Source organism: Delftia sp. (assembly GCF_059499305.1).
This window is the reverse complement of the sequence record NZ_JCABYI010000017.1, coordinates 1-54,752: the sequence shown is the minus strand read 5'-3', so window position 1 is coordinate 54,752 and position 54,752 is coordinate 1. Positions and strand designations below refer to the sequence as shown.

Genomic DNA, 54,752 nt, shown 5'->3' with positions numbered 1-54,752 from the left:
TGGCCGGATGCCGGATATGCGTGGTATCCGTATCCGCCAGCCTGCACCGGCCATCCCATAATCACCTTTTCCCCAAGCAGTGACCGCCATGTCGAAACTCCATGTTGTGCAGCAGGGCCAAGGCCCGGCCCTCGTTCTGAGCCACGCGCTCGGTTGTGACCTCCAGATGTGGGACGGCGTGGCCCAGGCCCTGCAAGACCGCTTCACCGTGGTGCGCTACGACCACCGGGGCCATGGCCGCTCGCCCGCCATCGGCGAGGCCTTCGACATGAACGATCTGGCCGACGACGCCGCTGGCGTGATCGAGGCGCTGGACCAGGGGCCGGTGCACTTCGTGGGCCTGTCCATGGGCGGCATGACGGCCCAGGCCCTGGCCGCGCGCCATCCGGCGCTGGTGCGCAGCATCACCATCGCCAATTCGGCCAGCTACTACGACGAGGCCGCGCGCGCAGGCTGGCAGGCGCGCATTGCCACGGTGCGCGCCCAGGGCGTGGCCGCGATTGCCGATGGCGCCATGCAGCGCTGGTTCACGCCCGAATTCCGCGCCGGGCAGGCCGCCCGAGTGGCAGCCTTGCGCGCCGGGCTGGAGGCCACGGCGGCCGCGCCCTATGCGGCGGCCTGTGCGGCCGTGGGCGGCATCGATCTGCGCGAGAGCAACCGGCGCATCGCCTGCCCCACGCTGGTCATTGCAGGCAGCCGCGACGAGGCCACGCCCCCTTCCCTGTCCGAAGACATGCAGGCGCAGATTCCGGGCGCGCAGCTGGTGTCGCTGCCCGCCGCGCATTTGAGTGCCGTGGAAATGCCGGTGGAATTTGCGCAGTTGGTGAGCGACTTTGTCGCGCAGATCCGCTAGATCTGCCGCCCTGCCCGGACGAAATGGTCGCTGAGCGACGCCGCTAGCAGGCCGGCATCACGGCCGGCAGATCAACTCCGCCACGTCCATCAGCAAGGCCTCATCGATCTGCTCGCGCAGGTCCACGGCCAGCCTGCGCCGGTAGAACACGCCCAGGTCCAGGCCCACGCCCAGCGCGCGGATCTGCACATCGCCCGCGCGCTCGTGCCGGGCGATGACCTGGCGCAGGTGCTGGTCCAGGTAGTGCTCGTCGTTGGCCTGGTGCGTGGCCGTGTCCATGGGGCAGCCGTCCGAGATGACGAGCAGGATGCGGCGCTGCGCGGGCCGCGCCAGCAGCCGCTCGCAGGCCCATTCCACGGCCTCGCCGTCCACGCCCTCGCGAAACAGGTCGGGCCTGCGCAGCGCGGCAATGCCGTGGCGGGCGTGGCGCCAGGGTCTGGCGGCATCCTTGAAGACGATGTGCAGCCGCTCGTTGAGCCGGCCCGGGATGTAGGGCTGGCCCGCGCGCTGCCAGTCGCGGCGGGCGCGGCCGCCGTTCCAGGCCTGGGTGGAAAAGCCCAGCACGTCCACCGGCACGCCGGCCATGGACAGCGCGCGGCCCAGCAGGTCCACCAGCAGGGACAGCGGGCGCGCATGCGCCTTCATCGAGCCCGAGCAGTCCAGCAGGAGGGCCACGGCCGCATCGCTGACGGGGCGCGGCAGCTCGTTCCTGAAGATGGCGCGCTGCTGCGGATCGCTGACCAGTTGCGCCAGCCGGCTTGCATCCAGGTGCCCATCCTCCAGGCCGAACTGCCAGCCGTCGTGGCGCGGCACGGCCAGGCGCTGCTGCAGGTGGCAGGCCAGCCGGCCCGCATGGAAGCCGCTGCGCGCCAGTTCCTCATCCATCTGCTCGCGGAACTCGGCCAGTTGCGCGGCGCGGATCAGCTCGGTGGCCTGCGCCTCGCGGTCATAGGCGCGCGTGAACACGCGGTAGCTGTGGGCCGAGCCGGCCCAGGCGCGGCTGTCGCCGCTGAGCGCCACGGGCGGCGCATCCAGGCTTTGCGATTCAAAGTGCAGCGGCAGCGCGAAGCTGCCCCGCCGGCGCGGCCCGCCAGCGCCGCGCGGCGCCTCTTCCTGGGCTGACCGCACGGCCTGGCCCACCCAGCGGCTGATGGCCAGGGCCGGCGCAATGAAGGCCTGCTGGTCCTGCCGGTGGCGGCGCAGCAGGGCCCACTGCGCGCCCAGTTGCGCCGACAGGCCGGCGCGCGTGGCCTCGGCCAGGTCGGCCAGGGCATCGGGCGGCTCATGGCCGCTCAGGCGGCTCCAGGCGGTCAGCGCCACGGTGAACAGCAGGATACCCAGGCTGCTTTCGGTCAGGCCCGAATCGGCAAAGGCCTGGCTCCAGTGCACAAAGCGCGCATGCAGGTTGGCGCGTGCACCGGGCCATTCCTCGGGCGCCAGGCTTTCCACGCGCAACTGCTCCAGCAGTTCGAACACCAGCCGCTCGACCGGGTCGCCGGGCAGGTGGCGCGCGTGCAGCGCGGCATCGCTCAGGCGCAGGCGCAGGCTGGCACCGTCGAGCAGGCCGCGCTGGTCGGCCAATCGGGCCGGCACATCGGCCTGGTGGGCCGCTGCCAGCACCACGGGCGCCGTGCCCCGGTACAGCGTCTGCCCGCTCCATTGCAGCGAGGCATCGCCCGCCATGGCGCGCAGCAGCGCGCCGCCCCAGGCCTCCATGCGCGCCAGCGAGGGGGATGCCTCAGCAGGCATGGGCGGGCTCGTCGCGCAGCGCCAGTTCCTGGCCGAAGCAGCGCTGGAAGTACTCGGCCACGATGGCCCGCTCGGCCGGCTCGCACTTGTTGAGGAAGGACAGCTCGAAGGCCAGCCGCAGGTCATGGAAGATCTGCGCGTTCTCGGCCCAGGTGATGACGGTGCGCGGCGACATCAGCAGCGACAGGTCGCCCACCGCAAAGCCCTTGCGCGTGAGCGCGGCCAGCGCCACCATGGCGGCCACCTGCTCGCGCCCCTGCGGCGTGGCCAACTGCGGCACGCGCGCCAGCACGATGGCGGCTTCCTCGGCCGGTGCCAGGTAGTCCAGGCTGGTGACCAGGTTCCAGCGGTCGAGCTGGGCGTGGTTGAGCATCTGCGTGCCGTGGTACAGGCCGCTGAGGTTGCCCTGGCCCAGGGTGTTCATGGTGGCGAAGAGGCGGAACTGCGCATGCGGCTGGAGCACGCGCTTTTGGTCCAGCAGGGTGAAGCTGCCCTCGCGTTCGAGCACGCGCTGGATGACGAACATCACGTCGGGCCGGCCCGCGTCGTATTCATCGAAGACCAGGGCCACGGGCCGCTGCAGCGCCCAGGGCAGGATGCCTTCCTGGAACTGCGTGACCTGGCGCCCCTCCTGCAGCACGATGGCGTCCTTGCCCACCAGGTCCAGCCGGCTGATGTGGCCGTCGAGGTTGACGCGCACGCAGGGCCAGTTCAGCCGCGCCGCCACCTGCTCGATATGGGTGGACTTGCCCGTGCCGTGCAGCCCCTGGATGACCACGCGCCGGTTGTGCGCAAAGCCCGCCAGGATGGCCAGCGTGGCCTGCGGGTTGAAGCGGTAGGCCGGGTCCACGGCCGGCACATGCTCGCTGCGTTCGGCAAAGGCCGGCACCTGCATGTCGGTGTCCAGGCCGAAGGTCTCGCGCACGCCAAGCGTGCGCGTGGGATGCATCAGGGTCAGCTCAGTCATCGTCAGGGGCTCCCGGGGGGACTTCGTCGTTGATGCGCGCAATCGCCTCGGCCGCCGCGCGCAGTTGGGGAAGAAAGGACAGCGCCCGTTCGCGCGTGAAACGCAAGATGGGCGCCTGCACGGCCAGCCCCATGTTCGAGGGACCGCCCTGGATGGAGGGCACGAGCACGCCCAGGCACAGCAGGCCGGGAAGGAATTCCTCGTTGTCGAAGGCATGGCCCTGGGCGCGCACCTGGTCCAGCTCGGCGTCCAGCGCGTCAAAGGTCGTCAACGTATTGGCCGTGAAGCCTTCCAGCGGCACGGCCGACAGCAGCCGCCTGCGCTGCGCGGGCGCCATCTGGCTCAGGAACAGCTTGCCCGTGGCCGAGCAATGGGCCGGCACGCGCGAGCCCGGGTGCAGATAAAAGCGCAGCGGCGCGGGCGTTTCCACCCGGTCCAGGTAGAGCACCTCGCTGCCCGAGAAGGCGGTGATGTTGCAGCTCTCGCCGATGTCGCGCACCAGTTGCGCCAGCACCGCGTGGCGCGCGCCATGCGTGGTGTTGTTGAGCAGCACGCTTTCGGCCAGCCGCATCAGGCGCCGGCCCGTGCCGTAGTGCCGTCCGTTGCCCTCGCGCTGCAGGATGCCCGCGCCTTCGAGCTGCTGGAGCATGCGGTGCATGGTGGGCTTGGGCAGGCCTGTCTCCTCGACCATGGTCTGCAGCGTGAAGGGCTCGTTCTTCTGCGCAATGGCCTCCAGCAGCGCGAACAGCCGCAGGTTGGGGGTATCGCCATCGATACGGGCAGGGACAGGGTCTCGGGTGTTCATGGTGTTGGCCATCATATGTTTTTCAATTTTTCGAGTCAATTTGTTCCGAAAAAAGAAATTTGTTTGACATCCAGGCGAAATCACACCTAGACTTGCGCCGTAATTTCTTTTTTCGGAACTTAAAGTTCCATTTTCAAGGAGACAACATGACTGCAGCCAACAATCGTACGGTGGTCGAAGGCGTCCAGAAGATGACCCCTTCCGAAGCCTTTGTGGAGACCTGCGTGGCCAACGGCGTCACGGAGATGTTCGGCATCATGGGCTCGGCCTTCATGGATGCCATGGACATCTTCGCGCCCGCCGGCATTCGCCTGATCCCCGTGGTGCACGAGCAGGGCGCGGCCCACATGGCCGACGGCTATGCGCGCGTCTCGGGCCGCCACGGCGTGGTGATCGGCCAGAACGGCCCCGGCATCAGCAACTGCGTGACCGCCATTGCTGCCGCCTACTGGGCCCACAGCCCCGTGGTCATGATCACGCCCGAGACCGGCACCATGGGCATGGGCCTGGGGGGCTTCCAGGAAGCCAACCAGCTGCCCATGTTCCAGGAGTTCACCAAGTACCAGGGCCATGTCTGCAACCCCAAGCGCATGGCCGAGTTCACGGCCCGCTGCTTTGACCGCGCCATCTCCGAGATGGGCCCCACCCAGCTGAACATTCCGCGCGACTACTTCTATGGCGAAGTGCAGTGCGAAATCCCCAAGCCCATGCGCGTGGAGCGCGGCTCGGGCGGCGAAAACAGCCTGCAGGCCGCCACGGAACTGCTGGCCACGGCCAAGTTCCCCGTGATCCTGGCCGGCGGCGGCGTGGTCATGGGCGATGCGGTCGAGGAGTGCCGGCAGCTGGCCGAGCGCCTGGGCGCACCCGTGGTCACGGGCTATCTGCGCAATGACGCCTTCCCCGCCAAGCACCCGCTGTGGGCCGGCCCGCTGGGCTACCAAGGCTCCAAGGCCGCGATGAAGCTCATCGCCCAGGCCGACGTGGTGATCGCGCTGGGCTCGCGCATGGGCCCCTTCGGCACCCTGCCCCAGCACGGCATGGACTACTGGCCCAAGAACGCCAAGATCATCCAGGTCGAGGCCGACCACACCAACCTGGGCCTGGTCAAGAAGATCTCGGTGGGCATCCACGGCGACGCCAAGGCCGTGGCACGCGAGCTGGGCCGCCGCCTGCAGGGCCAGACCCTGGCCTGCGACGCCACCAAGGCCGCGCGCGCCGACACCATCGCCACCGAGAAGGCGGCCTGGGAAAAGGAGCTGGACGAGTGGACGCATGAGCGCGACCCCTACAGCCTGGACATGATCGAAGAGGCCAAGGGCGAGCGCACGCCCACGGGCGGCAAGTACCTGCACCCGCGCCAGGTGCTGCGCGAGCTGGAGAAGGCCATGCCGCCGCGCGTGATGGTCTCCACCGACATCGGCAACATCAACTCCGTGGCCAACAGCTACCTGCGCTTCGACGAGCCGCGCAGCTTCTTCGCGCCCATGAGCTTCGGCAACTGCGGCTATGCCCTGCCCACCATCATCGGTGCCAAGTGCGCGGCGCCCGACCGCCCGGCCATCGCCTACGCCGGCGACGGCGCCTGGGGCATGAGCATGGTGGAGATCATGACCGCCGTGCGCCATGACATTCCCGTCACGGCCGTGGTCTTCCACAACCGCCAGTGGGGCGCCGAGAAGAAGAACCAGGTGGACTTCTACAACCGCCGCTTCGTGGCCGGCGAGCTGGAAAGCGAGAGCTTCGCAGCCATTGCCAGCGCCATGGGCGCCGAGAGCATCGTGGTCGACCAGATCGAGGACGTGGGCCCGGCGCTGAAGAAGGCCATCGACCTGCAGATGAACCACGGCAAGACCTGCGTGATCGAGGTGATGTGCACGCGCGAACTGGGTGACCCGTTCCGCCGCGATGCGCTCTCCAAGCCCGTGCGCTTCCTCGAAAAGTACAAGGACTTTGTCTAACCCCCTGAGGCGCTGACGCGCCTTCCCCCTCTCTACCCGCTGCGCGGGGGAGGGGGACGACACCCTCGGTGCGGGGCGGCCCTTCCTCGGTGTCCCTGGGATGGGCCGCGCCGGTTTCATGCGCCTGGGTGAAGCGCAAGGCCCTCGAAAGCCGATTCCCAGATTCCCTGCGTTGCTCGCGCCGGGCCCTGTACTTTCCCGCAGGAGCTTTCATGGTCCCCCCACTTTCACTTGCCGTGGCCGCCGACGATGCGCCCGCCACGCCCCGTCCCCATCTCCAGCACTTGCTCGACCAGGCCAAGGCGCAAGGCCCCATTCCCGTGGCCGTGGCCTATCCCTGCGATGCAGGCTCGCTGCAGGCCGCCATGCAGGCCGCGCAGGCGGGCCTGATCACGCCGCTGCTGGTCGGCCCCGAGGCACGCATCCGGGCGGCGGCCCAGGCAGCCGGGCTGGACCTGGCGGGCGCATCCATCCACTCCACAGCCGACGATCCACGCGGGGCGGCTGCCCAGGCGGCGGCGCTGTGCGGCAGCGGCCAGGCGCGCGCGCTGATGAAGGGCAGCCTGCACAGCGACGAGTTGCTGGGCGCCGCCGTGGCGCGCGAGGCCGGCCTGCGCGGCAGCCGCCGCGCCAGCCATGTGTTCGTGATGGACCTGCCGGGCTTCGAGCGCCCGCTGCTGATGACCGATTGCGTGGTCAACATCTTCCCCACGCTGATGGACAAGCGCGACATTGCGCAGAACGCCATCGACCTGGCCCGTGCCATCGGCATTGCCCGGCCGCGCGTGGCCGTGCTCTCGGCGGTGGAGACGGTCAACCCCGCCATTCCCGGCACCATCGACGCGGCCGCGCTGTGCAAGATGGCCGACCGGGGGCAGATCAGCGGCGCCATCCTCGACGGGCCGCTGGCCTATGACAACGCCATCTCGCTGCGCTCGGCGCACCACAAGGGCATCGTCTCCGACGTGGCGGGACAGCCCGACGTGCTGCTGGTGCCCAGCCTGGAGGCCGGCAACATGATCTACAAGCAGCTGGTCTACATGGCCGACGCCGAATGCGCGGGCCTGGTGCTGGGCATGCGCGTGCCCATCGTGCTGACCAGCCGTTCGGACTCGGTGGCCAGCCGCATTGCGTCCTGCGCGCTGGCCGTGCTGGCCAGCGCGGCGGGCGGCAAGGAGCAGTCATGAGCCAGGTCCAAGCACAGGTGGCTGCGCAGGCGCCCGTGCCGCGCATGCTGCAGTGGCTCAGGCTCCTGCCCGGCACGGGCCTGTCGGGCGTGATCGCGCTGGCGGCGACCTTCGTCTCCACGCTGCATGGCGGGCCACAGCTGCTGTTCGCGCTGTTCTTCGGCGTGGCCTTCCACTTCCTGAGCCAGGACGCGCGCGCCAAGCCGGGCATCGAGTTCTGCGCGCGCGGCGTGCTGCGCCTGGGCGTGGGCCTGCTGGGTGCGCGCATCACGGCCACGCAGATCGCGGGCCTGGGCTGGACCACGGCGCTGATCGTCATCGCGGCCGTGGTCACCACGCTGCTGTGCGGCACGCTGCTGGGCCGGCGCCTGGGCCTGACACGCCCGCAGGGCGTGCTGTCGGGCGGCGCGGTGGCCATCTGCGGTGCCTCGGCGGCGCTGGCCATCTCGTCGGTGCTGCCGCGCGACAAGGACAGCGACCGCTTCACGCTCACCGTGGTGGTCACGGTCACCGTGCTGTCCACGGCCGCCATGGTGCTGTATCCGCTGGTGGCGCGCGCCTTGCATCTGCCGCCCGAGCTGGCGGGCCTGTTCATCGGCGGCACCATCCACGATGTGGCCCAGGTGGTGGGCGCGGGCTACACCATCGACCAGGCCACGGGCGACTACGCCACCATCGTCAAGCTGTTCCGCGTGTCCATGCTGGCCGTGGTGGTGGTCATGGTCTCGGCCCTGTTAAAGCGCCAGCGCGAGGCAGCGGCCGAGCAGCACCACGGCAAGAAGCCGGGCCTGGTGCCCTGGTTCCTGTGGGTGTTCGTCGCGCTAGTGGCCATCAACTCGCTGGGCTGGGTACCGCCGGGCCTGCAGCACCAGTTGAGCGACCTGTCGCGCAACTGCCTGGTGCTGGCCATTGCGGCCCTGGGCCTGAAGACCTCGTTCCAGCAACTGGCCCAGGCCGGCTGGCGGCCTTTTGCACTGCTGGTGGTGGAGACGCTGTGGATGGCAGCCTTCGTGCTGATCGCCATCGAGATCGAGATGCGCTGACGCCTGCACAGGCATTGCCGCAAGAGGCCCGCCCTGCGCGGGCCTTTGTCATGGCGCCACACATCGCTTGATGGGCATGCACCAAGATGATACATTTGCACACAAATTTTTGATCCACATCAACGCCCTTCCGCGCCGTGAACGTTTTTCGCAAGCAAGCCGGCAGATTCCGCAGGCTGACCGCCACCCAAATCCTCACCCTGCTGCGCAATCAGCAACCCCGGCAAGCCGCCCTGCTGCGGCTGCTGCCCTGCCTGTCGATGCTGGCCGTGTGCGCGGTGCTGCTCGATTCCCTGCTGCCCATTCCGCTGTGGGCCATCGCCAGCCTGACCGTGGTCATGGCCGCCTACATCGCCCACAACTGCCAGTCCTTTGTCGCCACCCAGCGCAGAAAGTCCACGCTGCGCCATCTCGCGCGCTCCTGCCTGCTGCACGCCGGCTGAAGCACAAGTGCCCCTGGGTGCCGGGCGTCAGGCACCGCCTCTGGCATAGGCCGTCAGCGCCTGGGCCACGGCCTTGAAGACCACGGCGCAGCGCTCGCTCTTGCGCAGGTCCTCGTGCATGGCCACCCAGGTATCGAGCTTCCATGAAAACGCCTGGGGCAGCACCCGCACCAGGCCCGGCTCCCGGGCCGCCAATGCCGACTGGCACACGCCAATGCCAAAGCCCGCGCGGATGGCGCCCAACTGGGCCAGGTCGCTGTCCGAGCGCAGCGCCATGCCTTCGCGCGTGAGCATGGGAAACTGCTGCTGCATCTTTCGGATCAGGGCGCTTTCATGGTCGAAGCCGATGAGCGAATGCCCGGCCAGGTCCTCCAGCGATTCCGGCACGCCGCGTGCGGACAGATAGCTTTCATGGGCATGCAGCCCCAGCTCGATGGCGCCGATATGGCGTGCCACCAGCGCCTCCTGCTGCGGCCGGAACATGCGCACGGCCACGTCGGCCTCGCGGCGCAACAGGTCGTCCACCGCGTTGGACAGCACCAGCTCGATGCCCAGTTCAGGGTGTGCCGCGCGCAATTGCGCAAGCACAGGCGGCAGCACCTCCACGCCCACCACCTCGCTGGCCGTCAGCCGCACCGTGCCGCGCACGCCCGAGCCATGGCTGGCCGCCACGCGGCGCAGCGCGGCCGCCGTCGCGGCCATGCTGGCTGCATAGGGCTGAAGCTCGTAGGCCGCCTCCGTGGGCGCGAAGCCATCGGATGAGCGGGTGAACAGTTGCAGGCCCAGCGCCGACTCCAGCCCGTCGATGTGCCGGCCCACGGTCGGCTGCGCCACACCCATGGCCCGGCCCGCCGCTGACAGCGACCCGGACTCCAGCACCTGCAAAAAACTGCGATACCACTCCCAGTGGGGTTCCGACATCACTCATCCATTCATTTATGCATGGACACCAGAGAATTCTAGGCAATTTTCTTTTTGCAGCGGGTTGCTGACACTGAGGCTGTCACCACAGGACCCAGCCCATGCCATCCATTGCACTCTTCGGCGCCGCAGGCGCCATCGGCCAGAGCCTGGCCACCGCGCTCAGACAACAGGGCCGCGCCTACCGCGTAGTCGGCCGCAACGCAGCCAGCCTGCGCCAGACCTTCGGCGCCGACCCGCTGGCCGAGATCGTCCCCTGGAACCCGGACAGCACCGGCTCCGTCGAGGCTGCCGCCCACGGCGTGGACACGCTGGTCTACCTGGTGGGCGTGAACTACTGGCAGTTCGCATTGCATCCCGAGCTCATGCGCAGGACGCTGGACGGCGCCATTGCCGCCGGCGTGCGCCGCATCGTACTGATCGGCACCGTCTATCCCTATGGAAAGGCGCAGGCCCATGCCGTGAAGGAAGACCATCCACGCAACCCGCATACCTTCAAGGGACGCATGCGCAAGGCGCAGGAAGACCTGCTGCTGCAGGCCCACGCACAGGGCCGCATCGAGGCCGCCGTACTGCGCCTGCCCGACTTCTACGGCCCGGGCGTGCACAACAGCCTGCTGCACGGAGCCTTCGAGGCGGCGGCCCGTGGCGGCCGGGCCGACATGGTCGGCCCGCTGGACCGGCCGCATGAGTTTGTCTATGTGCCCGATGTGGGCCCCGTCGTGGCGCGCCTGATCGGCACGCCGCAGGCTTTCGGCAAGGTCTGGCACCTCGCCGGCGCGGGGGCGATCACGCAGCGCGACGTCGTTTCGGAGATCGAACGCCTGACCGGCAGGCCGTTGAAGCTGCGCGTTGCAGGAAAGACCGCGCTGCGCCTGGCCGGCCTGTTCAACCCCTTCATGCGCGAGCTGGCCGAGATGCACTACCTGCTGACCGATCCGCTGATCATGGAGGACTCCGCCCTGCACGCCCTGCTGGGCCCCATCGCCAAGACGCCCTATGCGCAGGGCATACGCGCAACGCTGGATGCCGCCAGGGCGGGCGCGGGTTCAGCTGTGAACTCCAGCCCGCAGCAGGCCACGGCCTGAAAACAAAAAAGCCCTGACAGCAGAACTGTCAGGGCTTTCGTCTATCTGGCAGGGGAGGAAGGACTCGAACCCTCGCATGCCGGAATCAAAATCCGGTGCCTTTACCAACTTGGCGACTCCCCTAGAAGACCTAAATTCTAATACGTTTTTTTGGCCCGAAATCCAAAATTCCAAAAATTTCGACACCGCCAAAGTTGTCTTCATGGCGCGGCCAGGGCTCCCTCAAGACAGCGGAGTATCGCCTCCCGCCCCATCGCCGTGAAACAGCCAATGAAGACAAACACGGACTCCGAGACCCTGGCCCCATGCAGGCTGGCAATGCGCAAGCGCCCACCCACCACGTGGACTTCCTGGACGCTGTCCTGCCCGCCCAGCCGCACGATGCCCTTGGCCCGCAACAGGGGGACAGGCAGCGTACGCAGCGCCTGCCGCAACCGCTGCCGGTCAAAGCAGCGGCGCGTTGCGTAGGAAAAGCTGCCCACATCGGCCATGCCGGCCATGTTCCCGGCCTGGCTTTTCCAGGAGCCGCCCGCTTGCAGCAGGCCTTGCGGGCGGCGTGGCGAGGCAGCCGCATCAATGAACACGGCCAGCGGTATCTCGCCATGTCGGGCAGCCAGCACCACGGCACCGGGCGCCATGCCGGCCACGCGCGCGGCCACCTTTTCGGTGGCACATGCGCCGGCCAGATCGGCCTTGGTCAGCACCAGCGCCGTCGCGCCCGAGATCTGGCGGCGGACCATGTCGCCGACCAGCGGGTCGCACAGTTGCTCATCGACGTCCTGGACATCCACCGCCACCAGGATGGCGTTGAGCTGCAGTGCGGGGTCGAGCATGCCGACCTGGGCGATGCGCACGGGGTCGGAGACGCCGCTGGCCTCGATGACCAGCAGGTCCGGTCGGTCAGGCCGCGCGCCCACGGCGGCCAGGGCTTCGGCCAGCCGGCCGCCGATGGAGCAGCAGATGCAGCCGTTTTCCAGCTGCAGCACGTCGCTGCTGCGCGTGCGGATCAGGGCGGCGTCGATGTTGATCTCGCCGAAGTCGTTGACCAGCACGGCCACGCGCAGGCCATCGGCGCGCTCCAGCAGCCGGTTGAGCAAGGTGGTCTTGCCCGCGCCCAGATAGCCGCCCACGACGACCATGGGAATGGGCGCCCGCTGCGCCGCGGCGGCCGGCGTGCTCATGGCGCTGACCCGGGCGCGGGGAAGATGCGGCCGCCCAGCACGGTGCCCCAGACCTTCACGTCCTTGAGGGCCGCTGGCGCCACCGCGCGGGGATCGTCCTCCAGCACGGCGAAGTCCGCCAGCTTGCCGGGCTCGATGCTGCCCACGCGCTGCTCCAGTTTCAGGGTGCGGGCCGCGCCCATGGTGATGGCATGCAGGGCGTCGTCCACCGACAGGCGCTCGGCCTCACCCAGCACGCGGCCTGAAGCGGTTTCGCGCTGCACGGCGCACCATGCGGTGAACAGGGGGTGGATGGGAGTGATGGGCGCATCGGAATGCATGGCGAAATCCATGCCCAGGCGCCGCGCCGTGCCCGCTGCGTTCATGCGCGAGGCCCACTGCATGCCCACGGTCTGCTCGGCGTGGGCATCCCCCCAGTAGTAGAGATGGTTGGAGAAGAAGTTGACGCACATTCCCAGGCGCGCGGCGCGCTGCAGCTGGGCGCTGCTGGCCAGCTGGCAGTGCTGCAGGGTGTGGCGATGGTCGGCGCGCGGGTGCCTGGCCAGCAGGTCCTCGATCACATCCAGCACCACTTCGGTGGCTTCGTCTCCGTTGGTGTGGATGTGCAGTTGCAGACCGGCCAGGTGGAAGGGCTCGAACAGCGCGGGCAGCTGCGACGGGGGAATCAGCCACAGGCCGTTGGGCTGCCCGCCCGCATAGCCGGGAGCGCGCAGGCGCGCCGTGAAGCCCTGGATGGAGCCGTCCACGATGAACTTGACGGGGCCGAACTGCAGCTTGTCGCTGGCCGAGGACGCCGCTGCAGCATGCACGCGCGCGGCACCGCCTTCCGGGTTGCGCTGCGGCGCGAAGGCCGGGACGATGCGCAGCGGATAGGCCGCGTCGCCCGTGACTTCGCGCAGCGCGGCCAGGCCCTGGGGCGAGAGATCGCTGACCAGGTCGGTGGCCGTGGTCACGCCCGCGAGCTGGGCCACGCGGCCGAACTTCCAGATCGCCTCGCGCTGCTCGGCGGCAGCCAGAGACAGCGCGCTGCCGATCACCTTCTGCACCGGATACATGGCGGCGAATTCCTGCAGCTCGCCCGTGGGCTGGCCCTCGGCGTCCTTGTGGATGCCGTCGATGTCGGTGTCCTCGTCGATGCCGGCCAGCGCCAGCATGGCCGAGTTCACATTCATCAGGTGCACGCTGGCGTGCAGGATGACGATGGGCCGCGTGGCGGAGACACGGTCCAGCTCGCGCACCGACAGCCGGCTGCTGCCGAAGAGGATGGGATCGAAGCCCCAGGCCAGCAGCGTGGCCTGCGCATCGGGCAGGGCACGCTCGGCCTCGGCCAGGCGCGCCAGCACGGCGTCCAGCGTGCGCAGGCCGGGCCACAGGCGGCCCTCGGGATCGCGCCGATCGAAGTAGCCCAGGTACACGGCCTCCCACATGGCGCCTTCCATCAGGTGGCTGTGCGCCTCGATCAGGCCGGGCATGAGGACCTTGCCGTGCAGGTGGTCGATGCGTTCGGCCTCGGGCCAGGCAGCCATGTCGGCCTCCTGGCCAACGGCCAAGATGCGGCCGCCCTGCACGGCCACATGGGTGGCCTGCGGCTGGGCCGGGTTCATGGTGAGGATGGTGCGCGCCACAAAGACCTGCGTGCGCGCGTTCTCGTCGTGGTTCATGGTGGTGGTCTTTTTCAGGCGGCCTTGACGCGCGCGGCACCGGGCAGATAGTGGACGATGGCCGTGACCAGCAGGTTCAGCGCCAGGCTGATGAAGCCCAGGTTGATGCCGCCGAAATCCGGCTGCTGGATGTACAGCGCAATGGCCAGCGCCTGGCCGCAGGCAATGCCCAGGGCAACGGCCATGGGCCGGATGCGCCAGCCGAAGAGGATGGCCATCATTCCGGGGAAGAACTGCGTCACGCCGTAGTAGGTGGTGTTGATCAGCGTCAGCATCAGGTTGGGCGTGAGCAGCGTCATCACGATGGACAGCACCAGGTAGATGACGATCACCACCTTGGCGCCCTGCTTTTGCTTGGCCTCGGGCAGGCCGGGCAGCAGGTTGCGGGCCACGATGGGGCCGATGGCCAGGCAGATGCCCGCCAGCACCAGCAGGCCCGACAGCGCGGCGCCTGCGGCCACCAGGCCCAGCAGCCAGTCGGGCAGCAGTCGCACGGCAGCCGCGAAGAAGGCCTCGTTGGGCGATGCCAGCTGCAGGTTCTGGCTGATGGCGTAGTACGAGGCCAGCACCAGGAACGGGTACATCAGCATGTACAGCGGCATGGCGATCTGGGTGCGGCGGATGGTGTGCGAACTCTTGGCCGTAAAGAAGTTCTGCACGGCGAACGGCATCATGTAGAAGCCCAGCGCCTGGAACAGCATGGTGCTCATGGAAAAGCGCAGCTGCGTATCGGTCATGTGGTTGCTGACCTTGGCACTGGCGGCGGTGAACACATCGCCCACGCCCGCATGCCAGCCCACGGCCACGCCCGTGGCGATGATGGCCACCACCATCAGGATGTCCTTGAGGATGGCGATATAGGCCGAGGCGCGCACCCCCGAGATGGCGATGTAGGTGAAGGCCAGGCCTGCAGAGATCAGCAGCAGGTGCAGCGGCTGGAAATTCCATCCCAGGCCCTTGAGCGCGGCCACCAGCCCCGTGAACTGCAGCTGGCCCCAGGGCAGCAGGAACAGGATGGCCGAGCCGGCCACGATCAGCTCCAGCGCACGGCTGCCGAAGTGGCCCTTGAACAGGTCCGGCAGCGTGATGGCGTTGTGCCGCAGCCCCGCCTTCCAGATCATGGGGCCGAGGAAGTAGCCCAGCGGATAGGCCAGCAGGATGTAGCCCAGGAACCAGACGCCATAGGTCGGCCCCTTGGCGTAGATGCCGCCCGGAAAGCCGACCATGGTGCCGATGCTGTAGATCTCGCCGGCGGCCAGGAAGAACACCAGGTAGGCGCCGAACTGGCGGGAGGCGACGAAGAAGTCATGCACGCTTTGCGCACCCTTGCCCGTGCGCGAGCGGATGGCCAGGTACAGGGACAGCGCGATGAAGCCCAGAAAGACTGCGGTGGTCATGGCGGTGCTCCCTTCAGGCAGACTGCGCGTCGTCGGCTTCGTGGCGGTCGAACATCAGCCAGCACACGAGCATGCACAGCGACGTCAGCACGAACCACATGAAGATCCACAGGTAGATGAAGGGCACGCCGAACACGAAGCGATCGACGGACGCGACCCAGGGAAGCAGGCCGATCACCGCGATGTACGGGATGCCTATGCCGATGAACAGCTTGAGCATGGTTTGTCTCCTTTTGCTCCGATGAAAGAGTTGGCGGTTGTGGCCGCTCTATAGAACATTTCAATGTTCCTGGATGCGATCTTAGGAAGCGCCTACCTATAATTCAAATGAAAAATTTGCCAACAAACCATGAGGACTCCGCATGGATACACAGAAGCTGCGGCACCTGCTGGCCATCGTCGAGCACGGCACCTTTTCCGACGCAGCGCGCGCCGTGCATCTCACCCAGCCGGCGCTGAGCCGCAGCATCCGCGCGCTGGAAGATGAACTCAGGGCGCAGCTGTTCGACCGGGGCGCGCGGCGCGCCCGGCTGACGGTGTTTGGCGAGCTCGTGGCCGAGCGCGCACGCCGCATGCGGCTGGAGGAAACCCAGTTGCGGCGTGACCTGGAGCTGCTGCGCGGCGGCCAGGAAGGCGCGCTCGCCATTGGCGTGGCGCCCGCGCCCGCGGCGCTGCTGCTCAAGCCCTTTCTGATCCACATGGCGCAGGCGCATCCGCGCGTGAAGGTGCGCGCCGAAATGGGTGCCACCAGCGCATTGCTGCAGCTGCTGCGCAACGAATCCATCGATGCCATCGTCGGCGACGCCTACGTGCTGCGCGCCGCCGATGACGTGGAGATGGAACTGCTGGGCGAGCTGCCAGCCGGCCTGGTCTGCCGCGCGGGCCACCCCGTGCTGCAAAACCCCGGCATGGACGAGATCCGCCGCTACCCGCTGGCCACCACCACGTTGAGCACGGCCATGGCGCGGCAGCTGGCCGAGCTGTGGGGCGAAGGCGCCGAGCCCGACAAGCTGTTCACCCTGCACTGCAACGACCTGGACCTGCTGCGCGGCGTGACCCTGGCCACGGACACCTTGCTGTTCGGCGTGCTGTCCATCACCCGCAAGGAGCGCGCCAGCGGCGCCATGGCCGAAGTGCCCCTGCCCGCCGATCCCCGCCGATGCGGCCGCTACGGCATGGCGCGCATGGCCGCGCGCACCCTGTCACCGGCGCTGGACACGGCCTACGCCTTCACGCGCACGCACTGGCGCGAACTGTCGGAGCACGATCAGGAGCCCGGTTGATCGATGCTCAGCCGGCCGCCGGGGCCTCTGCCTGTGCATGCGCCAGGCCCAGCGGCAAGGTCTGCGCGCGCAGCCAGTCCAGCACAAGGGCGAAGCTGGCCTCGTCCTGCACCGGCCGGGGCGACATGAGCACGTAGTGCGAGCCATCGGCCACGAAGCCGTGCGGCGCGCACAGCGTGCCGCTGGCCAGGTCATCGGCCACCAGTGCCAGCGGGCCGATGGCGACGCCGGCCCCGGCCACGGCGGCCTGCAGGCTCAGGTAGAAATGCTCGAAGCGCACCTCGCGACCGGCCCGCAGCGGCACGCCGGTCAGTTCGCTCCAATGCCGCCATGCGTCCGGCCGCGACTGCGTATGCAGCAGCACCCCGCCCAGCGGCCCTGAGCGTGCCAGCGCCTTGGCAAGCGCGGGCTTGCAGACGGGCCCCACGCGCTCTTGCAGAAAGGGCTCGGCCACCACATCGGCGCCCATGTCGAAATCCGCGCGGCGTATGGCCAGATCAATGCCCTCGCGCGCAAAGGGCACGGAGCCGCCGGCCGATACCAGGCGCAGCTCGCGCTGCGTGCCGATCGCTTCCTGCAAACCGCCCAGACGCGGAATCAGCCAGCGCATCAAAAACGTGGGCTCGCACGACAGCACCAGCGGCCGGTCCGGCCCTGCCGCCTGCCGCGCGCGGCCCAGCGCGCCGCGCAGGCGCTCCAGCGCCAGGGCCACCTCCTCGGCCAGCACGCGGGCCGTGGGCGTGGCAATGATGCTGCGGTTGCTGCGCTGGAACAGCGCAAAGCCCAGCGCCTCCTCCATGTCGCGCACGGCACGGCTCACGGCGCCATCGGTCAGGTGCAGCTCGCGCGCGGCCTTGGAGACACTGCCATGGCGCACCGTGGCCTCGAAGGCGCGCAGGGCAGACAGCGGCGGCATGTGGACGGGTGCGGGCATGGCAATGGCGGCTCTAGACAGGTGGAACAGCGGACTTTCAGTTGAACATTTCTCAATTGAATGATGAGTCTATATCGATTTATTACTGGAGCATCTTCATGCAAAGTAAGCCTATCGATTGAGGTTTCAGCAAGAACCATGAAGCACTCCAGCCCCAACTCCGCCAACCCCTCGGCCAGCACCCCGGCCAGCGCGCCCCTGGCCATCACCATGGGCGATCCATTGGGCATCGGGCCCGAGATCATCGTCAAGCTGGCAATGGACCCTGCGCGGCCCTGCACGCCGTTTCTCGTCATCGGCGACATCGCCCGGCTGCAGCGGGCGGCCGATGGGCTGGGCGTCCATCCGCAGATCCGGGCCATCGAGACACCGGCCCAGGTCCCTGCCCTGGTACCGCCCGCCACGCTCTTCGTGCTGCAGACCGGCGAGGACCTGCCGCCGGACCTGCCCTGGGGCTGCGTCGATGCACGCGCCGGCGCGGCCTGCCATGCCTATATCCAGCGCGGCATCGACCTGGCCCTGGCTGGCGACGTCTCGGGCCTGGTGACCGCCCCCATCCACAAGGAAGCGCTGCGCGCGGCAGGCTGCCCGCATCCGGGCCATACCGAGATGCTGGCCGAGCGTTCCGGCACACGCGACTTCGCCATGATGCTCGCCAATGATGAGCTGCGGGTGCTGCTGGTCTCCATCCATGTGCCGCTGCAGCAGGCCATCGCCTCCGTGACCATGGACAACGAGCTGCGCGCCATTCGCCTCGCGCACCAGGCCTGCCGCGCGTTCGGCATCCCCCGGCCCCGGGTGGCCGTGGCAGGGCTCAATCCGCATGCCGGTGAAAACGGTCTGTTCGGGGACGAGGACCGCTCGGTGATCATCCCCGCCATTGCCGCCGCGCGCGCCGAAGGCATCGACGCCAGCGGCCCCTGGCCCGGCGACACGGTCTTCATGCGGGCGCGCCGGGGCGAGTTCGACGTGGTGGTCGCCCAGTTCCATGACCAGGGGCTGATTCCCGTGAAATACCTGGGTGTGGAGCAAGGCGTGAACATCACCGTGGGCCTGCCCTTTGTGCGCACCTCGGTGGACCATGGCACGGCCTTCGACATCGCGGGCACGGGCCGCGCCGACCACGCCAGCCTGGCCTGCGCGCTGCGCCAGGCGGCAGCCATGGTGCAGGCCACCCGTACCGGTACCAGTGCACGAACGCAACGCCCGGACTTCATCTTCATGCTCACGCAGCAGGACAGGACCATTGCCGATGCGCGCGAGCGGCTGCGCGAGGTGCTGGCCCAGGGCGTTCGCCATGTGGGCTTCAAGGACATCGGCCTGGCCCTGCCCGAGCTGCATGCCCTGGCCCGGGACATCCGTGCGGGCGGCGCCAGGGTCTATCTGGAGGTTGTCAGCCTGGACGAGGCCAGCGAAGTGGCCTCGGCCCGCGCGGCGGTCGAGCTCGGTGTGGACGTTCTCATGGGCGGCACGCGGCCCGAGGCGGTGCTGCCCGTGCTGCGCGGCAGCGGCATTGCGTACTACCCGTTTCCCGGCAAGGTGAGCGGGCATCCGAGCGTGCTTTCAGGCCCGGTACAGGACATCGTGGCCAGCGCCCGCCGCATGGCGGGGCTGGACGGCGTGCATGGCCTGGATCTGCTGGCCTACCGCTTCCACGGCGATGTGCCGGCCCTGATCAAGGCCGTCTGCGATGCGGTGGACAAACCCGTGGTCGTGGCCGGCTCCATTGATCGCAGTGAACGCATCGCGGCCGTGCTGGCCGGCGGCGCAGCGGGCTTCACGATAGGCACTGCCGCCTTCGAGGAGACTTTTCCGGCCGCGCGGCCTGGGCTGGCGGCGCAATTGCAGGCCATACAGGCGCTGGTGGACTGACGCCGGCCATGCCGGCTATGCCGGCCCGCGCCTCGCACGCCGGGGTCACGGTCCAGCAGCAGCTGCAGCGGTTTCGCCCACCGGTGCCCGGGCGTTCTCACAGCCCCAGGTACAGGGCCAGCAGCGAAACGGCGGCCGGCACGGCCTGCACCCAGAGGATCTTGCGGCTGGCGGTGGCGGCGCCATACAGGCCTGCCACCAGCACGCACAGGAGAAAAAAGTACTTGAACGCCAGGCCGTCGGCGCCCTGCGCCAGCCCCCAGATCAGCCCTGCGGCGAGAAAGCCGTTGTAAAGCCCCTGGTTGGCGGCCAGCGTCCTGGTCTGCTGCGCAAATTCCGGCGTCAGCCCAAAGGCCTTCCTGCCAGCCGGCCGGTCCCAGAGAAACATCTCCAGCACGAGGATGTAGACATGGATTGCGGCGACGATGCCTATGAGAACGTTGGCCATCTGGGTGGATAGGAAAGTGAACAGGCCCCTGTATACGGGATGCATCCGCCGCCGTCCATGCCCGCCGCGCCACACATGGCCTGCAACGGCCTGCCCGTGTCACCCGGAAGACTTGCTGCCGGGTGGCACGGGCTTTTCCACTGGCTTTTGCGCACTCTCTGCCGGCGCCACGGCACCTGCGGCCGCACCGCCCAGCGCACCGGCCACGCTGCCTACCGTGCCGCCCACCACCACACCCACCGGGCCTGCAATGACCGCACCGGCGGCAGCGCCGGCAGCGGCTCCGGCCAGTACGCCGCCGCCGATGAACACCGAGCGTGACTCGCGCTGCGCATCCTGCGGCGACAGCTGGTACTGGGCAGCTGCCTCGGGGTCCTGGGAAGGTACGCCGTGGCCCGGTCGTGCCTGTTCGGCCAGGTCTTCGTCCTCCACCGCATCTGCAGACACCGGCGGGATGGATGGCTTGTTGCTTGCATTCATGGGAATCTCCTTCGGGGATGGACCGTGGACGCGGGACTGCATCCGCTGCATCCCTCTTGCAGTTTTCGTTGTACGCCTGTGCCCGCCAGACCGACGCCGGCCCAGGCTGCGCTGCCGCGTCAGCAAAGGGCCGCAGCTGCGCAGACCTTGACTACAAGGGCTCGTAGGACCTGGCCTCCGGCACCCAAGGACCCTCCTACGCCGGTCGCGGCGCACCGACTACCCGGAGCACTTCATTGCGGTCCTAAGCTGGAACCCAGAAGCACACAGGCTTCGACTTCGCCAGGCGATGCACGGGCTTTGAAGGGGCCGCCTCCCGCGCCTTTTCCCATGCCGCATCGCCCAGCCGCCAGATGCACAGCGTCGGCGTGCCAGCACCAACCCACTCAATGGAGAGCCTCATGGTCACACCCAACACCGTATCGAGCGTCATTTCTTCCGAAACCGTCAGCGGCACCAATGTCTACAACCCCGCAGGCGACAAGCTGGGCAGCATAGACACGCTGATGATCGACAAGCTGTCCGGCAAAGTGCGCTACGCCGTGATGGAATTCGGCGGCTTCCTGGGCATCGGCACGGACCGCTATCCGCTGCCCTGGGAATCCCTCAAGTACGAGCCCGACATGAACGGCTACGTGGTGTCGCTCACGCGCGAGCAGCTGGACAACGCGCCCCGCTATGAGCGCGACACGGCACCGGCCTACACCGATGAATATGGACGCCGCGTGAACGATTACTACGGCGTGCCCTACCTGTAAATCCCGACCCTTGCGGTCTTTGACACAGCCCCGTTCGCGGGGCGTTTTCTTTGGTGCGGATAGCTGGCCAAGGAAGAACGCCCTGCGCGACTTCACTCCCTCATTCCAGGAGAACTCCCATGAATACCACCCCACCGGCCATCGACTACAAGGCCTGCATGGATGCCTGCCAGGCCTGCATCATTGCCTGCAATACCTGTGCCGCCGCCTGCCTGAAGGAAACAGACGTCCAGATGATGGCCGTCTGCATTGCCCAGGATCTTGAATGCGCGCAGGTCTGCGAACTGGCCGTGGCCTCAATGGCGCGCCAAAGTCCGCATGTCTCAGACATCTGCCGCCTGTGCGCCCGGATCTGCCAGGCCTGCGCCGACGAATGCGGCAAGCATTCCCACGCCCATTGCCAGACCTGCGCGGCAGCCTGCCAGCAATGCGCCATGTCGTGCAATCTCATGGGCATGCAATCGCACTGACGCCGCTGGCCTTTGTCACGACAGCCGGCCAGGCGCCCATCCTGCAAACCGGCAGGAAAAAAAGCCACCGGCGCTGTCGTCATCCGCCCTATATCGGCAGCCTTCGACGCTGCCTACACTTTGATGCATATCCACGCACAAAGGAGATGGGCATGGCACTGAACATCAGCATAGAACAGCGGTTCCTTACCCTCCTGGGCCAGTTGAAGCACATGCCTCCCTGCTCATCCCGCCAGGAAGCGCACGACATGCTCCTGCTGCTGTGGATGCGCATCTGCGAAGGCGCAGGCGCGCGCAGGCAATTGCTCAACAGCATGCGCCAGCGCACGCTGTGCGCAGAGCACGGCTGGAAAAACCTCGACAAAAACCCCTGCTACTGGGATTCGGAGACCACGCCGGGCATCCGAATCTATCTGCATGCCAATGGCACCATCGTCATTCAAAGACAGGGCGGAGCGCAGGATTCCGAAATCCTGCACTTCAGCAGCCACCGGGAGTTTGTCGAGGCGTAGACAAAGGCCTCGCGCTCAATCCCGAACAATGGCGAAATATTGAAAAACCTAGGTGCAAACACCGACGATGTCCCACATGCGACATCGACCCTGTCTCCATAAAATGCGTCATTGTGTAGCACACTATCCATGAGGAACATATGACAGCAGATTACAAAACCCTCCTCCAGCAGAAGGCCGAGCTTGAGGCAAAGATCGCCGCCACCCTGAAGGCGGAAAAAGGCGGAGTCATCGCCAAGGTCCGCGAACTCGTCGAGCAGTTCGGTCTGACCCAGGATGACATCTTCAGCACCGGCAAGGCCAAGTCCGCCAGCATTGGCGTGGCCAAATACCGCGACCCCGCCAGCGGAGCCACCTGGACCGGCCGGGGCAAACCGCCGCGCTGGATTGAAGGCAAGGACCGCAAGGCCCTCGAGATCTGAGCACGGCCCGCCAACGCGGGCCTTTTTTATGGCCGCAACTGCCTGCTGCGTCAGCACAGGCTGCAGTTGCATTACCATCATTGCGTTGTTCTGCAAAGGCAACAGAGCCTTGAGCAACTCACAGGGCCTTTGGCAAAGACGCTCCCCTGCCAGGAGTCTGCGCCGCAAGCCAAGATGCCTTTGCGCAGCACATCTGATCTCATGCAAATCGGCCCACGCCGCGCGGCTTCAGCGATCATTATTCATACTGCATCGAAAAGACATCATGCTTGATGGATCAAAAACACTGGTGATGATTGCTTTCTTTTGGATGACCATAGTCCATGGTGCATCAGGGCAAAACATCCAATCACCGATCTTGCTTCATGAAAGAACATCGCCCACTGCTTTTCCAGTCGCCATTTATCGTGGCATCAAGGTGGATGATTTCAGAAAACTGGTGATCAGTGCTTTCGAAAGCGCCCGGTTTTCCCATACGGCCATTGAAAAATCGAAGGATGGAACGGCGCAATACAAATTCTTCTATTCCGTGGCGACAGGTGGAAAAATTCAGCGCGTTGATGTGGTCCTGCGGGTGGACGAGAACCTTGACAAGAGCAAGAGATGCGCCAGCTGCTTCTTGCGGCTGACCATGATTCCCGATCTCCCCAGCCTTCAATCTTCTTCGTGGATGCTTCAGTACGATCTGAGTCGCCAGGTTTTTTCGGCCATCGATCAAGCCTATGCCAGCATTCACGATCTCGGGCAAAAATCCATGGACGCGGATTTCGGATTCAACTATAGAAACAAGTGGCGAGGAGAAAGAAATCTATACGAAAACTCATTTGTCGGCATTGATCCATCAAGTCTGAAGACCATGATCATCGACGCATACAGCGTTGCCGGTTTCAAGCTTGCAGGCGATGCAACGAAGGATTCCATCCTTTCCGAATTGACCTTCTCTTTTCCCATCGCTCCAGATCAAACCGAAGGCGTTGTCTACAAGATTTCTCTGGCAAGCCAACTCGACGCAAGCAATCGCTGCTATCCCTGTGAGATCAGTGAGGTCTATGACCCTCACCAGCGACTGCCGGCAGCGGGCCTGTCTGGCATGTCCAGCCGGCTGACGCTCGAGTCACGCTTTACCGCTGCCCGCATGCAGGCGCTTGAAAAGCTCAAGAGTGGCACCGAGCACTACTTGCGCCCGGAAACCGTTTTCACCATCCCGCCAAAGCCCGCACCGCTCGGGTCGCCCCGGCCGCAGATCCAGCCACCCATCGTCACATGACTGCCCTGCCACACGCAAACGCCATGCGTGCCGGCCTGCTGGCTCGGCATCCAGGGTTCGACGGCCTGTTCATTGCAGGCACGCTGGCATTGGCCCTCGGCATGGCGGCCATGGCTTCGATATCGCCTGCCATGCTGCTCGCCATCGTGCTGGTGGATACCTGGCTTTTCGCCAATCCTCATGTCATGGCCACCTTGACCCGGATCGGAGCCAGCATGGCCGATATCCGACGCCATCGCTTCCTGATCTTTGGCCTGCCCGTGATCGTGCTCGGCGGTGTGGTGGCGACCGTGCTGGCATTCGAGGTCGCCGGGCTGTTCACACTATATTTCTGCGCGCAGAGCTATCACGTGGCGAGGCAGTCCTTCGGCATCGCCAGGGCCTATCGGCGTTCAGGGATGCATCCCTTTCGCCAGGACAAGCTCGCAGAAGCCGTCATCTACCTCGTTGCCGCGTGGGGGCTGCTTGCCCGCTGCGCCCAGGCGCCCGAGACTTTTCTGGGCTATCCCATCCAACTGCCTGCCGTACCCGCCCAGGCGGCCAATGCGATGGGCGTTGCGGCCATCGCTTGCAGCGCCTGCTGGCTATGGCGACAGGCTCGCCTGGCTCTGACGGGAAACATCGATTGGCGTCACGATGGCTTTGTGGCCTCGCATGCATTCACCTGCTTCGTGGCCTACATCTGGATCACCGACATCACGCTCGGATGGCTCCTGATCAATCTGTGGCACAACCTGCAATACCTGCTATTCGTCTGGGTGCAGAACATCCGCCGCGAGCGACAGACACAAGCCGACAAGGCGTCGGAGACCGGCTTGTGGAAGAACGCTGCCCGATATGGTGGTGTGTGCCTGGCACTGGGCTCAATGCTCTACCTGGCCATCGACTGGGCAGGCACACAACTGCTCTGGCTGGGGCTGCCCACTGTGCTGATAGCGCACTTCACCCTTGGTTTTCATCACTACCTGGTTGACGGGGTGATTTGGAAGCGGCGTGCTGCCTCAGCGGAGCATGGCGCACTTGTCAGGCGCGATTGCAAGTAAGCAACCGGGCAAGGCCTTCCCATTGCAGGCGGCCACCGGCACGCCAGAAACAGAAAAACCCAGTGCCGTTTTCACAGCACTGGGTTTCATGTTTCTGGCGGAGAGGGAGGGATTCGAACCCTCGGTACGTTCGCACGTACGCCTGATTTCGAGTCAGGTACAATCGACCACTCTGCCACCTCTCCGCAGCGTCGAAGCTGAAATTATAGCCTAAAAATTCAGGCCTTCAGCAAAGTCTGTCCACCCATGTACGGGCGCAGCGCCTCGGGAATGGTCACCGAGCCGTCGGCGTTCTGGTAGTTCTCCAGCACCGCCACCAGCGTGCGGCCCACGGCCAGGCCGGAACCGTTGAGGGTGTGCACCAGCTCGTTCTTGCCCTGGGCATTCTTGAAGCGCGCCTGCAGGCGGCGCGCCTGGAAGGCCTCGCAGTTGGAGACCGAGCTGATCTCGCGGTAAGTGTTCTGCGCAGGCAGCCAGACTTCCAGGTCATAGGTCTTGGCCGAGCCAAAGCCCATGTCGCCCGTGCACAGGCTCATCACGCGGTAGGGCAGGCCCAGCTTCTGCAGCACGGCCTCGGCGTGGCCGGTCATCTCTTCCAGCGCCTCGTAGCTCTTTTCCGGATGCACGATCTGCACCATCTCGACCTTGTCGAACTGGTGCTGGCGGATCATGCCGCGCGTGTCGCGGCCGTAGCTGCCGGCCTCCGAGCGGAAGCAGGGGCTGTGGGCCGTGAGCTTGATGGGCAGCTGGTCCTCGGCCACGACCACGTCGCGCACGAAGTTGGTCAGCGGCACCTCGGCCGTGGGAATCAGGTAGAGCGCCGCGTTGTCGGGCACGGGCTCGCCATCCTGGCCGCCCTTCTTGGCGGCGAACAGGTCGCCCTCGAACTTGGGCAACTGGCCCGTGCCGCGCAGCGAGTCGGCATTGACGGCGTAGGGCACATAGCACTCGGTGTAGCCATGCTCCTCGGTCTGCAGGTCGATCATGAACTGCGCCAGGGCGCGGTGCAGGCGGGCGATGGGGCCCTTCATCACGGTGAAGCGCGAGCCCGACAGCTTGACGCCCATGTCGAAATCCAGGCCCAGCGGCTGGCCCACGTCCACATGGTCCTTGACCTCGAAATCAAAGGTCTTGGGCGTGCCCCAGCGGCGCGCCTCCACATTGCCGCTTTCGTCCGCACCGACGGGCACGCTTTCGTGCGGCAGGTTGGGCACGGCCAGCAGCATGGCGTGCAGCTCGCCCTGGATCTGCTCCAGGCGCGTGGCCGACTGGTCCAGCTCGGTCTTGAGGCTGCCGACTTCGGCCTTGGCGGCCTCGGCAGCGTCCTTCTCGCCCTTGCCCATCAGCATGCCGATCTGCTTGGACAGCTGGTTGCGCTTGGACTGCAGCTCCTCGGTCCGTGTCTGCAGGGACTTGCGCTCTGCTTCCAGGGACTGGAAGGCCTCCACGTTCAGGAAGGCCTGGGGCTTTTTGCGGGTCTCCAGCCGTGCGACGGCCGAGTCAAGGTCTTTGCGAAGAAGAAGGATATCGAGCATAGCCGGCAATTTTAGGCGGTATCGCCATGGCAGCGCCCGCCCCTGGGCGTTGGGGGTCTTGCCGCTACAGAAATCCCGCGCCGGCGCCGATACTTCCAATATGCCGCCCACAGCGGTTTGCGCACCCGGGAGCACCCATGTTTTTTGTCTTCGGTCCCAACGGACAGATGTTTCGCGGTCCCGCCGAGCGGCTGGGCCAGGTGGCGCCCGTGCGCCGCGTACAACGCCCGCAGGCCCTGCGCACGCGCTCGGCCGATGTGATGGCGGGCGATGCAGCCGCCTCGTTCCCCGCCATCCTGGCCGACCTCGCGGGCCAGCCTGCCGGCGCGCCGGAGCCCGCTCCGCGCAGCCGCGGCGCGGTCGATGCCTACCTTTCCACGGAAAAAGGCCCCAGCCAGCCACGCCAGCCCCTGCAGACCGTGGCCGACGTGATGAGCCACGAGGCCGTGACGGTGTCGCCCGAGGCCGGTGTCAACGATGCCTGGCGCGTGCTGGCCGAGCACGGCGTGGCCCAGGCCCCCGTGCTGGATGCCGGTGGCCGCGTGGTCGGGCTGCTGCTGCGTGCCGACATGGCGCCGCTGGACCTGCTGCCCGAGCCCGGTGCGATCAAGGACGCCATTGCCCTGGCGCGCCGGCCCGTGAACGAGGTCATGATCTCCCCCATACCCACGGTGGCCACCACCACCGACCTGCGCCGCGTGGCCGGCGTGCTGCTGGAGACCGGCCTGCCGGGCCTGCCCGTGACCGATGAGCAGGGCCTGCTGGCCGGCTTCATCAGCCGCACCGACATCCTGCGCGCCGTGGCCTCCGATCCGCCGCTGGATCTGTGGAGCTGAGGCTTTCGGCCCCACCATGCAAAACGGGCGCCAGGCGCCCGTTTGCTTTTTGGCCAATATGCCCGCTGCGCCTGCGGTTCAGCCGCCCGTCTCGGGCTGCTTGCCCACGGAGATCTCCAGGCCCGTGGCCGCGTCGATCTTCAGGCCCTTGGGCAGCGGGAACTTCACGGTCTCCTCGATGCCATCCATCTTGCGCACCGACAGCGCGCCCAGCTGGCGCAGGCGCTGGATGACCTCGTCCACCAGCACCTCGGGCGCCGAGGCGCCGGCCGTCAGGCCCACGCGCCCGGCATTGGCAAACCATTCCTCGCACAGCTCGCCCGCGTTGTCCACCATGTAGGCGGGCGTTCCCAGGCGCGCGGCCAGCTCGCGCAGGCGGTTGCTGTTGGAACTGGTGGGGCTGCCCACGACGATGAGCACATCCACCTGCGGCGCCAGCACCTTGACGGCGTCCTGGCGGTTTTGCGTGGCGTAGCAGATGTCCTGCTGCTTGGGCTCGCGCACCTGCGGAAAGCGGGCGCGGATGGCCGCCGTGATGCCTGCGGCATCGTCCACCGACAGCGTGGTCTGCGTGACCACGGCCAGCTTCTCGGTCTGGCGGGGGGTGACACGGGCCACATCGGCCTCGTCCTCGACCAGGTGGATGCCCTCGGACAGCTGGCCCATGGTGCCCTCGACCTCGGGATGCCCCTTGTGGCCGATCATCAGGAACTCGTAGCCTTCCTTGGCCAGCTTGGCCACTTCCACATGCACCTTGGTCACAAGCGGGCAGGTGGCGTCGAAGATGGAGAAACCGCGCCTGCGCGCCTCCTCCTGCACTGCCCGGCTCACGCCGTGGGCGCTGAACACCAGGGTGGCGCCGGGCGGCACGTCGTCCAGCTCCTCGATGAAGATCGCTCCCTTGGCCTTGAGATCGTTGACCACGAAGGTGTTGTGCACGATCTCGTGGCGCACGTAGATGGGCGCGCCGAACTTGGCCAGCGCACGCTCCACGATCTCGATGGCGCGGTCCACGCCGGCACAGAAGCCCCGTGGCTCGGCCAGCAGGATTTCCTGGGGCGAGGTCGTATCCGGCACCTCAGAGCACCCCGATGATCTGCACTTCGAAGGTCACCGGCTGGCCGGCCAGCGGGTGGTTGAAGTCGAACAGCACGGCGCCGTCCTCGCGCACCTGCACCACGGCGCCCGCGTAGCTGCCCAGGCCGTCGGGCGTGGGGAACTGCACCACGTCGCCGGGCGCGTACTGCTCGTGCGGGTCGCCCAGCTCGTTCATCAGCTTGCGCGCCACCCACTGCATCATGTCGCCGTTGCGCTCGCCGAAGGCTTCGCCGGCCGGCATCTCGAACGTGGTGCGCGTGCCTTCGGCCAGGCCCAGCAGGCGCTGCTCGACGGCGGGCGACAGCTCGCCCGCGCCCAGGGACAGCGTGGCGGGCTTGTCGTTGAAGGTGTTGATCACATCGCCTGCAGGCCCCGACAGGCGGTAGTGCAGCGTGAGAAACGAGCCGGCCTGGACCGTGGGGTGGGCCGGGGAAGAAGCGCTAGAGGTCATGGAAGTCCCGATAAACTGGCCCGTATTGTAGAAAAACATCCATGTCCCCACGCCCCGTGCAACGGTGCCCCTGCGGCGCCCCTCACCTGGCTGAACCATGGCTCTCAAAGACCTGCCCGCCCAGGCCCAGCCGCGCGAAAGGCTCGCGGCACACGGCCCCTCGGCGCTTTCCGACATCGAACTGCTGGCCATCGTGCTGCGCACCGGCATGGCCGGCAAGGGCGTGCTGCAGCTGGCCCAGGAACTGCTGCAGCTGCCCGGCCGGCCCGGCCTGTCCGGGCTGCTGCAGGCCGGGCACGCCGACCTGAAGGCCATCAAGGGGCTGGGGCCTTCCAAGTGCGCACAACTCCTGGCCGTGCTCGAACTGGCGCGCCGCGCCACGGCCGAGCAACTGCGCGAGCGCCCTGCCCTGGCCTCGCCCGACGCCGTGGCGCGCTACCTGCAGCTGCACCTGGCGGCACGCCAGCACGAGGTGTTCGCCGTGCTGTTCCTGGACAGCCAGCACCGGCTGATCGCGCTGGAGGAGATGTTCCGCGGCACGCTCACGCGCACCAGCGTCTACCCCCGGGAAGTGGTGCTGCGCGCCCTGCACCACCACGCGGGTGCCGTCATCCTGGCCCACAACCACCCCAGCGGCCATGTCCAGGCCAGCGCTGCGGACAGGGCCGTCACGCAGAGCCTGCAGGCTGCCCTGGGCCTGATGGACATCCAGGTGCTGGACCATGTGATCGTCGCGCCGGGCGCCGCGCTGTCCATGGCGGGCCAGGGGATGCTGTAGGACCCCGGCTGGGCCCGCCATGGCCGCCGGGGTGCCGAAATTGCGGTACAACCGGCGTCACCATGACTTTGAAAGCCACCAGCCTGCAGGACCTCGCGCCAGTGCGCCGCGCACTGGCCGAAGCCGCCGCCCAAGAGGCCCTGCTCCAGCAGCAGCGCGCCGAGGCGGCGCGCCGCCTCCTGGCCGAGCAAAAGCTGTTCGAAAACACCGTGGGCCCGGTACATGCGCTCAAGTCCGCGCACGCCCGCCACCTCCATGCCCCCGAGCCCCCCGAGCCGCTGCCCCTGCAGCTGGAGCTGGACGAGCAGCGCGTGCTGCAGGAGGCCATGAGCGACGAGTTCGACGTCAGCACCCTGCTGGACACCGACGACCAGCTCAGCTTCCGGCGCCCCGGCATCGGCCTGGACGTGACGCACAAGCTGCGCGCCGGGCAGTGGAGCATCCAGCGCCAGCTGGACCTGCACGGCCTGCGCGTGGACGAGGCGCGCGAGGCGCTGGGCCAGTTCATCCGCCTGTCCCACCGCACCGGCATACGCTGCGTGCGCGTGGTGCACGGCAAGGGCCTGGGCTCGCCGGGCAAGACCCCCGTGCTCAAGGGTCGCGTGCTGCGCTGGCTGGTGCAGAAAAAGGAAGTGCTGGCCTTTGTGCAGGCCCGCCCGGCCGAAGGTGGCGCGGGCGCCCTGGTCGTCCTGCTGCAGCCGGGCAAGCGCCAGCTGTACTGAGGGCGTGGATGGCGTGAGCGGTGATGGGGCTCAGGCCGCAGCCACCGCCGCCGCCTTGCGCGCCCGCCCTATCACCAGCGCCATCACCGCCGCCACCAGGCAGGCCAGGCCGGCCGCATACAGCGCGGGCGTATAGGTCAGCAGCAACGTGCGCGTCAGGCCCGCGCCCCAGGCAGCGGCGGCCGCGCCCAGCTGGTGGGCCGCGAAGATCCAGCCGAACACCAGCCCCACCTTCTGCGGCCCGAAATGCTGGGCCGTGAGCTTGACCGTGGGCGGCACCGTGGCGATCCAGTCCAGCCCGTAGAACATGGCGAACAGGCCCAGGCCGTAGAAGGTGAACTCCGAATGCGGCAGCCAGAACAGCGACAGGCCGCGCAGCCCGTAGTACCAGAACAGCAGCTTGCGGTTGTCGTAGCGGTCCGACAGCCAGCCCGACAGCACGGTGCCCACGAAGTCGAAGGCCCCCATCATGGCCAGCACCGACGCAGCGGGCACGGCGCCCATGCCGTTGTCGCCGCACAGCGAGATGAAGTGCGTCTGCACCAGGCCGTTGGTGGACAGGCCGCAGATGAAGAAGGTGCCCGCCAGCAGCCAGAAGGTGCGGTTGCGCGCGGCCTCGGCCAGCACCTTGAAGGGCGTGCCGAAGTTCATGGCCGTGGCCGGTGGCGGCGGGGCCGAGGCATCGCCGCCAAAGGGCGCCAGGCCCAGGTCCGAAGGCCGGTCCCGCACGAACAGCAAAGCCAGCACGGCAATCAAGGCGCTGGCCACGAACACCGGCACCGTGGCCGAGCGCCAGCCCCAGTGCTCGATCATCCAGGCGGCCAGCGGCAGGAAGGCCAGCTGCCCCGTGGCCGCACTGGCCGTGAGCACGCCGATGACCAGGCCCCGCCGCGCCGCAAACCAGCGGTTGGCCACCACGGCGCCCAGCACCAGCGCCGTCAGGCCCGTGCCCATGCCCAGCAGCAGGCTCCACAGCAAAAACAGATGCCACAGCTGCGTGGCCTGCGTCACCATCGCCATGGCGCCGCCCACCAGGGCCAGGCCCATGCACATCACGGCACGCAGGCCGAAGCGCTCCATCATCACCGCCGCAAACGGCCCCAGCAGGCCGAACAGCGCAAAGCGCAGCGCCAGGCTGCTCGATATCTGCTCCGTACTCCAGCCGAACTCGCGCGACAGCGGCTGCAGCATGGCGCCCGGCAGGCCCAGCGCCGCCGACATGGTCAGCATGGTGAGGAAAGTGATGGCCGCGACCAGCCAGCCGTAGTGGATGCCGCGCCGCTGCAGCCAGCGCGCCGTGGAGTTGGAGAGCATGGGAGTCTCTTCGGGGGTTGGGAATTCGGTAGGGCCTACGCCTGCGGGCCGTCTGCAGCGTGGCCATCGCCATCGAGCAGCACCAGGCATTCGTCGATCAGCGCATGCAGGGCCGCCACGCGCTCCAGGCCCACGCGGGCGTTGAGCTCGTTCTGTGCGGTCTTCCAGCTTTGCTTGGCCTCTTCGCGCTTGGCCTGGCCCGCGTCGGTGATGTGCACCAGGCGGCTGCGCTGGTCCTCGCCCTGGCCCATGCGCACCCAGCCGGCGTCGATCAGCGGCTTGAGGTTGCGCGTCAGCGTCGAGGCGTCCATGCGCATGCGCCGCGCCAGGTCCGAGGGCCGCACCGGACTGGCGGCCAGCACATGGCTGAGCAGCGAGTACTGGGTGATGCGCAGCCCCGTCTCGTTCAGATGGGCGTCGTACACCTGGCCCACGCTGCGCATGAGCTGGCGCACGCGGTGGTTGGTGCAGCCCTGGGGCACGGCGAGGATGTCTGGATTCACTGGCATGGCGCAGATTATTGCATATACAACTGTTGTAGATACAATAATATCCACGCCGCCATCCCAGACAGCCTGGCGCCCGCACTTTTCCCAATGAAAGAGAGACATTCCATGGACACCCGCACCCACTCCCCGGAGCAGGCCGCCCGCAACACAACCTCCAGCGTCACCTCCGGCGCCATCTCCCCTGCCCTGCAAGCCTGGCTGGACGAGGAACAGGCGGTCACCCTCCGGCTGGACGCCGGCCCCGGCGCAGGCGTGTCGCGCCCCGACCAGGTCGCAGGCCGCAGCGGGCTGGAGCTGATGCAGGCCATGCTGCGCGGCGAACTGCCCTACCCGCCCATTGCACGCACGCTGGACTTCATGCTGATTTCCGTGGGCGAAGGCAGCGCCGTCTTCCAGGGCCGCCCCGGCGCCAACCATCTCAACCCCATGGGCACGGTGCACGGCGGCTGGTTCGCCACCCTGCTGGACTCGGCGCTGGGCTGCGCCGTCCACACCTGCATGCCGCCGGGCCGGGGCTACACCACGGCCGAGCTGGGGGTGAACCTGGTCAAGGCCCTGACCCCGCGCGTGCCGCGCGTGCGCGCCGAAGGCCGCGTGCTGCACTGCGGCCGCCAGCTGGCCACGGCCGAGGCGCGCCTGGTCGGCCCCGACGGCACGCTCTACGCCCACGCCACCACCACCTGCCTGGTGTTCGAGATGCCGCCTGCGCGCTGAAGCCCGTTCGGCACAAGCAAAAAAGCCCCGTGCCAGATGCACGGGGCTTTTTTGTTGCTTGCCTGCCGGAACTTACTTCGACAGATCCAGGCGGTACTTGGACGTGCCCTTGCCCGAGCCGTCATCGGCCGCCACCAGCGAGATGTTGGCCAGGCCCGCCGCCTGCGCCACCGGCAGCGCGTTGGCGCCGGAGCTGAACACCACGTTGGCCGAGGTGGCCACCTTGGTGAAGCGCCAGCTCTTGGCCGCGCCATTGGCAGCGCGCGTGATGCTGCCGTTCTTGCGCACGTAGCCGATCACCACGTCGCGGTTGGCGTCCGGCGAGGCCCAGATGGCGCTGGAGCCGTCGAGCTTGGCGATGAAGCTCTTGCCGCTGGTGGCGCGGTAGTTGTTCGTGGCGATCACGAACTCCTGCGCGGGGTCGATGGCCTTGCCCAGGTACTGCAGGTTCTTGATGCGGCTGCCCACGGGCTGGGTCACGTCGATCTCGTACTGCACATCGGCCGTGGTGAACATGTCGAAGTTGTAGCCCGGGAAGGTGCTGATCAGCTGCTGCTCACCCGTCTTGGCCGGATCGATCTGGTTGAAGCGCTTGGCAGCGGCCTCCAGCCAGTCCTTGATGTCGGCGCCATTCACCTTCACCGCATACACGGTGTTGGGGTACAGGTACAGGTCGGCCGCGTTGTAGATGGCCAGCGGGCCCACGGCCACGTCGGTGTAGTCGGCGCCGCCCTGGAAGCCCGACTTGAACGGCGCGCTCACCGACAGCACGGGCAGCTGCGCGTACTGCGGCAGGCTGGCCTTCACATAGTCGGCCACATAGTCGCGCTGCGCCTGGTTGACGATCTGGATGGCGCCCGGGTCGCCCACATCGGCGAACAGCGTGCTCATGCGGAAGTCCGTGCTGCCGATGGGCGTCTTCACGTACTGGATGGCGGCCTGGTGCTGGCTCTCGATCAGCGGCGCCACCGTCGGGTCCACGGCCACATAGGTGGCCTTGCCTGCGGCGTCCTTGCCGGTCTGGATATTGCGCAACTCGCTCTTGCCCGCGCTCTTGTCCACGCTCCACTGCTTGCCGTCCCACTTCAGCGCCAGCTGGATCACGCCCAGCGCCTTGCCCCAGGAACTGGCCATCACTGACTGAACGCCGTTGATGGTGCCCGCCTTGTTGTCCACGCCCGCCTGCGTGAACGCCGGCGTGGCCGCCGTATCGGGGAACACGCCGTGCTGGTGGCCCATGACCATGGCGTCGATGCCGGCCACCTTGCTCAGGTGCAGGCCGGGGTTCTCCATCGTCGGCGAGTAGGCCGCGCCATCCAGGCCGCCGTGCAGCATGGCCACCACCACGTCGGCGCCCTTGGCGCGCATCTCGGGCAGGTACTTCTGGGCGGACTCCACAGCACCTTCGGTGTAGAGCTTGCCCTCCAGATAGCGCTTGTCCCAGTTCATGATGCCCGGCGTGGTGAAGCCGATCACGCCGATCTTGATGGGCAGTTCCACCGCCTTGCCATCCTTGTCCTTGGCCGCGATCTTGCGCTCCAGAATCACGTAGGGCTGCACCAGCGGCTGCTTGGTCTTGCTGCTGTAGACATTCGACAGCGCCACCGGAAAGCCATTGCCCGCGCACTTGACCGACTTGTCCACGCCGTCCACGTCCAGGCCGCCGCCCAGCACCTGGTTCAGGAAGGGCAGGCCGTAGTTGAACTCATGGTTGCCCAGCGTGCCCGCATCGAAGCCCAGCGCGCCCATGGCCTTGTACATGGACAGCTGCTGCGTGCAGGGGATCTTGGCCACCTCGGCCTCGTAGTCGGCCAGGGCCGTGCCCTGGATGGTGTCGCCGTTGTCCACCAGCAGCGTATTGGCAAACTCCTTGCGCGCCGCGCGCACCAGCGTGGCCGTGCGCTCGAAGCCGTAGGAGGCATCCTCGGCCAGCTTGAAATAGTCATAGCTGCGCACATTGAAGTGCAGATCCGTGGTCTCCAGCACGGCCAGCGTGGCCGTCGCGGGCTGGCTGGCCACCGGGGGCGTCGTGCTGTCGTTGCTGTCGCTGCCACCGCAGGCGGCCACCAGCGCGGCGCTGGCCAGGACGCTCAGCGCCAGGCGGCGGGACAGGAGCAGGGATTGCAATGTGGGGAGGTTGCTCAGTGGCATGTGGTTTTTGTGGGGGTGGTGAAGGGGGGGAGTGTGGTGGTGGGGGTTTACAGGGGTGTGACAGCTGGTCTGTTCTGGTCTGGTCTTGGTCAGGTGCTGTTTTTTGTCCCTGCCGGGGGGTTGTTTTTCGAGGCCGGGTTTCGGCCCGGCGGCCGACCTACTTTCCTTTGTTTCGCCACCGGTACGCCGGCCGAAGGAAAGTAGGCAAAGCAAAGGCGATCCGGATGTCCGCGACCCCTTCGCTTCGCTGCGGGGCAACCTGCGTCGTGGCGGTTGCGGGGTTCGCCGTGAAACTCACTTCGCGCTGCGCGCTACGTTCAAACATCACGGCGAGTCAGATCACGAAGCAAGCCTGTCCTTCGGCAGGCTTGCAACCCCACAACCGCCACGACGCAGGCGCTGACATACGGGGAGTTTGCTCGGGCCTTCGCTGCGCTCGGCCTGGTTTCTTGATACGCAGCCGTTAAACTTGCGGCAGGCCGAAAGGCTTGGTGTGTCGTAACACCAATACAGAGGTGCGGCCCCCACCTTGAAGGGGGCTTTGTCATGTCCAGATTCCTGGGGCAGATGCGTCATCGCGCGTCCGTCTCCAACGGTTTTGGACGGGATGGGCTTACCCGCAAGGATGGCCGCACGTCTGTATACGTGTTACGAACATCCCGTCCACCCGTTGCCCGTCGTACGGTGGCGTGTGGTTCTCTTGATTCATACAGGAACCAAGACATGCACCCTCTCACCGCCGCACAGGCGACCTCTCCCCAACCACCTTTTCTTCCCACCTGGCGGCAGGCCATGCACGCCTCGCTGGGCCTGGTGCACAGCACGCTGCAGCAGTTGATCGAACTGATGGTCGACGATCCCGACAGGGACGACAGCGAAGTCGATGTGGACTGCGCCGTGGAGCTGGCGCTGGAGCACATCAAGCGCATGAGTGTCCAGCAGCACGCGGACCGCTATGCCTTCGAGGTGGAGTGGATCAAGGCAACGGCGGCGCTGCGGCTGGCGCAGGGCGCTTTCGGGCGGCCGGAATCACGCTTTGGCCTGCGGCTCAAGGATGCCATCCAGCAACTGGAGATGCTGCCGGAGCTGGTGGAGTTCGTGGACCAGGACGACGGCGAGTGAACTGTGCGGCGCGCCCGTATCTCTGTGAGAAACTGGCCCGCCGAACACCCCCTTGCCTTCACCCATGGAACTGCGCCAGCTGCGCTACTTTGTCGATATCGCCAAGACCGAGCATCTGACGACATCGGCCAGGAACCTCTATGTCACGCAGTCCACGCTCTCGCATGGGCTGCGCCAGCTGGAGGAGGAGCTGGGCATGGCGCTGTTCGAGCGCATTGGCCGGGGGCTGAAGCTGTCGCAGGCCGGCGTGGTGTTCCGCAACTATGCGGAGCGCGCGCTGCATGAGGTGGAGGCCGGGCGCATGGCGCTGGCCGACCTCAGCGAGCTGCAGACCGGCACGCTGACCATCGGCGTGATTCCCACCTTCCTCAACACCCTGGTCGCCCCGGCCGTGGCGGCTTTCATGCGCGCCTATCCCAAGGTCAACGTGGTGGTGATCGAGCTGCTGGCCCCGCCCGTGGAGCAGGGATTGCTGGACGGCAGCCTGGACCTGGGCGTGAGCTTTCACCCGCCCCAGCGCGCCGAGCTGGACGCGCTGCCGCTGTTCGACGAACGCATGATGCTGCTGGTCAACCCATCGCACCCGCTGGCCGGGCGCCGCACGCTGTCCGTCAAGTCGCTGGCCGGCGTGCCCCTGGCCCTGCTGCCGCGCACGTTCTACACGCGCAGCCTGATCGAGGACGGCCTGCGCACCGCAGGCGTCACGCCCTTGCTGCGCGCGGAAATGGGCTCGGTGGAATCGCTGATCGCGCTGTGCCGCTGGGGCGACATGGCCACCATCGTCCCCGAGCGCGCCGCCCAGCAGGCCACGGACATGGTGGCCATCCACCTGGTCGCCCCCCAGCTCATCCGCACCGCCGGCCTGCTGTGGCGCCGAGGCGCCAGCTACAGTGCGGCCGCGCGCGAGTTCGCGGCGCAACTGGCCCCCGCCACCAGAACCAACATGCCCCGCTAAAAAACCCCAGGCCGAGCGAAGCGAAGGCCCGAACCCACCCCCGTATGTCAGCGCCTGCTTCGTGATCTGACTCGCCGTGATGTTTGAACGTAGCGCGCAGCGCGAAGTGAGTTTCACGGCGAACCCCGCAACCGCCACGACGCAGGTTGCCCCGCAGCGAAGCGAAGGGGTCGCGGACATCCGGGTCGTCTTTCTTTGGCCTACCTTTCTTCGGCCGGCGTACCGGTGACGAATCAAAGAAAGGTAGGTCGGCTGCCGGGCCGAGACCCGGCCTCGAAAAACCACCACCCGGCAGGGTCAAAAACCCGCTCACTGCAAAGAAGGCCGCTGCCTCTCAGGCACCCGAGTACTCAAAGAAGCCGGCACATAAGCCGCATCAAAACTACACCCCACCCCAAACTTGGCCTCATTCCCCACACAAGCAGCAGCAATCCCCGCAGCAGTCGGCTTCACCCCCGCCTCCACCCACTGCATCAACGCAGTCATCAACGTGGGATAGGTCGCATCGCTGATATAGCTGTGCGTCCCCTGCCGCGTAAAGGTCTGCACCAGCCGGTCCCCACTGCCGCCCTGCTGCATCACCGCACGGAACCGCGCATCCAGCTCCACGAAGGCCGTAGGGTCGCTGATCCACTTGGCCGAGAGGACCGGCACGCCAATCTTGCCCACGGGGTCGGTGTCATCGGCGAACTTGCGGTAGGCCGAAGGGTCGGCGCGGTAGCGCAGCACGCCGGCATTGAGTGCGGCATCGTCGGCCGAGCCGGCATAGACCGCACCCTCGTTGCCGAAGGGGCTGGCGCCGCCCGTGCGCTTGGCCGAGATGTCCTGGAAGTGCATGGTGCCCCAGTTCATGTGCGACTGGATGGCGCTTTCGGGGATCTTGATGACCTTGGTGATGGTGTCGATCTTCGCCTGCTGCGCGGCCGTGCGCTGGGCGGCGGGCTTGTCCAGCGCCAGGCATTCGTTCACGCGCAGGGCCACGTCGGCCTGGCGCATCTTGGCATCTGCGGGCAGGCCCAGGTTGAGCGCGTACTGCGGCTCATTGGGGCGCGGGTGGTTGGCGCACAGGTACTGGTAGACCACGCGCAGGTCGGTGCGGAAGTCATAGGCATGGGTGCCGCCGCCCAGCACGCCGCTGGTGAGCAGCACGCCGTCATAGGGGCGCTCGCCCACGGTCTGCTCGTTGAACATTTCCGCGCCCTTGGCCGCCACGCCCGCACCCCAGGACTGGCCGTGCAGGATGGTGCGCTGCGGCTTGGCCACATGCTGGCGGAAGATGCCGCGCAGGCGCTCGGTGTCCTCTGCGGCGGCCCGCACTTCCACGCCGCCCTGGCGGTAGGTGGAGCCGGCCCAGGCGTAGCCTGCGCGCACCATGATGGACCAGCGCACCAGGTCTTCGGCCGCACGGGCGGCGGTGGGCGCGGCCAGGTCCGGGCCGCCGTGGGCGTGCAGCACCAGGGTGCCGTTCCACTGCGCGGGCTTGGCGATCAGGTAGTAGGCGCCCTTGGAGTCCTGCCCGGCCCAGCAGCTGATGCCCGCAGGAATCTCGGCAGGGCAGGCCGTGCTCTTGGGAGCGGTCTCGATGGAGGTGACCGGCCCGTGCAGCACGGCCGAGCCGCCGCCGCAGCCGGCCAGGGCGAGCGCGGCCAGCAGCGAGGCGCTGGCGGGACGCAGGGGGAAATACGCGGATGCTTGCATGCCTTGTCTCCTGTCTTGGCTTCTTGTTGGAAGTCACCTGCCGCGCCGCGGCAAGCGGTCGCATCGGTGACTGGATGGGATTCTGTAGAGGCTTGTCCAATATTTCAAAGATTTTTAGGATATCGGCTGGATACTTTTCACATATATGGAACTGCGCCATCTCCGTTACTTCCTGGCCGTTGCCGATACCGGCCACATCACGCGCGCGGCCGAGCTGCTGGGCATGCAGCAGCCGCCGCTGTCGCAGCAGATCCGCGCGCTGGAGGAGGAGCTGGGCATTGCCCTGTTCCGGCGCCACCCCAAGGGCGTGGACCTGACCGACGCGGGCCTGGAGCTGCAGGGCGAGGCCACGCGGCTGCTGGCCGACTTCACCGCCATGCGCGACCGCATGCAGGCCTTTGCGCGCGGCGAGCGCGGGCGCATCCATGTGGGCTTCACCAGCTCGGCGGCGGCCCATGCCTTCACGCCCGAGGTGCTGCGCCTGTGCCGTGGCCGCCATCCCGACATTGCGCTGGATGTGAGCGAGAACAATGCCGCCGAGATCACCGAGGCCGTGCAGGCCGGGCGCATGCACTGCGGCTTTCTGCGCGTGCCGGTGGCCCGGCCCGAAGGCCTGGTGTTCGAGACGCTGCTGCAGGAGCCCGCGCTGCTGGCCATTCCCGTGGACCACCGGCTGGCGCGCGATGCATCGCGGCCCGTGGCGCTCAGGCAGCTCGATGGCGAACGCCTGATCCTTGTGCGGCGCACGGGCGCGCCGGGGCTGTATGCGAACCTGCTGGCGCTGTGCGCCCGGCACAAGGTACAGGTGGAGGTGGCCGCCGAGGTGGAACGCATGATGACCAATGTGAACCTGGTGGCGGCGGGCGTGGGCCTGTCCATCGTGCCGGCCTCGGTGCGCGGCGCCCATCCCGAGGCGGTGGTCTACCGCGCCTTCGAGCCCGCCGTGCGGCTGAGCGCCCCGCTCACCCTGGTGCACCGCGAGGCCGGCACGGAAACCGGCGGCGCAGGACCCGCGGCCACCTTCATCACCCTGGCGCGCGAGCTGGCGCAGCGCCACCAGGCGCCGGGCGGCTGAGGCATGCGGGCACCGCAAGGCACCGATACCGGCCGGCGCGCCCTGCTGGCGGCGGGCGCCTGCGCGCTGGCCTGGCCCGCCCAGGCATGGCCGGCCCGGCCCGCCTGGCCGGGCGCCAGCGTGCGGATCGTGGTGGCCTACCCCGCAGGCGGTGTCAGCGACATGGTGGCCCGCGCCCTGGCCGAGCAACTGGCGCAGCAATGGGGCACGGCCGTGATCGTGGACAACCGCCCCGGCGCCAGCGGCACCGTGGCGCTGGAGCTGCTGGCGCGCAGCGCGCCCGACGGCCGCACCCTGGTCTTTGCCGCCGCCACCGCCGTGGGCCTGGCCGCAGCCTCCGTGACGCCCGTGGCCGGCGTGATGCGCACGCCCATGCTGCTGGTGGGCACGCCGGCGCTGAAGGCCGCAGATTTCGAGGGCATGCTGGCCGAGGCGCGCGGCATGCCCGGCGGCATACGCTGGGCCACCACGGGCGAGGGCACGACGGGCCACGCCGTGCTGCAGCGCATAGAGCAGGCCACGCGCATTCCCATCGTGCATGTGCCCTACAAGGGCGGGGGCCAGCAGCTCAACGATGCGCTGGCCGGGCATTTCGAGCTGCTGTCCACCAATGTGGCGCCGCTGCAGCTGCAGGCGCTGCGCGCGGGCCGCCTCAAGGCCCTGGCCGTGGGCGCGCCGCAGCGGCTGGCAGCCCTGCCCGATGTGCCCACGCTGGCGCAGCTGGGCCATGCGCAGGCCAATCTGGATTCGCTGTTCGGCCTGTTCGCGCCGCCGCAGATGGCGCCAGCGCTGGCCCAGCGCATCAATGCCGCGGTGGCCCAGGCGCTGCGCGCCCCGGCCATCCGCAGCCGGCTGGAGGCGGCCAGCAACCAGCCGTTCGAAGGATCTGCCACGGAGTTCGCGCAGCAGGTGATGCGCGAGGCCGGGCGCTGACCGCCCTGCATCGCTCCCCCCGCACCACGCCCTGCACCACGCCGGACGGGCTCAGCGCGCGTACTTCTTGGCCCCGGCCACGCAGACCACGGCGGCCATGGTGACCAGCACCATGCCCCAGCTCACCTGTTCATGCAGCAGCAGGGCCGCCAGGCCCAGGCCCATGAAGGGCTGCAGCAGCTGGATCTGGCCCACGGCCGCAATGCCGCCCTGCGCCAGGCCCCGGTACCAGAACACAAAGCCGATGAGCATGCTGAACAGCGAGACATAGGCCAGGCCCAGCCATGCGGGCCGGCCCACATCGGCCAGCGATGCCGGCATGCTGAGCAGGGCGGCCGGCAGCATGACGGGCAGGGCCAGCACCAGCGACCAGCTGATGACCTGCCAGCCGCCCAGCGTGCGCGACAGGCGCGCGCCCTCGGCATAGCCCAGGCCGCAGACGATGATGGCAGCCAGCATCAGCAGGTCGCCGCGCAGCGAGCCCCCGGCCCCGCCCACGGCCGCATAGCCGGCCACGAAGGCCGCGCCCGCCAGCGAGAACAGCCAGAACGCCGGGCGCGGGCGCTCGCCGCCGCGCAGCACCGCGAACACGGCCGTGGACAGGGGCAGCAGGCCCACGAAGACGATGGAATGCGCCGAGGTGACGTACTGCAGCGCCAGCGCGGTCAGAAGCGGAAAGCCCACCACGCCGCCCAGCGCACTCAGCGCCAGCGAAGGCATGTCGGCACGCGCGGGCCGGGGCTGGCGCAGCGCCAGCAGCATGGCCAGGGCCAGCAATGCCGCGATGCTGGCGCGCGCACAGGTCAGGAAGGTGGGGTCCAGGTCGGCGACCGCCACGCGGGTGGCCGGCAGCGATCCCGCAAAGATCGCCACGCCGATGAATCCGTTGATCCACCCGCTGCTTGTCTTGTCCATCAAAAAGCTCCTTGGTTTGCAGCAGGCAGTGGGCCATCGCACGGCCGGATCTTCCATAGACAGTCCAATACAATTCAAAAGAACTGTTATGCACACAAATCCACTACAGAAGAGAGAGCAGCCATGCGCAGCGGCACACGCATCCAGGCGGTGATGGAGGACATCCAGTCGCGCATTGCCGCGCGCACCTACCTGCCCGGCACGCGCCTGCCCTCGGTGCGCGCGCAGGCGCAGGCCATGCAGGTGTCGGTGTCCACGGTGGTGGAGGCCTATGAGCGGCTGGCGGCCGAGGGGGTGATCGCCTCGCGCCCGGGCTCGGGCTTTTATGTGGCGGGGCCGGTGGCGCCGCTGGCGCTGGGCGGTATCGGGCCGCGCGTGGACAGGGAGGTCGACCCCCTGTGGCTGGCCCGCCAGTCGCTGCAGGCAGATGCCCACGCGCTCAAGCCGGGCTGCGGCTGGCTGCCGCCTTCATGGCTGTACGAGGAAGGCGTGCGCCGCGCGCTGCGCTCCCTGGCGCGCTCGGGCAAGCTGGAGCTGACGGAGTACGCAACGCCGCTGGGCCACCCGGCACTGCGCCGCCTGCTGGCGCGGCGCATGGCCGCCATGGGGCTGGAGACCTCGCCAGAGCAGATCCTGCTGACGGAGTCGGGCACGCACTCCATCGACCTGGTCTGCCGTTTCCTGCTGGAGCCCGGCGATACGGTGCTGATCGACGACCCCTGCTATTTCAATTTCCATGCGCTGCTCAAGGCGCACCGCGTGCAAGCCGTGAGCGTGCCCTACACGCCGCAGGGGCCCGACGTGGCCCGGTTCGCCGACGCGCTGCAGGCGCATTCGCCACGCCTGTACATCACCAATTCGGCCATCCACAACCCGACGGGCGCCACGCTGTCGCCACTGGTGGCGCACCGCATCCTGAAGCTGGCCGACAGCTCGGACCTGGTGATCGTGGAGGACGACATCTTCTGCGACCTGGAGACCCATGCGGCGCCCCGGCTGGCGGCCTTCGACGGCCTGTCGCGCGTGATCCAGATCGGCAGCTTCTCCAAGACGGTGTCGGCCTCGCTGCGCTGCGGCTTCATCGCGGCGCGGCCCGACTGGACGCAGGACCTGGCGGACCTGAAGATCGCCACCAACTTCGGCGGCGGGCGCATGGCCGCCGACATCGTGCTGCGCACGCTGACCGACAGCGGCTACCGCAGGCACATGGAGTCCGTGCGGCTGCGGCTGGCGCAGGAGATGGAACGCACGGCCGCGCGGCTGCAGGCCCTGGGCATGAAGCCCTGGCTGGTGCCGCAGGCCGGCATGTTCCTGTGGTGCCAGTTGCCCGGGGGCATGGATGCCACGGCGCTTGCGCGCACCTGCCTGGAGGATGGCGTGGTGCTGGCGCCCGGCAATGCCTTCAGCCAGTCGCAGAGCGCGGGCGACTTCCTGCGCTTCAATGTGGCGCAGTGCTCGGATGCGCGGATCTTCGAGGTGCTGGCGCGGGCGCTGACGGGCTAGGCCGTTTCAGCCTGCAGCAGGCCGCGCACCCGCGCCTGCACGTGTTCCAGGGACGGCGGCAGGTCGAACAGCACGCGGTAGACGATGGGCGCGGCCAGCGCGTCGATCAGGGTGTCCGCAGCGGGCATCGCCTCGCCACGCCGCGCTGCGCGCTCGCCGATCTGCGCCAGTTGCCCGCGCAGGATTTCCACGCAGGCGCAGGGCGTGTGCTCGTTGCCCGCTGCGGCGGCCATGTCGCGCAGCATGGTGCGGCCCAGCGGCGAGGCCGATTCCTCCAGAAACTGCTCGGCCCAGGCCAGCAGGTCGCCCTCCAGCGTGCCCGTGTCCAGCGGCGGCGCCGTGGGCCGGATGATTTCCACGGCCACATCGGCCAGCAGCTGCTGTATGTCGCCCCAGCGCCGGTAGAGGGTGGACGGCGTCACGCCCGCCTGGGCGGCGATGAGCGGAAAGCTCAATTCCTCGCGCGGCATGGTTTCCAGCAGGCCCTTGACGGTCTGGTAGACCGTGGCCTGGATGCGCGCGCTGCGTCCGCCGGGACGGGCGGGACCGCCTGTTTTGGAAAGGGATGGGACTTGCGTGCTCATGGTTATTAAAGCTAAAAATTTGCGTTAGCAGCGCACAAGCGCAGAATTCGCTAACGCAAAAACTTTGCATTAATTGTGCAGCAGGGCTCTTAACCATGTCGGTACTGCAACCATCCAACTCCACTCCCGCTGCCCGGCCCGGCCGCAGCCTGGCCGTCCTGGCATTCGGCCTGGGCAGCTTCTTCGCGGCCTCCAGCGCGCCCACGCCGCTGTACCGGCTCTACCAGCAGGACTGGGGCTTTTCCTCCGGCATGCTGACCCTGGTCTTCGCGGTCTATGCGCTGAGCCTGCTGCTGGCCCTGCTCACCACGGGCGCGCTGTCGGACCACCTGGGCCGCAAGCCCGTGATCCTGGCGGCGCTGGTGCTGGAGATCGTCTCGCTGGCGGTGTTCGCCCGCGCGGGCGACGTGCAGGCCCTGGTGCTGGCGCGCGTGCTGCAGGGCTATGCCACCGGCATGGCCAGTGCGGCCATGGGCGCGGCGCTGCTGGACCTGCACCGCGAGCGCGGCACGCTGGTGAGCACCATGGCGCCCATGGTCGGCATGGCGGCGGGCATTGTCGTGGCGGGCGAGTTCGCGCAGCTGTGGCGCCAGCAGCTGGGCCTGGTGTTCTGGCTCATGGCGCTGATCTTCGTGGCCGTGGCCGCCGCCATGGCCGTGCTGCCCGAGACGGGCGCGCGCCGCCCCGGCGCACTGGCCGCCATGCGCCCCCGCGTGCGTATTCCGGGCCAGGCCCGGGCCGACTTCATGCGCGTGCTGCCCATGAGCATCACGGTGTGGGCGCTGGGGGGCTTTTACCTGTCGCTGGGCCCGTCGATGATCCGCTCGGTCACGGGCTCGGAAATCGCCGCCAGCTTTGCCGTGTGCATCAACACGCTGAGCGCCGCCGCCGCCATCTGGACGCTGCGCAGCCGCGCGCCGCGCGCCATGCTGCAGTTCGGCGGCAGCGGCCTGCTGGCCGGGGTGGCCCTGCTGCTGGTCGGCGCCCATCTGCAAAGCCTGCCCCTGGTGCTGGGGGCATCAGTGGTGGCGGGCGCGGGCTTCGGCGTGGGCTTCCAGGGCGCGCTGCGCAGCGTGATCCCGCTGGCCGAGCCGCACGAGCGCGGCGCCCTGATCTCGGCCATCTACATCGCCAGCTACCTGGCGTTCAGCGTGCCGGCCATCGCGGCGGGCATGGCCGCCGCGCGCTTCGGCCTGTTGCCGGTCACCTATGCCTACGGCCTGATGCTGATGCTGTTCGCGGGCCTGGCGCTGGCGGGGACGCGCCAGCCCAGGCCGGTGGTGGCGTCCTGATGCGTTGGCTGTAAAAATAAAACCATAGCAATCCAGCCTTACCCCACCTGGTGATCAACGGGAAATAAGGGAGAAAATCTCAGCGGCAGCGCAAAAAAAGTCCAGCCGAACTTGCAGGATGGGCATGGCTTGTTCGGCATACGGGGAGTCACGCCACTTTTCCCAGCCACCATGCCACGCCCGCACTCCCGACAGCCCCAGCACGGCTGCCCCGCCGCCCCGGGGTGGCGTGCGTCCAGGGGCAGCGCCGTGCTGCTGGCAATCGCGCTGCTGCTGGCCGCTGCGGCGCCGGCACCCTCCCGGGCGGCGTCGTCAGCCCAGGCGGCGCAGCGCAGCTTTTCCGTTGCGGCCGGACCTCTCGCGCATGTGATCGCCCAGTACGCCAACCAGGCCGGTGTGGCGCTCTCGTTCGATGCGGCCCAACTGGGTCGGCGGCAGTCTCCGGGCCTGCAGGGCCGCTATGCCGTGGACGATGGTTTTGCGAGGCTGCTGCAGGGCACGGCGCTGCAGGCCGTGCACGAGTCCGGCGGCGTCTATACGCTGCGGCCCCTGCCAGCGGCGGCCTTGGGCACGAGCGGGCAGACGCTGGGCACGGTCACGGTCCGGGCCACGGCGCCGGCCAGTGCAACGACCGAAACCTCGGACAGCTATGCCGCCAGCCTGGTCACGGGCTACAAGGGGCTTCAGTCGGTGCGCGACATCCCGCAGCCCGTGACCGTGCTCACGCGCCAGTGGCTGGACGAGCAGGCCCTGCCCGACCTGCATGCCGTGCTGCAGCACACGCCGGGCGTGACGGTGGAGTACATCGACAGCGAGCGCATCGCCTATTACTCGCGCGGCTACCAGATCGATTCGCTGCAGGTGGACGGGCTCAATGTGAACCAGGTGGCCTCGGCCTCCACCTTCATCCAGCCCGACATGGCCATGCTGGACCGCGTGGAGGTGCTGCGCGGCGCCACGGGCCTGCTGCGTGGCGCGGGCTCGCCCTCGGCCATGGTGAACATGGTGCGCAAGCGGCCCACGGCGCAATGGCAAGGCTCGGCCGCGCTGACGCTGGGCTCCTGGGACCGCCAGCGCATGGAGGCCGACCTGTCCGGCCCTCTGAACGCAGCCGGCACGCTGCGCGGCCGGCTGGTGGCGCTGGCGGACGACAAGGCATCGTTCCAGACCGCGCGCAAGGAAAAGCGCCTGGGCCTGTACGGCGTGCTGGAGGCGGACCTGGGGCCGCGCACCACGCTCACGGCCGGCCTGCAGCACACGGACCTGCAGGCCACGGGCTCCTGGGGCGGCCTGCCCGCCGCCGCCGACGGCAGCCAGCTCGGCCTGCCGCGCAGCACCTACCTGGGCACGCCCTGGAATACCTGGGACCGCCACAACCAGCAGGCCTTTGCCGAGCTGGAGCACCGGCTGGACAGCGGCTGGCAACTGAAGGCCCAGGCGGCGCACACGCGCTTTCGGTCGGACGGGTTCAAGCAGACCTCGTTTTCCAGGGCCAGCGACAGCAATCCCTACCTGTTCGACGTGAGCACCTCCATCTATGGCGGCGACGGCAGCACGCAGAACGCGCTGAGCCTGCTGGCCAGCGGCCCCTTCGAGGCCCTGGGCCGCAGGCACGAGCTGTCGCTGGGCGCCGACCTGCAGCGCATCCGCAGCACGGGCGCCACGGGCTACTGGGGCGTGAGCCCGCTGCGCAATGTGGACATCCGCGGCTGGAATCCGTACACCAGCTACCCCGAGCCCTTCTACAGCGAGGGCAACGGCAACGCCTATTCATCGCCCGTGTCCCACATCCACCAGTACGGCGGATTCGCGCGGGCCCGGCTGTCGCTGACCGACTCGCTCACCGCCATTGCCGGCGCGCGCCTGAGCTGGTGGAGCTATCTCGAACCCGGCAATGCCCAAAGCGGCTACAGCGTGCGCCGCGAGCTGACGCCCTATGCGGGCCTGGTGCATGCGCTGTCGGACACGCTCGACGCCTATGCCAGCTACAGCGAGATCTTCAGCCCCCAGGACAAGAAGGCCGCCGACGGCAGCATCCTGGCGCCCGCCCGGGGCGAGGACCTGGAGGCCGGGCTCAAGGGCAGTTTCATGGACGGCCGGCTGCAGGCCAGCGTGTCGTTGTTCCGCATCCAGCGCGTGGGCAGCGCCATGCAGGACACGGCATCGGCCATGCCCTGCCTGCCGTGGTACCCGACCAGCCACTGCTTCATGGCCGGCGGCAAGAGCCGCAGCCAGGGCTGGGAGCTGGAGCTGTCCGGCGAGCCCGCGCCAGGCTGGCAGGTGCTGGCCGGCTACACCTACACCCAGGCCAGGTACCTGCGCGACACCTCCGAGGCCAACGTGGGCCAGCCGCTGCGGCCCGTGGACCCGCGCCATGCGCTGCGCCTGTTTGCCAGCCACCGCTTCAAGGGGCCCTTGCAGGGATGGACCGCAGGCGCCGGCGTGCGGCTGCAAAGCGATGCCTACGCCAGCGTGGGCGATGTCACCACCCGCCAGGGTGGCTATGCGCTTTTTGACGCGCTGCTGGCCTACCGCCTGGACGACACCTACTCGCTGCAGCTGAACGTGAGCAACCTGCTGGACAAGCGCTACTACGCCAAGTTCTCGCCCAACAGCACCTACTTCAACAACTACTACGGCGATCCGCGCAACGTCACGGTATCGCTGCGCGCGCGCTTCTAGGGCCACGGCCGGCCTGCCCTCCCCTCCCGGCTTTTCTTCCCGGTTTTTCTTCACGGTTTTTCCTCCCGCTTTTTCCAACCTTTGCACATGACTGCCATGACGCACCACAGCACTCCTGCGGACTTCCGCTTCGCTCCCCATCCCCTCACGCGCCTGATCCGCCAATGCCTGGGCGCCGGCCTGGCCCTGGCCGCCGTGGGCGTGGCGGCCCAGACGGCCGAGGGCCCGGCCCTCAAGGAGGTGACGGTGAGCGACCAGGCCGAGGCCATCGGCGGACTGCAAAAGACCTATGCCGGCGGCCAGATCGCGCGCGGCGGCGACCTGGGCATCCTCGGCAAGACCGACCAGATGAACGTGCCCTTCAGCACGACCAACTACACCTCGGAGCTGATCGAGAACCAGCAGGCACTGACCATCGCCGACGTGGTGATGAACGACGCCTCGGTGCGCACGCTGCAGGCGCGCGGCGGCTATGGCGATGACTTCCAGGTGCGGGGCTTTTCCCTGTCCATGCGCGATGTGTCGGTGAACGGCCTGTACGGCCTGTCGCCCTCCACGCGACTGCCGCTGGAGGTGATCGAGCGCGTGGAAGTGCTCAAGGGCCCCGGCTCGCTGACCAATGGCGTGGGTCCCAGCGGCAGCATCGGCGGCAGCATCAACGTGGTGACCAAGCGCGCGGGCGACGTGCCGCTGAACCGCCTGACCGCCACCTACATGGGCAAGGCCCAGTTCGGCACCCACCTGGACGTGGGCCGCCGCTTTGGCGAAGACAACCAGTGGGGCGTGCGGGTGAACGGCGTGTGGCGCAACGGCGAAGGCAATATCGACGGCGGCCGCCAGCGCCTGGGCCTGGCCTCGGTGGGCCTGGACTACGAAGGCCAGGGCCTGCGCTGGTCGCTGGACGCGCTGACCACCAGCGGCAAGACCACGGAATTCCGCCCGCAAAGCGCCTTCCTGGCCGGCATCACCCAGGTGCCCGCCGTGCCCGACAGCCGCATCAACTTCAACCCGGGCACGGAGCTGCTGGACAAGGCCAAGACCGTGATCTCGCGCGTGGAATACGACATCAACGCCAACACCTCCGTCTACGGCGGCGTGGGCTACAGCGATGTGTCCAGCGACCAGAGCTTCCCCACGGCCGTGCAGCGCATCGACTCGCTGGGCAACTTCACGGTGCGCAACGGCTTCTACGACGAGTTCAACAAGACCACCTCGGCCGACGTGGGCCTGCGCACGCGCTTCAAGACCGGCGCCATCGGCCACACCGTGGTGGCAGCGGCCAACTACATGGACCGCGAGAGCGGCTACTTCTACCAGCTGACCACCAAAGCCGTCCCCTCCAACATCTACAACCCCTCGCCCCTGCCTGCCATCGACTTCGTGCGCGGCGCGCCCACCAAGAACGCCGAGCTGACGCAGCACAGCCTGGCGCTGGCCGACACCATGGCGCTGTTCAGCGACCGCCTGCTGGTGACCGTGGGCCTGCGCGACCAGACCATCGACCAGAAGAACGCCAGCGGCACCACGCTGTACAAGGCCAGCGCCGTGACGCCGCTGGCCGGCGTGGTGTTCAAGCCGCAGAACCATGTCGCGGTCTACGCCAACTACACGGCGGGCCTGTCGGCAGGCGGCACGGCCGGGCCCAACACGGCCAATGCCGGCCAGGTGTTCGCGCCGCAGAAGTCCAAGCAGTACGAAGTGGGCGTGAAGGTGGACTGGGGCCGCATGACCACGCAGGCCGCGCTCTACCAGATCCAGCGCCCGGGCTCCATGACAGACCCGGTGACCAATGTCTACAGCTTCGGCGGCGAGACGCGCAACCGCGGCCTGGAGCTGACCGCCTACGGCGAGATCCACAAGGGCCTGCGCCTGCTGGCCAGCGCGGCCTTCAACAACGCCAGGCTCTCGCGCACGGCAGGCGGCGTGAACCAGGGCAACGATGCCAACGGCGTGCCCGATCGCACCTTCAACCTGGGCCTGGACTGGGATACCCCCTGGGTGGAGGGCCTGAGCCTGAACGGCCGCGTGATCCACACCTCGTCCATGTACTACGACGCGGCCAACATCCTGCGCATGCCCGGCTGGACACGCCTGGACCTGGGCGCACGCCTGCGCACCCACGTGGCCGGCAAGCCGGTGGTGCTGCGCGCCAGCCTGGAGAACGTCAGCAACAAGAGCTACTGGGTGACTGCCGCCGGCTACACCACCACGGGCGCGCCTCGCACGCTGATGCTGTCGGCACAAGTGGACTTCTAAGCCACCGGCCACCGGCAACCGCCCCGCCCCCGGCATGGCGCCGGGGGCGCGGTGATGGCGGGGGCCGCAGGCCCCCTTCTGTCAGAGAAAAAAACACCCCATGCAAAGCCACACGATCAAGACCTGGGCCTGGTTGCACAAATGGAGCAGCCTGGTCTGCACCGTCTTCATGCTGCTGCTGTGCCTGACCGGCCTTCCGCTGATCTTCCACCACGAAATCGGCCACCTGCTGGGCACCGAGGTGGAGGCCCCGCCCATGCCCCAGGGCACGCCCCATGCCAGCCTGGACAAGGTGCTGGAGGTGGCCCGTGCCCAGCACCCGGACCGCGTGGTGCAGTTCGTCTCCAAGTCCGACGACACCGACGACCTCTGGTTCGTCACCATGACGCCCACGCCGGCGCCCACGGACGATTTCCGCTCCGTGGTCATCGATGCGCGCACGGCCGAGCTGCTGGCCCAGCCGCGCTTCGACCAGGGCTTCATGTGGGTCATGTTCAAGCTGCACGTGGACCTGTTCGCGGGGCTGCCGGGCAAGCTGTTCCTGGGCTTCATGGGGCTGCTGCTGCTGATCGCCATCGTCAGCGGCGTGGTGCTGTACACGCCCTTCATGCGCAAGCTCGATTTCGGCACCGTGCGCCGCACGCGCCAGCCGCGCCTGAAGTGGCTGGACCTGCACAACCTGCTGGGCATCGTCACCCTGGTATGGCTGTTCGTGGTGGGCGCCACCGGCATGATCAATACCTGGGCCGACCTGCTGATCAAGTACTGGCAGCATGACCAGCTCAGCAGCGTGCTGGCGCCCTACCAGGGCCAGGACACGGTGCCGGTGGCGGAGCGCGCCTCGCTGCAGCAATCGCTGCAGGCCGCCCAGCAGCAGGTGCCGGGCACCAGGCTGTACTTCATCGCCTTCCCCGGCACCACGTTCTCCAGCCCGCACCACCACACCTTCTTCCTGCGCGGCAACGAGCCCCTGACCTCGCGCCTGTTCCTGCCCGTGCTGGTGGACGCCAAGACCGCCCAGGTCACGGCAGCGCCCGCCCTGCCCTGGTATCTGACGGCGCTGCTGGTGTCCCAGCCGCTGCACTTCGGCGACTACGGCGGGCGGGCCATGCAGATCCTCTGGGCGCTGCTGGACATCGCCAGCATCATCGTGCTGGGCACGGGCCTGTACCTGTGGGTCAAAAAGGGCAAGAGCCTGCCGGCCCCGCAGCCCGCGCCGCGCGGCAAGGAGGTCTCGGCATGAGCGGCACGCAACACCGGGGCTTTCTCGCCCTCTGGGGCTGGCCCATCGCGCTGGGCGTGCTGACGGCCATCGGCCTGGTCTCGGCCCTGTTCAGCGACGGCGGCCTTGGCGACATGCTGGCCGGCGTCTGCCTGGCCGTTCCCACGGCGGCAGGGATCTGGCATGGATGGCTGCGGCGCAGGCCGCCGGGCTGAAGCCGGGGCAGGCCGGCACGGCGCTCAGTCGCGCCGGTCGCGCTGGCCTGCGCTTTCCAGCAGCTGCTGCAAGGCTGCGCCCAGTGGCCGCCAGACATCGGTGACACCGGCCCAGTCGCCGGCCAGGCAGGCCTGCTCCAGGCTCCTGGTCAGTCCGCTGGCCCGCTCCTGTCCCAGCAGGCGCAACACGCTCTGCAGGCTGTGCGCCTGCCTGCGCAGGGCCATGGCGTTCTGCTCCGCGATAAGGACCTCCATCCGGGCGATATCGTCGGGCAAGTGTGCAAGGCAGATGTCACGGTAGCTGTGGAACAGGCCTGCGTCGCCACCAAAGAAATTGGCGATGGCGAGCGCGTCCGACGGCGCCTCCGGTTGCACATCCGGTCGCACATCCGGCTGCGCATCGGCGCCCTCGCCCGTCCCGGCCTCCTGCCTGGGAGGGGGAGGCGGCGCATGCTGCTGGAGCACCGACTCCACGCAGTCCACCAGTTGCGCCACCGACACCGGCTTGAGCAGCACGCGCCACACCTTCAACTGCTCCAGCTGCAGCGCAACATCGGCCCGCACGCCGGCACTGAAGACCACGGCGCAGCAGCCCGCCTGCGGCGAGCGGCGCAGCCACTCGATCAGCTCCACGCCGGAGGCGCCGGGCAGCATCAGATCGGTGATCAGCAGGGCAAAGGACTGGGTTTGCAGCAGTTGCTGGGCCTGCTCCGCACTCGTGCAGGACACCAGCGTGAGCGGCAGGCCCTCCAGCGCCAGCGCAACGAACCGCGCAATCGAGGCATCGTCCTCGACCAGCAGGACCGCGGGAAAGGGCGCGTTCACGCCGCCGGCCCGCCCAGCAGCCCGCCCAGCGCTTCGGGCAGTTCCTGCACCAGCTGGGGCTTGTGGATCACGCGCACGCCGCCCAATGCGAAGGCATAGGCCTCGCGCTCTGACGCCTCCAGCGAGGTGACCACCAGCAGCTTGCAGCGCGCGAACTGCTCATGGGTGCGCAAGGTGGTGATCAGGGCGGCGCCGTCGATGTCGGGCAGCAGGATGTCCACCAGCAGCACATCGGGCTGGATCTGGCCGTACAGCGCCATGCCCGTGATCCCGTCGTTCGCCACATGCAGCTGGACGTCGGGAAAGTGACGCTGCACCAGCATGCGCACCAGATTCTGGAAGTGCACGGAGTCCTCGATCAGCAGCACGCGCTGCCCGGTGCCCGAACCCGCCTGGGCAGGGGCCGGCGCCTGTGCCACCGCTGGTGCGCCGGGCACCCCGGGCGCTGCGCGCTCGCCCTGCCTGCTGCGCCAGCGCTCCACGGAAGCGCGCGTAATGCGGCGATGGCCTCCGGGCGTCTTCCAGGCCTCCAGCTCGCCGCGATCGACCATGAGCTGGACCGATCGCACGGCCATGCCCAGCAGCTTTGCCACCTCGGCAGTCGTGTAGTGCGGAATTTGGCCTGATGGGGTGCTGTTCTCGGACATGGCAGCAATTTTGCATCAAATACGATTGAAAAATTCAATATAAATTTGATGAATTTGATATTTATGATTTAACCTCACGCAGCCCCCTTCAACTGCGTTGTGAAAGGTCCGCCATGAAGAAGATACTGATCGTCGAAGACCAGGCCGACATCCGCAAACTGCTGCGCATGACGCTGGAGTCCGGCGCCTACGAGGTCATGGAGGTGCCCACCGCCGACGAAGCCTGGGCCGTGGCCCAGCGCAACAAGCCCGATATCGTGCTGCTGGACATGATGATGCCCGGCACGCTGGACGGCCTGGAGGTGTGCTGTCGCATCAAGACCTCCTACGATCTGCGGCATACCCTGGTGGTGCTGCTCACCGCCCGGGACAGCGCAGAGGACCGCGAGGCGGGCTTCAATGCGGGCGCCGACGAATACCTGGTCAAGCCCTTCAGCCCGACCCGGCTGCTGCAGATCCTGGCCAGCCTTGAAAGGAGCGACTGATGATGATGCGCGCACGGGAGACCGGCCGCGTGGACCTGTCCATGGCAGACGGCCCGTCCAGCCGCAGGCTGGCGGACGGCTGGCACTGGATGCAGGCGTTCGCGCCGGCCCGGCCCGTTCCTGTGCCGCACGACGGGTTGACCGCCATCGTCGCGCCCCGGAATTTCTGATGGAGCATCTTCATCATGTCTGATCGAGCTACCGCGCATCATTTCCTGGGTGCCGGACGCAGCGCCCACATCAAGGCACTGGTGCTGACCTTTGCCCTATGCGTGCTTGCCGGGCTGGTGCTCTTCGTCTGGAGCCAGCTGCACGCCGAGGCCGACCAGAGCAAGTCCCAGGCCGCACTGCTGGCGCGCGTGCTGGAGGACCAGACGGCCAAGACCTTCGAGAACACCGAAATGGCCCTGTCCAGCCTGGCGCACCACCCCGCCATCCTGGCCGCCGGCAGCACGCGCAGCACGCGCGAGGCCGCCATGGCCCAGCTGATCGCCCAGCTGCCCTACCTGCGCAGCATGGCCCTGCTCGACGACAAGGGACTCATCCTGGCCAGCACCCAGGCGGGCGAGGCCGGCCAGCAGATCGACATGCAGGAGCTGCTGCACGACAAGAGCGCCGTCGTCGTGCCCGGCAAGCCCCTGCTGGGCCGGCTGGTGCCCGGCCGTGGCCTGTCGGCCCTGGCGCCCCGCGCGCACCCGTCGCCGCGCGGCGTATCGTTTCTGCCGCAGCTGCTGGGCTTTCACCAGGACAACGGCATGCCCGCCGTGCTGGTGGCCCTGATCAACCCCGACGCCGTGGCCAACTTCTACCAGGCCACGCTGGAGATCCTCAGCTACGAGGCCGTGCTGCTGACCTACGACGGCCGGCCGCTGGCCAGCACCAATGCGGGCACGGGCGTGCAGGCGACCGCCGTGCTGCAGACACCGCTGTTCCGGCAATGGCTGCCGCACAGCGAATTCGGCTCCTACATCGGCGCGGGCATGCTCGGCTCCCATGAGATCGTGTCGTTTCGCACCGTGCGCAACTGGCCGCTGCTGCTGGTGGTGGAGGAGCCCTACGCAGCCCTGGTGGCGCGCTGGAGGGATGACGCCTTCGCCTTCTTCGTGGCCGGCGTGGCCCTGCTGGCCCTGGTGCTGGGCCTGAGCTGGTCGGTGCTCAAGACGCGCAGGGAGCAGAAGACGGCACAGCAGGCCATGGAGCAGGCCCAGGCGCGCCTGGCGCGCAGCGAGCATGAGATGGCCGTGCTCATGCGCAGCGTGCAGGAGCTGATCTTTCGCACTGACAGCGAGGGTCTGCTGACCTTCGTGAACGCACGCTGGGAACAGCTGACCGGCCAGCCCAGCTCCGAGGCCGTAGGGCAGCCGCTGGAGAACATCGTGGACGGCCCGTACCGCGCGCAGATCCAGGCCCTGCTCGATCCCCTGGCCCGGCTGGCGCCGCGCAACTGCCAGGCCATGTTCCAGCTGCCGGGCCACCGGGAAATACTCTGCGAC

53 protein-coding genes and 2 tRNA genes are annotated in these 54,752 nt (G+C 67.9%); 31 read left to right on the top strand and 24 right to left on the bottom strand.

Annotated elements, in window-relative coordinates; genetic code table 11:
• Positions 1-88: 88 nt before the first annotated feature.
• Positions 89-853 (top strand): 3-oxoadipate enol-lactonase, encoded by a 765-nt coding sequence (gene pcaD / locus AC5I49_RS10320; RefSeq protein ID WP_209803428.1) that lies wholly within the window; start codon positions 89-91, stop codon positions 851-853.
• 57 nt (positions 854-910) lie between these two features.
• Here the strand turns inward: pcaD and AC5I49_RS10315 are convergent, their stop codons facing one another.
• From AC5I49_RS10315 to AC5I49_RS10305, 3 genes are read right to left on the bottom strand one after another with little or no spacing between them, the layout of a single operon-like run.
• Entirely contained in the window at positions 911-2,602 is a 1,692-nt protein-coding gene (locus AC5I49_RS10315; RefSeq protein WP_495789286.1) for a cobaltochelatase CobT-related protein, read from the bottom strand.
• A complete protein-coding gene (locus AC5I49_RS10310; protein WP_013803829.1) occupies positions 2,592-3,569 on the bottom strand; it encodes an AAA family ATPase in 978 nt (325 codons plus the stop codon). Before AC5I49_RS10310 ends, AC5I49_RS10315 begins: the two co-directional genes overlap by 11 nt.
• On the bottom strand, positions 3,562-4,389 hold the full coding sequence (locus AC5I49_RS10305) for an IclR family transcriptional regulator (protein ID WP_392451257.1): 828 nt from the start codon (positions 4,387-4,389) through the stop codon (positions 3,562-3,564). The genes AC5I49_RS10310 and AC5I49_RS10305 overlap by 8 nt, the downstream gene beginning before the upstream one ends.
• A gap of 131 nt (positions 4,390-4,520) precedes the next feature.
• On the opposite strand from AC5I49_RS10305, the gene xsc reads away from it, so the two are divergent.
• From xsc to AC5I49_RS10285, 4 genes are all read left to right on the top strand, one after another.
• A complete protein-coding gene (gene xsc / locus AC5I49_RS10300; RefSeq protein ID WP_209672567.1) occupies positions 4,521-6,332 on the top strand; it encodes a sulfoacetaldehyde acetyltransferase in 1,812 nt (603 codons plus the stop codon).
• A 212-nt stretch (positions 6,333-6,544) separates the two neighbouring features.
• Positions 6,545-7,519: a bifunctional enoyl-CoA hydratase/phosphate acetyltransferase gene (locus AC5I49_RS10295; protein ID WP_495789285.1), complete on the top strand. Its 975-nt coding sequence runs from the start codon at positions 6,545-6,547 to the stop codon at positions 7,517-7,519.
• The gene (locus tag AC5I49_RS10290) at positions 7,516-8,562 is read left to right on the top strand and encodes a YeiH family protein (RefSeq protein WP_495789284.1); all 1,047 of its coding nucleotides are present in this window, start codon (positions 7,516-7,518) and stop codon (positions 8,560-8,562) included. The genes AC5I49_RS10295 and AC5I49_RS10290 overlap by 4 nt, the downstream gene beginning before the upstream one ends.
• A gap of 137 nt (positions 8,563-8,699) precedes the next feature.
• Positions 8,700-9,005 carry a hypothetical protein gene (locus AC5I49_RS10285; RefSeq protein ID WP_061289345.1) on the top strand — a complete coding sequence of 102 codons (306 nt, stop codon included), beginning with the start codon at positions 8,700-8,702 and terminating at the stop codon, positions 9,003-9,005.
• A gap of 27 nt (positions 9,006-9,032) precedes the next feature.
• On the opposite strand, the gene AC5I49_RS10280 is transcribed toward AC5I49_RS10285, so the two are convergent.
• Positions 9,033-9,926: a LysR family transcriptional regulator gene (locus AC5I49_RS10280; RefSeq protein ID WP_016450081.1), complete on the bottom strand. Its 894-nt coding sequence runs from the start codon at positions 9,924-9,926 to the stop codon at positions 9,033-9,035.
• 101 nt (positions 9,927-10,027) lie between these two features.
• Between AC5I49_RS10280 and AC5I49_RS10275 the strand changes: the two genes are divergently transcribed.
• Positions 10,028-11,014: an NAD-dependent epimerase/dehydratase family protein gene (locus tag AC5I49_RS10275; RefSeq protein WP_043791713.1), complete on the top strand. Its 987-nt coding sequence runs from the start codon at positions 10,028-10,030 to the stop codon at positions 11,012-11,014.
• Between the two features lie 46 nt (positions 11,015-11,060).
• On the opposite strand, the gene AC5I49_RS10270 is transcribed toward AC5I49_RS10275, so the two are convergent.
• The 5 genes from AC5I49_RS10270 to AC5I49_RS10250 all read right to left on the bottom strand — a co-directional run bounded on the left by AC5I49_RS10270 (position 11,061) and on the right by AC5I49_RS10250 (position 15,473).
• Positions 11,061-11,137, bottom strand: a tRNA-Gln gene (locus tag AC5I49_RS10270).
• Positions 11,138-11,214: 77 nt separating this feature from the next.
• A complete protein-coding gene (locus AC5I49_RS10265; RefSeq protein ID WP_288899053.1) occupies positions 11,215-12,195 on the bottom strand; it encodes a CobW family GTP-binding protein in 981 nt (326 codons plus the stop codon).
• Positions 12,192-13,856: an amidohydrolase gene (locus AC5I49_RS10260; protein ID WP_043791715.1), complete on the bottom strand. Its 1,665-nt coding sequence runs from the start codon at positions 13,854-13,856 to the stop codon at positions 12,192-12,194. Before AC5I49_RS10260 ends, AC5I49_RS10265 begins: the two co-directional genes overlap by 4 nt.
• A 14-nt stretch (positions 13,857-13,870) precedes the next feature.
• Positions 13,871-15,253 carry a sodium:solute symporter family protein gene (locus tag AC5I49_RS10255; RefSeq protein ID WP_016450085.1) on the bottom strand — a complete coding sequence of 461 codons (1,383 nt, stop codon included), beginning with the start codon at positions 15,251-15,253 and terminating at the stop codon, positions 13,871-13,873.
• A gap of 13 nt (positions 15,254-15,266) precedes the next feature.
• Positions 15,267-15,473: a DUF3311 domain-containing protein gene (locus tag AC5I49_RS10250; protein WP_016450086.1), complete on the bottom strand. Its 207-nt coding sequence runs from the start codon at positions 15,471-15,473 to the stop codon at positions 15,267-15,269.
• Positions 15,474-15,615: 142 nt separating this feature from the next.
• On the opposite strand from AC5I49_RS10250, the gene AC5I49_RS10245 reads away from it, so the two are divergent.
• A complete protein-coding gene (locus AC5I49_RS10245; RefSeq protein WP_047219220.1) occupies positions 15,616-16,536 on the top strand; it encodes a LysR family transcriptional regulator in 921 nt (306 codons plus the stop codon).
• Between the two features lie 7 nt (positions 16,537-16,543).
• Here AC5I49_RS10245 and AC5I49_RS10240 read toward each other — a convergent pair whose 3' ends face one another.
• Complete coding sequence (locus tag AC5I49_RS10240; RefSeq protein WP_495789283.1) at positions 16,544-17,470, bottom strand: LysR family transcriptional regulator; 927 nt, start codon at positions 17,468-17,470, stop codon at positions 16,544-16,546.
• 138 nt (positions 17,471-17,608) lie between these two features.
• Here AC5I49_RS10240 and pdxA point away from each other — a divergent pair, with 138 nt between their 5' ends.
• Positions 17,609-19,342: a 4-hydroxythreonine-4-phosphate dehydrogenase PdxA gene (pdxA, locus tag AC5I49_RS10235; RefSeq protein WP_209803416.1), complete on the top strand. Its 1,734-nt coding sequence runs from the start codon at positions 17,609-17,611 to the stop codon at positions 19,340-19,342.
• A gap of 97 nt (positions 19,343-19,439) precedes the next feature.
• Here pdxA and AC5I49_RS10230 read toward each other — a convergent pair whose 3' ends face one another.
• On the bottom strand, positions 19,440-19,790 hold the full coding sequence (locus AC5I49_RS10230) for a DUF1304 domain-containing protein (RefSeq protein ID WP_017407778.1): 351 nt from the start codon (positions 19,788-19,790) through the stop codon (positions 19,440-19,442).
• A 99-nt stretch (positions 19,791-19,889) separates the two neighbouring features.
• Entirely contained in the window at positions 19,890-20,270 is a 381-nt protein-coding gene (locus tag AC5I49_RS10225; RefSeq protein WP_016450091.1) for a hypothetical protein, read from the bottom strand.
• Between the two features lie 401 nt (positions 20,271-20,671).
• Between AC5I49_RS10225 and AC5I49_RS10220 the strand changes: the two genes are divergently transcribed.
• From AC5I49_RS10220 to AC5I49_RS10195, 6 genes are all read left to right on the top strand, one after another.
• Positions 20,672-21,028, top strand: a complete 357-nt coding sequence (locus AC5I49_RS10220; RefSeq protein WP_016450092.1) for a PRC-barrel domain-containing protein — start codon at positions 20,672-20,674, stop codon at positions 21,026-21,028.
• 119 nt (positions 21,029-21,147) lie between these two features.
• Entirely contained in the window at positions 21,148-21,498 is a 351-nt protein-coding gene (locus AC5I49_RS10215; protein ID WP_495789282.1) for a four-helix bundle copper-binding protein, read from the top strand.
• Positions 21,499-21,650: 152 nt separating this feature from the next.
• Complete coding sequence (locus AC5I49_RS10210; protein WP_495789281.1) at positions 21,651-22,010, top strand: hypothetical protein; 360 nt, start codon at positions 21,651-21,653, stop codon at positions 22,008-22,010.
• A 140-nt stretch (positions 22,011-22,150) separates the two neighbouring features.
• Entirely contained in the window at positions 22,151-22,432 is a 282-nt protein-coding gene (locus tag AC5I49_RS10205; protein ID WP_012203893.1) for an H-NS histone family protein, read from the top strand.
• A gap of 265 nt (positions 22,433-22,697) precedes the next feature.
• Complete coding sequence (locus AC5I49_RS10200) at positions 22,698-23,699, top strand: hypothetical protein (RefSeq protein ID WP_495789280.1); 1,002 nt, start codon at positions 22,698-22,700, stop codon at positions 23,697-23,699.
• Complete coding sequence (locus tag AC5I49_RS10195) at positions 23,696-24,742, top strand: hypothetical protein (protein WP_495789279.1); 1,047 nt, start codon at positions 23,696-23,698, stop codon at positions 24,740-24,742. Before AC5I49_RS10200 ends, AC5I49_RS10195 begins: the two co-directional genes overlap by 4 nt.
• Positions 24,743-24,837: 95 nt before the next feature.
• Here the strand turns inward: AC5I49_RS10195 and AC5I49_RS10190 are convergent.
• Together AC5I49_RS10190 and serS are read right to left on the bottom strand one after the other, a co-directional pair.
• Positions 24,838-24,927: transfer RNA gene (locus AC5I49_RS10190), tRNA-Ser, on the bottom strand.
• A gap of 33 nt (positions 24,928-24,960) precedes the next feature.
• A complete protein-coding gene (gene serS / locus AC5I49_RS10185; RefSeq protein WP_046241149.1) occupies positions 24,961-26,277 on the bottom strand; it encodes a serine--tRNA ligase in 1,317 nt (438 codons plus the stop codon).
• A 137-nt stretch (positions 26,278-26,414) separates the two neighbouring features.
• On the opposite strand from serS, the gene AC5I49_RS10180 reads away from it, so the two are divergent.
• The gene (locus AC5I49_RS10180) at positions 26,415-27,113 is read left to right on the top strand and encodes a CBS domain-containing protein (RefSeq protein WP_016450097.1); all 699 of its coding nucleotides are present in this window, start codon (positions 26,415-26,417) and stop codon (positions 27,111-27,113) included.
• 78 nt (positions 27,114-27,191) lie between these two features.
• Here the strand turns inward: AC5I49_RS10180 and ispH are convergent, their stop codons facing one another.
• Positions 27,192-28,190, bottom strand: a complete 999-nt coding sequence (ispH, locus tag AC5I49_RS10175; protein WP_016454293.1) for a 4-hydroxy-3-methylbut-2-enyl diphosphate reductase — start codon at positions 28,188-28,190, stop codon at positions 27,192-27,194.
• A 1-nt stretch (position 28,191) separates the two neighbouring features.
• A complete protein-coding gene (locus AC5I49_RS10170; protein WP_016450099.1) occupies positions 28,192-28,662 on the bottom strand; it encodes an FKBP-type peptidyl-prolyl cis-trans isomerase in 471 nt (156 codons plus the stop codon).
• Positions 28,663-28,759: 97 nt separating this feature from the next.
• On the opposite strand from AC5I49_RS10170, the gene radC reads away from it, so the two are divergent.
• Together radC and AC5I49_RS10160 are read left to right on the top strand one after the other, a co-directional pair.
• Complete coding sequence (gene radC / locus AC5I49_RS10165) at positions 28,760-29,440, top strand: RadC family protein (RefSeq protein ID WP_272205749.1); 681 nt, start codon at positions 28,760-28,762, stop codon at positions 29,438-29,440.
• A gap of 62 nt (positions 29,441-29,502) precedes the next feature.
• Entirely contained in the window at positions 29,503-30,162 is a 660-nt protein-coding gene (locus tag AC5I49_RS10160; protein ID WP_013803859.1) for a Smr/MutS family protein, read from the top strand.
• 30 nt (positions 30,163-30,192) lie between these two features.
• On the opposite strand, the gene AC5I49_RS10155 is transcribed toward AC5I49_RS10160, so the two are convergent.
• Together AC5I49_RS10155 and AC5I49_RS10150 are read right to left on the bottom strand one after the other, a co-directional pair.
• On the bottom strand, positions 30,193-31,476 hold the full coding sequence (locus tag AC5I49_RS10155; protein WP_495789278.1) for an MFS transporter: 1,284 nt from the start codon (positions 31,474-31,476) through the stop codon (positions 30,193-30,195).
• A 35-nt stretch (positions 31,477-31,511) separates the two neighbouring features.
• Positions 31,512-31,985 carry a MarR family winged helix-turn-helix transcriptional regulator gene (locus AC5I49_RS10150; RefSeq protein ID WP_016454289.1) on the bottom strand — a complete coding sequence of 158 codons (474 nt, stop codon included), beginning with the start codon at positions 31,983-31,985 and terminating at the stop codon, positions 31,512-31,514.
• Between the two features lie 105 nt (positions 31,986-32,090).
• Between AC5I49_RS10150 and AC5I49_RS10145 the strand changes: the two genes are divergently transcribed.
• Positions 32,091-32,699, top strand: coding sequence for a PaaI family thioesterase (locus AC5I49_RS10145; RefSeq protein WP_046987361.1), 609 nt, complete (start codon positions 32,091-32,093; stop codon positions 32,697-32,699).
• 72 nt (positions 32,700-32,771) lie between these two features.
• Here AC5I49_RS10145 and AC5I49_RS10140 read toward each other — a convergent pair whose 3' ends face one another.
• The gene (locus AC5I49_RS10140; protein WP_017406749.1) at positions 32,772-34,850 is read right to left on the bottom strand and encodes a bifunctional 2',3'-cyclic-nucleotide 2'-phosphodiesterase/3'-nucleotidase; all 2,079 of its coding nucleotides are present in this window, start codon (positions 34,848-34,850) and stop codon (positions 32,772-32,774) included.
• Between the two features lie 723 nt (positions 34,851-35,573).
• On the opposite strand from AC5I49_RS10140, the gene AC5I49_RS10135 reads away from it, so the two are divergent.
• Entirely contained in the window at positions 35,574-35,972 is a 399-nt protein-coding gene (locus tag AC5I49_RS10135; protein WP_199139877.1) for a hypothetical protein, read from the top strand.
• Between the two features lie 64 nt (positions 35,973-36,036).
• On the top strand, positions 36,037-36,927 hold the full coding sequence (locus AC5I49_RS10130) for a LysR substrate-binding domain-containing protein (RefSeq protein WP_016450106.1): 891 nt from the start codon (positions 36,037-36,039) through the stop codon (positions 36,925-36,927).
• Between the two features lie 309 nt (positions 36,928-37,236).
• Here the strand turns inward: AC5I49_RS10130 and AC5I49_RS10125 are convergent, their stop codons facing one another.
• Complete coding sequence (locus AC5I49_RS10125) at positions 37,237-38,625, bottom strand: hypothetical protein (RefSeq protein WP_495789277.1); 1,389 nt, start codon at positions 38,623-38,625, stop codon at positions 37,237-37,239.
• 145 nt (positions 38,626-38,770) lie between these two features.
• Here AC5I49_RS10125 and AC5I49_RS10120 point away from each other — a divergent pair, with 145 nt between their 5' ends.
• Together AC5I49_RS10120 and AC5I49_RS10115 are read left to right on the top strand one after the other, a co-directional pair.
• A complete protein-coding gene (locus AC5I49_RS10120; protein WP_495789276.1) occupies positions 38,771-39,700 on the top strand; it encodes a LysR family transcriptional regulator in 930 nt (309 codons plus the stop codon).
• A gap of 3 nt (positions 39,701-39,703) precedes the next feature.
• Positions 39,704-40,633 carry a tripartite tricarboxylate transporter substrate binding protein gene (locus tag AC5I49_RS10115; RefSeq protein ID WP_495789275.1) on the top strand — a complete coding sequence of 310 codons (930 nt, stop codon included), beginning with the start codon at positions 39,704-39,706 and terminating at the stop codon, positions 40,631-40,633.
• Positions 40,634-40,684: 51 nt separating this feature from the next.
• Here AC5I49_RS10115 and AC5I49_RS10110 read toward each other — a convergent pair whose 3' ends face one another.
• Positions 40,685-41,548 (bottom strand): DMT family transporter, encoded by an 864-nt coding sequence (locus AC5I49_RS10110; protein ID WP_012203816.1) that lies wholly within the window; start codon positions 41,546-41,548, stop codon positions 40,685-40,687.
• Between the two features lie 123 nt (positions 41,549-41,671).
• Between AC5I49_RS10110 and AC5I49_RS10105 the strand changes: the two genes are divergently transcribed.
• Entirely contained in the window at positions 41,672-43,051 is a 1,380-nt protein-coding gene (locus AC5I49_RS10105) for an aminotransferase-like domain-containing protein (RefSeq protein WP_495789274.1), read from the top strand.
• On the opposite strand, the gene AC5I49_RS10100 is transcribed toward AC5I49_RS10105, so the two are convergent.
• The gene (locus AC5I49_RS10100; RefSeq protein WP_012203814.1) at positions 43,048-43,635 is read right to left on the bottom strand and encodes a TetR/AcrR family transcriptional regulator; all 588 of its coding nucleotides are present in this window, start codon (positions 43,633-43,635) and stop codon (positions 43,048-43,050) included. The two genes, AC5I49_RS10105 and AC5I49_RS10100, sit on opposite strands and share 4 nt — an antisense overlap.
• Positions 43,636-43,730: 95 nt before the next feature.
• Here AC5I49_RS10100 and AC5I49_RS10095 point away from each other — a divergent pair, with 95 nt between their 5' ends.
• The 5 genes from AC5I49_RS10095 (at position 43,731) to AC5I49_RS10075 (ending at position 51,302) form a co-directional block, all read left to right on the top strand.
• On the top strand, positions 43,731-44,927 hold the full coding sequence (locus AC5I49_RS10095) for an MFS transporter (protein ID WP_277849498.1): 1,197 nt from the start codon (positions 43,731-43,733) through the stop codon (positions 44,925-44,927).
• 249 nt (positions 44,928-45,176) lie between these two features.
• Positions 45,177-47,609 carry a TonB-dependent siderophore receptor gene (locus AC5I49_RS10090; RefSeq protein ID WP_495789273.1) on the top strand — a complete coding sequence of 811 codons (2,433 nt, stop codon included), beginning with the start codon at positions 45,177-45,179 and terminating at the stop codon, positions 47,607-47,609.
• 87 nt (positions 47,610-47,696) lie between these two features.
• The gene (locus tag AC5I49_RS10085; protein ID WP_495789272.1) at positions 47,697-49,865 is read left to right on the top strand and encodes a TonB-dependent receptor; all 2,169 of its coding nucleotides are present in this window, start codon (positions 47,697-47,699) and stop codon (positions 49,863-49,865) included.
• Positions 49,866-49,965: 100 nt separating this feature from the next.
• Positions 49,966-51,108, top strand: a complete 1,143-nt coding sequence (locus AC5I49_RS10080) for a PepSY-associated TM helix domain-containing protein (RefSeq protein ID WP_495789271.1) — start codon at positions 49,966-49,968, stop codon at positions 51,106-51,108.
• Complete coding sequence (locus AC5I49_RS10075) at positions 51,105-51,302, top strand: hypothetical protein (RefSeq protein WP_016454272.1); 198 nt, start codon at positions 51,105-51,107, stop codon at positions 51,300-51,302. Before AC5I49_RS10080 ends, AC5I49_RS10075 begins: the two co-directional genes overlap by 4 nt.
• A gap of 24 nt (positions 51,303-51,326) precedes the next feature.
• On the opposite strand, the gene AC5I49_RS10070 is transcribed toward AC5I49_RS10075, so the two are convergent.
• Both AC5I49_RS10070 and AC5I49_RS10065 read right to left on the bottom strand, forming a co-directional pair.
• Entirely contained in the window at positions 51,327-52,127 is an 801-nt protein-coding gene (locus tag AC5I49_RS10070; RefSeq protein ID WP_126313107.1) for an Hpt domain-containing response regulator, read from the bottom strand.
• Entirely contained in the window at positions 52,124-52,774 is a 651-nt protein-coding gene (locus AC5I49_RS10065; RefSeq protein WP_016450119.1) for a response regulator, read from the bottom strand. The genes AC5I49_RS10070 and AC5I49_RS10065 overlap by 4 nt, the downstream gene beginning before the upstream one ends.
• A 113-nt stretch (positions 52,775-52,887) precedes the next feature.
• Here AC5I49_RS10065 and AC5I49_RS10060 point away from each other — a divergent pair, with 113 nt between their 5' ends.
• From AC5I49_RS10060 to AC5I49_RS10050, 3 genes are all read left to right on the top strand, one after another.
• Positions 52,888-53,259, top strand: a complete 372-nt coding sequence (locus AC5I49_RS10060; RefSeq protein ID WP_017407052.1) for a response regulator transcription factor — start codon at positions 52,888-52,890, stop codon at positions 53,257-53,259.
• Positions 53,259-53,429, top strand: coding sequence for a hypothetical protein (locus tag AC5I49_RS10055; RefSeq protein ID WP_017407051.1), 171 nt, complete (start codon positions 53,259-53,261; stop codon positions 53,427-53,429). The genes AC5I49_RS10060 and AC5I49_RS10055 overlap by 1 nt, the downstream gene beginning before the upstream one ends.
• 15 nt (positions 53,430-53,444) lie before the next feature.
• Positions 53,445-54,752, top strand: a 1,308-nt coding sequence (locus tag AC5I49_RS10050; RefSeq protein ID WP_250439650.1) for a PAS domain S-box protein, incomplete at its 3' end; no start/stop codon positions are given.

Bases quoted from the DNA above. Each gene is read 5' to 3' on its own strand.
- pcaD (WP_209803428.1), top strand. From the start codon at position 89: ATGTCGAAACTCCATGTTGTGCAGCAGGGCCAAGGCCCGGCCCTCGTT.
- AC5I49_RS10315 (WP_495789286.1), bottom strand. From the start codon at position 2,602: ATGCCTGCTGAGGCATCCCCCTCGCTGGCGCGCATGGAGGCCTGGGGC.
- AC5I49_RS10310 (WP_013803829.1), bottom strand. From the start codon at position 3,569: ATGACTGAGCTGACCCTGATGCATCCCACGCGCACGCTTGGCGTGCGC.
- AC5I49_RS10305 (WP_392451257.1), bottom strand. From the start codon at position 4,389: ATGATGGCCAACACCATGAACACCCGAGACCCTGTCCCTGCCCGTATC.
- xsc (WP_209672567.1), top strand. From the start codon at position 4,521: ATGACTGCAGCCAACAATCGTACGGTGGTCGAAGGCGTCCAGAAGATG.
- AC5I49_RS10295 (WP_495789285.1), top strand. From the start codon at position 6,545: ATGGTCCCCCCACTTTCACTTGCCGTGGCCGCCGACGATGCGCCCGCC.
- AC5I49_RS10290 (WP_495789284.1), top strand. From the start codon at position 7,516: ATGAGCCAGGTCCAAGCACAGGTGGCTGCGCAGGCGCCCGTGCCGCGC.
- AC5I49_RS10280 (WP_016450081.1), bottom strand. From the start codon at position 9,926: ATGTCGGAACCCCACTGGGAGTGGTATCGCAGTTTTTTGCAGGTGCTG.
- AC5I49_RS10275 (WP_043791713.1), top strand. From the start codon at position 10,028: ATGCCATCCATTGCACTCTTCGGCGCCGCAGGCGCCATCGGCCAGAGC.
- AC5I49_RS10265 (WP_288899053.1), bottom strand. From the start codon at position 12,195: ATGAGCACGCCGGCCGCCGCGGCGCAGCGGGCGCCCATTCCCATGGTC.
- AC5I49_RS10260 (WP_043791715.1), bottom strand. From the start codon at position 13,856: ATGAACCACGACGAGAACGCGCGCACGCAGGTCTTTGTGGCGCGCACC.
- AC5I49_RS10255 (WP_016450085.1), bottom strand. From the start codon at position 15,253: ATGACCACCGCAGTCTTTCTGGGCTTCATCGCGCTGTCCCTGTACCTG.
- AC5I49_RS10250 (WP_016450086.1), bottom strand. From the start codon at position 15,473: ATGCTCAAGCTGTTCATCGGCATAGGCATCCCGTACATCGCGGTGATC.
- AC5I49_RS10245 (WP_047219220.1), top strand. From the start codon at position 15,616: ATGGATACACAGAAGCTGCGGCACCTGCTGGCCATCGTCGAGCACGGC.
- AC5I49_RS10240 (WP_495789283.1), bottom strand. From the start codon at position 17,470: ATGCCCGCACCCGTCCACATGCCGCCGCTGTCTGCCCTGCGCGCCTTC.
- pdxA (WP_209803416.1), top strand. From the start codon at position 17,609: ATGAAGCACTCCAGCCCCAACTCCGCCAACCCCTCGGCCAGCACCCCG.
- AC5I49_RS10230 (WP_017407778.1), bottom strand. From the start codon at position 19,790: ATGGCCAACGTTCTCATAGGCATCGTCGCCGCAATCCATGTCTACATC.
- AC5I49_RS10225 (WP_016450091.1), bottom strand. From the start codon at position 20,270: ATGAATGCAAGCAACAAGCCATCCATCCCGCCGGTGTCTGCAGATGCG.
- AC5I49_RS10220 (WP_016450092.1), top strand. From the start codon at position 20,672: ATGGTCACACCCAACACCGTATCGAGCGTCATTTCTTCCGAAACCGTC.
- AC5I49_RS10215 (WP_495789282.1), top strand. From the start codon at position 21,148: ATGAATACCACCCCACCGGCCATCGACTACAAGGCCTGCATGGATGCC.
- AC5I49_RS10210 (WP_495789281.1), top strand. From the start codon at position 21,651: ATGGCACTGAACATCAGCATAGAACAGCGGTTCCTTACCCTCCTGGGC.
- AC5I49_RS10205 (WP_012203893.1), top strand. From the start codon at position 22,151: ATGACAGCAGATTACAAAACCCTCCTCCAGCAGAAGGCCGAGCTTGAG.
- AC5I49_RS10200 (WP_495789280.1), top strand. From the start codon at position 22,698: ATGCTTGATGGATCAAAAACACTGGTGATGATTGCTTTCTTTTGGATG.
- AC5I49_RS10195 (WP_495789279.1), top strand. From the start codon at position 23,696: ATGACTGCCCTGCCACACGCAAACGCCATGCGTGCCGGCCTGCTGGCT.
- serS (WP_046241149.1), bottom strand. From the start codon at position 26,277: ATGCTCGATATCCTTCTTCTTCGCAAAGACCTTGACTCGGCCGTCGCA.
- AC5I49_RS10180 (WP_016450097.1), top strand. From the start codon at position 26,415: ATGTTTTTTGTCTTCGGTCCCAACGGACAGATGTTTCGCGGTCCCGCC.
- AC5I49_RS10170 (WP_016450099.1), bottom strand. From the start codon at position 28,662: ATGACCTCTAGCGCTTCTTCCCCGGCCCACCCCACGGTCCAGGCCGGC.
- radC (WP_272205749.1), top strand. From the start codon at position 28,760: ATGGCTCTCAAAGACCTGCCCGCCCAGGCCCAGCCGCGCGAAAGGCTC.
- AC5I49_RS10160 (WP_013803859.1), top strand. From the start codon at position 29,503: ATGACTTTGAAAGCCACCAGCCTGCAGGACCTCGCGCCAGTGCGCCGC.
- AC5I49_RS10155 (WP_495789278.1), bottom strand. From the start codon at position 31,476: ATGCTCTCCAACTCCACGGCGCGCTGGCTGCAGCGGCGCGGCATCCAC.
- AC5I49_RS10150 (WP_016454289.1), bottom strand. From the start codon at position 31,985: ATGCCAGTGAATCCAGACATCCTCGCCGTGCCCCAGGGCTGCACCAAC.
- AC5I49_RS10145 (WP_046987361.1), top strand. From the start codon at position 32,091: ATGGACACCCGCACCCACTCCCCGGAGCAGGCCGCCCGCAACACAACC.
- AC5I49_RS10140 (WP_017406749.1), bottom strand. From the start codon at position 34,850: ATGCCACTGAGCAACCTCCCCACATTGCAATCCCTGCTCCTGTCCCGC.
- AC5I49_RS10135 (WP_199139877.1), top strand. From the start codon at position 35,574: ATGCACCCTCTCACCGCCGCACAGGCGACCTCTCCCCAACCACCTTTT.
- AC5I49_RS10130 (WP_016450106.1), top strand. From the start codon at position 36,037: ATGGAACTGCGCCAGCTGCGCTACTTTGTCGATATCGCCAAGACCGAG.
- AC5I49_RS10125 (WP_495789277.1), bottom strand. From the start codon at position 38,625: ATGCAAGCATCCGCGTATTTCCCCCTGCGTCCCGCCAGCGCCTCGCTG.
- AC5I49_RS10120 (WP_495789276.1), top strand. From the start codon at position 38,771: ATGGAACTGCGCCATCTCCGTTACTTCCTGGCCGTTGCCGATACCGGC.
- AC5I49_RS10115 (WP_495789275.1), top strand. From the start codon at position 39,704: ATGCGGGCACCGCAAGGCACCGATACCGGCCGGCGCGCCCTGCTGGCG.
- AC5I49_RS10110 (WP_012203816.1), bottom strand. From the start codon at position 41,548: ATGGACAAGACAAGCAGCGGGTGGATCAACGGATTCATCGGCGTGGCG.
- AC5I49_RS10105 (WP_495789274.1), top strand. From the start codon at position 41,672: ATGCGCAGCGGCACACGCATCCAGGCGGTGATGGAGGACATCCAGTCG.
- AC5I49_RS10100 (WP_012203814.1), bottom strand. From the start codon at position 43,635: ATGAGCACGCAAGTCCCATCCCTTTCCAAAACAGGCGGTCCCGCCCGT.
- AC5I49_RS10095 (WP_277849498.1), top strand. From the start codon at position 43,731: ATGTCGGTACTGCAACCATCCAACTCCACTCCCGCTGCCCGGCCCGGC.
- AC5I49_RS10085 (WP_495789272.1), top strand. From the start codon at position 47,697: ATGACTGCCATGACGCACCACAGCACTCCTGCGGACTTCCGCTTCGCT.
- AC5I49_RS10080 (WP_495789271.1), top strand. From the start codon at position 49,966: ATGCAAAGCCACACGATCAAGACCTGGGCCTGGTTGCACAAATGGAGC.
- AC5I49_RS10075 (WP_016454272.1), top strand. From the start codon at position 51,105: ATGAGCGGCACGCAACACCGGGGCTTTCTCGCCCTCTGGGGCTGGCCC.
- AC5I49_RS10065 (WP_016450119.1), bottom strand. From the start codon at position 52,774: ATGTCCGAGAACAGCACCCCATCAGGCCAAATTCCGCACTACACGACT.
- AC5I49_RS10060 (WP_017407052.1), top strand. From the start codon at position 52,888: ATGAAGAAGATACTGATCGTCGAAGACCAGGCCGACATCCGCAAACTG.
- AC5I49_RS10055 (WP_017407051.1), top strand. From the start codon at position 53,259: ATGATGATGCGCGCACGGGAGACCGGCCGCGTGGACCTGTCCATGGCA.